The following is a 57072-nucleotide window of genomic DNA, read 5'->3' on the forward strand; positions in this document are numbered from 1 at the left end:
CCATGGTTTCCACAACGACTCCACGCCGCGCTACAACGAGGCGGCGGCCAAACTGGCGTGGGAGCGGACGTTGGGGTGGTTTCGCAAGTATCTGGTTTGAATTGAAGTCAGAGGCCAGCAGGGCCGGCCTCTTCGCGAGCAAGCCCGCTCCCACATTGGATCTTTGTCGGACGCAGATTTTGTGTCCACTTGAGTTCCCTGTGGGAGCGGGCTTGCTCGCGAAAGCGGTATTACTGCCGCTGACTACTTCGGCTGAGCCACGGTGCGCAGATACGGCTTCAAGGTCTTGAAGCCATCCGGATATTTCTTCTTCGCCTCTTCGTCAGACACCGAGGTCGGGATGATCACGTCCTCACCCGGACGCCAGTTCACTGGTGTGGCGACGGTGTGCCTGGCATTCAGTTGCAGGGAATCGAGCAGGCGCAGCACTTCATCGAAATTGCGCCCGGCGCTCATCGGGTAGATCAGCATGGCCTTGACCTTCTTGTCCGGGCCGACAATGAACACCGAACGCACCGTGGCGTTGTCCACCGCCGTACGCGCGCCGCCGCTGGCATTGGGGTGGATCATGTCGTAGAGCTTGGCCACCACCAGGTTTTCGTCGCCGATCAGCGGATAGTTGACCGCCGTGCCCTGGGTCTCGGCGATGTCACCGACCCAGCGGTTGTGGTCACTGACCGGGTCGACGCTGAGGCCGAGGACCTTGGTGTTGCGCTTGTCGAATTCCGGCTTGAGTTTGGCCAGGTAACCCAGTTCGGTGGTGCATACCGGGGTGAAATCCTTGGGATGGGAAAACAGGATGGCCCACCCATCGCCGATCCATTGGTGAAAATTGAGGGTGCCTTCGGTGGTGTCGGCGGTGAAATCCGGTGCTTCGTCGCCAATGCGGATTGCCATGTTCTATCTCCTTGCAGTAATGGACAGGGACGCCGCCAGAACAACGAATGAACGGCCAGCGGCATGGACGCGAATCAGTATAGGAGAGGTTCGACGACTCGCCGTAACGGGTTGAACACGTCGCTAGCCCACCAGCGCAATCAGTTGTTGACGCTGGGCATCGGTCAGCATCGGGCCGAAACCGGCCCGGGCATTTTCCGCCATGTAGCGCGGGTTGCCGGTGCCCGGAATCACGCAGGTCACCGCCGAATGCGACAGCAGGAACTTCAGCGCCAGTTGCGGCCAGCTCTTGACCCCGACTTGCGCCGCCCAACCTGGCAGCGGTTTATCCTTCAGCCTCGCCAGCAAGCCGCCACCTCCGAACGGCCGGTTGCAAATCACCGCCACCCCACGCTCGCGGCACAACGGCAGCAGGCGTTTCTCGACACCGCGATCATCCAGGGCGTAGTTGATCTGTAAAAAATCCAGCGGCTCTGCCTTCAGTACCGCTTCCACTTCTTCATAGGCCGACGCCGTGTAATGGGTGATGCCGATGTAGCGAATGCGCCCTTGTTCCTTCCAGTGACGCAAGGTCGGCAGGTGCGTCTGCCAGTCCAGCAGGTTGTGGATTTGCATCAGGTCGATATGTTCGGTCTGCAGCAGGGCGAAGGATTGTTCCATCTGCGCGATGCCCTCTTCACGGCCCCGGGTCCACACCTTGGTGGCCAGGAACGCTGGCGAGCGCGGCTCATGGATCGACAGCAACTCACCAGTGGTCTGTTCGGCGCGACCGTACATCGGCGAGCTGTCGATGAGCTTGCCACCCTTTTTGAACAACGCATCCAGCACTGCGGGCAAATCTTTGCAGGCCGGTTGCGAAGGCTCGACATCGAATCCGCGATAAGTGCCCAACCCTACGATCGGCAAGGACTCGTTGCTGGAAGGAATGGCGCGGGTCTGCATGGTCTTGCCTCCTGTTTCCGTCGACGGCGCCGGTTGCGCACCTGCCGAAGACCGCCGAAGCACCGGCAGCCAGCGTGAGTATTTCTCTATGGGTTAACCCTCAGGATGGCTCATAAAACGTTTCTCACCAGTCATCGGGATTCTGCCCATCGCGCCGACACTCCGGATAACCCGCGCCATGAGTCGATTGACTACACTCTGAAAGCCTTCCGGCAATAGCCGCGTTCTAACCCCGAGCAGTCAATGCCGCCCACTAACGTTAGTCGAATGTCGCGCCCCCTGATGTTACTTATCGTCATCGTCGCTGCGTTGTACCTGGCGCTGTGCGTGGCGCTGTTCGTGTTTCAACGGGCACTTATTTACTACCCGCAACCTCGCGCCGTCGGGACATCCGGGACGCTGCTCACACTGCCCGTCGCCGACGCACAGGTGCTGGTTTCCTTCCGGCCTCACGATGGCCCGAACGCGCTGATTTATTTTGGCGGCAATGCCGAAGACGTCTCGCGCAACTTGCCTGAGTTCACCCAAGCGTTCCCTGACTACGCGCTATATCTGCTGCATTACCGTGGCTATGGCGGGAGTTCCGGCTCGCCTTCCGAAGAGGCCATTGCTCGCGACGCCATCACGTTGTTCGACAAGGTGTATGCCAGCCATCCGCATGTGGCGGTGGTCGGACGCAGTCTGGGTTCGGGCGTTGCCGTGCGCCTGGCCACCCAGCGCCCGGTGGCACGGCTGGTATTGATCACGCCCTACAACAGCCTCGAAGGGCTCGCCGCCCGACAGTTCCGCTGGTTCCCGGTGCGCTGGTTGTTGAAGGATAAATTCCAGTCCTGGCAGTACGCCTCCCGCATCACGGTGCCGACTCGCCTGATTGCCGCCGAGCATGATGAAGTGATTCCGCGTTCGAGCACCGAGCGTTTGTACACACACTTCGCCAAAGGCGTGGCGTCGCTGCAGGTAATACCGGGTACAGCGCATAACTCGATCAGCGAAAGCCCTGAATACTTCAAGGCGCTGGGGGATGGGTTGTAGCCAGAAAACTGGAACAGACCAGTGACCTGTGGCCGTTCGTCCGAGAATTCGCCTCCACCCAATAAAAACATATTTTTATGCCTATATTGATATTGTCGAACGTTCCCACTTTCAGAGGGTGCCGTCATGAATATCAAAACCTTGGCTCTGATCCTGCTGGCTTTCTGTGCGCAACCGGTCTGGAGCCAGACTCCCCCCGTCTCCCCCGCCACTGCCGCCGTCGATAGCCCCGCACTGACCACGCGTTTGGCCCTGCGCGACCTTTGGGTCGAGCACATTTTCTGGATCAGGAACTACGCGCTTGCCAACCAATCCGCCGACCAAAAGCAGGCCAAAGTGGCGACGGACCAGGTCGTCGACAACGCGACCAAAATCGCCAACAGCATCGCCCCGCTCTACGGCCAACCGGCGGCGGATCAACTGCTCAAGCTGCTGGCCGGGCATTGGGGCGCAGTGAAACACTACAGCGATGCCACCGTCGCGAAAAACGCGAAAGGCAAGCAGGCTGCGGTCGCCGAATTGACCAGCAATGCCAAGGCCATTGCGGCGTTTCTGGCCACGGCCAACCCCAATCTGCCCGAGGCTACACTGGTGACGATGTTGTCGACCCATGGCGGTCATCACATTGCCCAGATCGATGAGTTTGCCGCACACGATTACGCCGGCGAAGCCCGCACCTGGGCGATGATGCGTACGCACATCCTGGCGCTGGCCGACGCGTTGACCGGTGCGCTGGTCAAGCAATTCCCGGACAAGTTCTGATATTGCGGAGGGCAAACGATGCTGGAAGGACTGGGCCGAACACAGCAGGACCTGCTCAATGCACTGCTGCACCATGGGGGCGGCATGAGCATTGACGAGTTGGCTGAACATCTGGCCGTCACGCGCACGGCGATCCGCCAACATCTGGCGGCGCTGGAGCGTGACGGTCTGGTGCTGCGCGGCGACACCCGTCCGACGGGACGTCGTCCGGAGCAGCTGTATCGGCTCACCGACCATGCGCGGGAGCAGTTCCCGCGCCACTATCAGCTACTGGCCAGCGTATTGATTGATGAAGTGGCGGGCATCATCGGTCCTGAAGCCCTGGCCTCGCTGATGCGCAGCATGGGCCGCAAGCTGGCTTCGGACCTGGAACAACAGGTCGTGGATGAAGCCACGATCGTCCAGCACATGAACCAGACGGGCTACGAAGCCGAGGTGTTTTTTCGCTCAGCCGGCACCCCGGAAATCGTCGCCCATAACTGCGTCTTCCATCGACTGGCCGCTGCCCATCCGGTGGTCTGCCAACTGGACCTGGCCTTGATCGGCGCGTTGGGTGGCGGTGAAGTCGAACACAGCGAATGCATGGTGCGCGGCGGGCAAGTCTGCCGCTTCAAGCTGCACCCGACCGAGCCCCCGGACATCGCGACAGAGGCTGCCTCTGCCAATACCGATCAGCCAGCCTAGTGCTTGCGTGCCAGCCGTTGCTGCCAGTTTCCGGCGTTGTCCCGCTGACAGGCTTTCTCAGAGTCGAAAAACCCGTGGGCTGCCCCTGGTGTCGGGCGAAAACGCCATCATCCAGACCTGCCGACACCCTTCGTCGGACTCGTGGCTTCGCCCGCAAATAGACACGTGCCCCGCGTGAACCTTGTTTCGAGGCGCCAGTCATAGCCCAGCGCTTTTCCCCCACTTTTCTTCGTTGTCATCTCATCAGAGTTGCCCGTCCCATGCGCCAAACTGTCGTTGCCTTGCGCTTTTCTTCGCTGTGCCTGTTTTCCCTGCTCCCCGTCTTTGCCAGCCCCGCTCACGCCGATGGGCAACGGCAACTGGTAGACGCCATCAATGACTATCGCGCCCATCCGCAACGCTGCGACCGGCGGCCCGCGCAACGTTTATCCCCCCTGACGCTCAAGTCGAACCTGGCCTTACCCGTTGGCTATGGCGGTGGGTTGCGGGACCGGTTAAAGGCTTCCGGCTATCAGGCAACAATGGTGCGGTCTATCCGCGTGGTGGGTGCACGGGATGCCGAAGAAGCGTTCGACTTGTTCCAGGACGAGCATTGCGCCGCATTGCTCGACAACCAATACGCCGATATCGGCGTCAGCCGCGCCGGGAATGAGTGGCAAGTGGTATTGGCACGGCCGGTGCTCGACGGGCAAACCGGTGACCCACGCAGCGCCGGTCAAGCGTTGCTGGCTCAAGTCAACGCGGCCCGGGCCAGGCCGCGACTTTGCGGTCGCCAGCGTTTTGCCGCTGCACGGCCGCTGTCCTGGAGTGCAGCCCTGGGCTCCGCAGCACAAGGCCACAGCAAGGACATGGCCTACGGCAATTATTTCGCGCACCAGGACCCCGACGGTGACATGCCGGCAGACCGCGCCAGAGCCGCCGGTTACCGTGGCCGGCAGATCGGCGAAAACATCGCCGCCGGGCAAGGTTCGCCCAGCAAGGCCATGGCCGGATGGCTCGCCAGCCCCGGGCATTGCGCCAACCTGATGAACCCGATGTTCACCCAGGTCGGTGCCGCTTACGCCGCCAACCCGCGCAGCGACGAAGGTGTCTACTGGACAATGCTGTTTGGTGCGCCTTGAGCCGCTGACCAGACCCACCTTGCGGGCATTAAAAAGCCCGCACTGGGCGGGCTTCGCGGGTGAGTATAAGTAGGTGGCCGGTGCTGGTCTCCGGCTTACAAGGTTTATCAGGCCTCCCACAAAAGAGCCGTGAAACTGTAATAGAACTCTTCTGCTTCACACGGCATAAGGGCTGGATCCCAGCGCGGGGATCTTTCTAACCGTGTACCCTTCGGAACGCGCCCCACGTCTCCTTGCTATCCTTTTGCGCATCAGTCTGCGTTTTCACCTACAAGTTGAGGATAGCAAAACAGGCACAGTTGCCAACCGGGCTTTTAGACCGATTTCGACCAGCAGAAAACATGGCAGGACGGAAAAATACTATTGATACGCAGATGACTGCGATCTCCATCATCACCGACACAAATTCGCTCTTGTGGGAGCGGGCTTGCTCGCGAAGGCGGTGTGCCAGACGACATTGATGCTACCTGACACACCGCCTTCGCGAGCAAGCCCGCTCCCACAGAAGTGGTCCAATTGCTCTGTGTACGTGCCTCATGAAGGCCGACGCACCACCCTCACCTTGCCGCTATCGCCGCCACCGCAGAACAACCGCTCGCCGCCATCGGACTCCAGCCCCGACACGCCGACGCCTTCCGGCATTTTCAGGCTCTGCAGCACTTCGCCCGATTGCGGATCGATCCGGCGCAGCTCGCTTTCATCGCCTTCCCACGTACCGTGCCACAGCGCGCCGTCCACCCAGGTCACGCCGGTGACGAAACGGTTGGATTCGATGGTACGCAGGATTTTTCCGCTGTCGGGGTCGATCTGGTGAATCTTGCGTTCGCGGTACTGCCCCACCCACAACGTCCCTTCAGCCCAGGTCAGGCCCGAATCGGTGCCGGCGCCGGGGGCAGGAATCGTCGAGAGGATACGGCCGGTGCGGGGGTCGATTTTGTGGATGCGATCTTCGGCGATCTGGAACAGATGTTCACCGTCAAATGCAGTGCCGGCATGGGCAGCGACATCGATCGAGCTCAGTACCTCGCCACTTTCCGGGTCCAGGGCGTTGATTTTGGTTTTGCTTGCGAACCAGACCTTTTCGCCGTCCCAGGTGACGCCGCACACATGGCCGACATCGGCAAACGGACCATATTCACGAATGATTTCAGCAGTTGCGTGTTTCATCTGGCATTCCTCAATGGGGGGGTGGTGGCGTTCATCCTAGCCACCGGGCAGCGGTGCCGGGAGTAACAAGGTCGTCGCGAATCCCGGCACGGGCGGCGTCATCCAGCGCCGCGCGCGACCACGGCCAAACCACTGCACCTTGCCCTCTGCCGCCAGCGCATCGAGCGCCCGTTGCACCGTGCGCTGGCTGGTGCCCAGCGCCAGTGCCAGGGCAGAACTCGACCACGACTCACCATCGGCAAGGCAGGCAAACACCGCGGCAAATTTTTCTTCGACTGATGGCGCCAGTGTCACCACCTCCGTACACACCGGTGATTGCAGGGCATAGCCACGTGCCGTCGCGATGACGCCGGCCAACGGTTTGAGTGCTTGACGCAGCCTGCCGATTTCAACGCGAAGCCGGACGCGATGGGATTCATCCGAGAGCTTCAAACGGAACGCCCGGGCGATCAGCGTTTCCCGCGGAACGTCGGCGGGCCACGCTTCGGCCAATGCGCGCACGAGCATGAACAGAATCGGGCGCGTAGCGAGCGACACCGACATGCCGCAGCCACGCACAATGTACCGGCAGGCATCCACCACCAGCGACGTTGAACCGAGCAATACTTCAACTTCATCGAGCAACAGCGTCCGTATTTCACCCTGGGCAATCAGGCGTGCCGCGGGGGCATCGAGCAGACGCGCAGCGTGTTCGACCTCGGCCATCAGCGCGGCAATCCCCGTTTGACGGGCAGCCTGCGTGGCCGTCATCAACGCCATCCGTGCCGCGTTCGATTGCAGGCGTCGAATAGCGATTCCCGCCATGACCAGTTCGTGGGTCGCACGCAGTGCCGGCGGCAATGGGCCCGGATCAAGTTTGGTGAGTAACTGCTGCGCCGCGTCGAGCTGACCGATCAGCAGCAATCGGCGGACTTGCAGATACCGCGCATGGGCGGCATTGATCCGGTCACCGTGGTGTTCAAGCGTGACCCGCGCCGCTTCCAGCGACTTGACCGGCCATCCGAGTTCCCGCGAAGCCAGGGCGATTTCGGCCTCAGCCACCACGCATCGCGCACGGGCCAGCAATTCCCTGGGCGCAAATGCCCGCTGCGCACGCTTGATCAGTGCCCTGGCCCGCACCAAATCGCCCAACTGCGCCATCGCGATACCGCGCAGGGCCAGCGCCGGCGCATCGTCGCGCAATGCCACGCGGTCCAGTGCGCCAAGTGGATTCCCTGCCGCCAGCGCCTGTGCGGCTGCCGTGATCATCGAGTCCATCGAAATCCCGCCACGCTTGTCACTCCCACCGTTCGATACCCGGGTTTAGTCTAATTCTGGACCTTTCACCAGGAGCGTACAGCGATGAACACGCACGAAACCGCGACCCGGGAACAATGGCTGGCGGCACGTTTGCAACTGCTCGAAGCGGAAAAAGCGCTGACCCGACGCAGCGATGAAGTGGCCAGGCAACGCCAGGACTTGCCATGGGTTCGCCTCGACAAGGCGTACCGATTCGATACCGACAACGGCAGCGCAACCTTGGCCGAGCTCTTTCAAGGGCGCTCGCAACTGCTGGTCTACCACTTCATGTTCGGCCCCGACTACACGGCCGGCTGCCCTTCCTGCTCAGCCATCGCCGATGGCTTTGATCCCGTCGTCATCCACCTGGCGAATCATGACGTGACACTGATGGCGATATCCCGCGCGCCGTTGGCGAAACTGCAGGCTTACAAACGCCGGATGGGCTGGACCTTCCCCTGGGCCTCGGCCGCCGATAGCGACTTCACCGCCGACTTCAACGTTTACTTTACCGAAGCGCAGCAGCGTCAAGGGCTCGTCGAGTACAACTACCAACGCGGCGGGCATGCCATGGACGCCAGTCAGGTCCCGGAACCTGTGAAGCAGTTCGCCGCGACCTGTGGCACCGATGCGCCGACCTATACCCGCGACAGGCCGGGGCTGAGCGCGTTTGTGTTGGAAAACGGCGAGGTCTACCACACCTATTCCACCTACGCGCGGGGTCTGGACGGGTTGTGGGGCATGTACCAATGGCTCGATCGCGCACCCAAGGGGCGCAATGAAACGGGTCCCTGGTGGCGGCGGCATGACGAGTACCGGTGAGCACGCCATTGCTGCGTTTTTTCCGCCCTGGAGCCGAGGAGCGTGAACCGCGTCGATTCAACCACTCGTCGCAAAGGCACGACGTTGCCTATTGACGGAGCGAGGCTTCTGCCGGAGATTAATTACATCGCATACGACACGATCGTATGCGACAACAAATCATCTACTGCAACGTTCGAGGATTCACCCCATGAGCAAGATCGAAAAAGTCCTGGTTACCGGCAAGACCCACACCACCCTCAACAGCGCCGGCAACACGTCGCGCGGCCATAACGGCAACCTGGACATCGAACTGTCGTCCCCTGGCAATCCTGAACCGGCGCATGTTTTCACTGCAATCCAGCCCCACCCGACCGCCGAGCAATTGTTCTCGGGGGCCTGGTCGGCCTGCTACATCGCGGCGGTCGGGCTGGCGGCCCGGCAACTGAAAGTGACACTGCCACCTGATGTGGCTGTCGACATCGAAGTCGATCTGGGCCAGACCGGTGCGGCCTACTTCATTCAGGCCCGATTGACCCTGCGTGTGCCAGGCCTGTCACACGAAATCGGTACCGAACTGGCACACCTGGCGGACTCCATCTGCCCGTACTCCAAAGCAACACGCGGCAACATTGACGTAGCCATCAACGTCCTCACCGCGTAACGCGACGTTCGGCCGGATCGCCAGTCTCAACCCCTACGATCCGGCCGGCGCTCCCTGGAGCCTCAAGCACAGCGAAGACGAGTGCCGAGCGTTCGAGCACTTCCGATGCTATCGCACACGACGTATAGTCGAATGCCTGCACGCCTTCCGTCTCCGGCCAGAGAGAACGCCCATGAAGTCCACCGACAAGACACTCCCCACTGACCTGAAACTCGCCGACTTCCTGTGTTTTGCGGTCTATTCCACCAACCTCGCGTTCGGCAAGGCCTACAAGCCGATGCTCGAGCAGCTCGGACTGACCTACACGCAATACATCACCATCGTGGCGCTGTGGGAGGAAGACAATCAAACCGTCGGCAGCCTGGGTGAAAAGCTGTTTCTCGAATCCAACACCCTGACGCCGATCCTGAAAAAGCTCGAAGCGATGGGCTATGTGATGCGTCAGCGCGCCCCCGAAGATGAGCGTCAGGTGCGAATCAGCCTGACCGGCAACGGCCGGCAACTGCGCAATGAACTGCCGGACAACGGCATGCTGGAAACCGGCCTGGAGCCGGAAGAATTCGTGCAAATGCAGAAGGCCATCGTGAGGCTGCGCAACAATCTCATTCGTTCAACCAACGCCGATAAGTGAGCGCCCGCAACGTCACTGGCTGCAGTTGGCAACATTTCTCTTTCAAACGAGAGGCCTCGAGCCGCGACACCCTTTGTAGCAGCTGCCGAGCCCGCGAGGCTGCGTTCGGCTGCGAAGCAGTCGTGAGTTCAGCTGACACGGTTTGCCTGACGTAGCGCAATGACTGATTTTACGACTGCTTCGCAGCCGAACGCAGCCTCGCGAGCTCGGCAGCTGCTACAGATCGCATTAGCGCTTAACAGACCGGTATTAGGCCTCGGGGTAGATATATTTTTTATTCTGTCTGGTTTCATCCTGGCCTATGTCCACGGGAAAGACTTTGCAGACAGTGTTCGTCCAAGGGGAGCGATCAAGTTCTGGGTGGCCAGCGGCCAGAAGCAGGACTGACAACGAACCCGGCCATTACGCAGGTGTCATAACAGCTGATGGCGTCGCAAATGTTCAACGGCCTCGGGCCAACTTCATTCACGAGCGATGCTTACAATTCACACACTTAAGGGTGCGCCGGATACCTCAGTGGATTCGGTTCCTGCCTGGCGCAGGCGCTAACCGCTGCTCTCATCCAATGCTCCCTCAGCGGAGTACGCAAATGACCCAATCAATGCGGTTCTTCCTGTCGATCTTCCTCGCGACTGCAGCATTGGTATCGACTGGTTTCCTGAACAATGCCGGAGCGGCCACCGCCGAGGATCTGAATGCCGACTCTCGACAAGCGTTGCAAATGCTCTACAAGACCCATCCATTTTCCGAAACCATCTCGCACAATGCCAAAGCGGTGCTTGTTTTTCCGAACATCATCAAGGCGGGGCTAGTGTTCGGCGGCAGCTATGGTGAAGGCGTATTGATGAAAGGCACGAAAGTCGAGAATTACTACAACTCTGTCAGCGGGTCATGGGGGCTACAGGCCGGTGCCCAGTCGTATGGCTATGTGGTTTTCCTGATGAACGATAAAGCTGTGAAGTACGTAGCTGAAACCAAAGGCTGGGAAATCGGTGTGGGGCCAACGGTCGTGGTAGTGGATGCAGGGGTCGCGAAGAACCTGTCCAGCTCGACGCTGAAAGACGATGCCTACGCGTTCATCTTCGACCAGCAAGGATTGATGGCGGGGGTCAGTATCGAGGGAACGAAGATTTCTCTGATCAAGCGCTAAATTCAACCGTTTGCTTTGCCATCGGGAGCGTGATGGCAGCCTGTGCCAACCCGGAGTTTAGGCTAGGCTGTCCTCACTTCTGGCGCACAGACACACCTGGTGATTGGGAAGCTGCCTGGAGGAGCCAGGCTTGCATTTGCTGAATCCACCGTTCATTGACTCAGGTCTAAACATTGAACGACCGAATCCTGATAATGATCTTTCATATTTTTAGGTAGGCCTTGAATGTCTCCTCAGCTCTTCCCGATTCACGGCCTTGTGAGCTTCACCCTCGCCATCCTCCTGCTTTTCCTCGGCAAAACCCTTGTCCAGCGCAACGCCTTGCTCCGTCAATACTGTATTCCCGAATCGGTGGTTGGCGGCTTTGTCTGTGCGGCGGTGACGACCCTGTTTTACTTCGGCCTCAATATCGAGATCGAATTTGATCTGCAAATTCGCGACACCTTGCTGCTGTATTTCTTTGCTGCCATTGGCTTGAAATCGGACATGCGCCAACTGCTCAAGGGAGGACTGCCGCTGCTGATCCTGCTGGTGCTCGCCGCTGTGTTCATTGTCCTGCAGAACGCACTGGGCATGGGTGTGGCCGAGGCATTTGGGCTCGCGCCCAAGGCGGGTTTGATGGTGGGCTCCGTTTCCCTCACGGGTGGCGCGGGCACCACCCTGGCCTGGGCACCGCTTTTCGTCGACAAGCTGGGAATCAATAACGCGCATGAACTGGGCATGGCCAGCAACACCGTCGGCCTGATTGCCGCTTGCGTGATCGGCGGTCCGATCGCCAACCGACTGATACGTCGTCATCGACTGACGCCTTCCGGGGATGCGGCGCTGGAAGTCGGCATTTTCGAGCAACAACCGAGCAAGCCAATGGACTACTACGACGTGCTCTGGGCGTGGATGTGGCTCAACCTGACGCTGATGCTCGGCTACGGACTCAACCTGCTGTTAGTCGATGCGGGCATCACCCTGCCCAAGTTCGTCAGCTGCCTGTTCGCGGGCATCGTCATTCACCACATCGTTCTCGCCGTGATCGGTGATCAGCGGCTGAAAACCTGGAGCGGCGCCAGCCTGGGTCTGTCGCTGATCTCCGATATCTGTCTGGGCATGTTTTTGACCATGGCCCTGATGGGGCTTCAGTTATGGCAACTCAACGGCGCGCTGATGTTCATTCTGTGCGCCTTGACCCTGCAAATTCTGCTGACGGTCATCTATACGTATTTTGTGGTCTTCCGATTCATGGGGCGCAATTATGAAGCCAGCGTGATTGCTTCCGGATTCGGCGGGATTGCCCTCGGTTCCACGGCGACGGCCATCGTCAACATGTCGACCGTGACGCAAAAATACGGTGCGGCCCACCAGGCCTTCCTGATCGTGCCGCTGGTGTGTGGCTTTTTCATTGACCTGGTCAATGCCGTGATCATCAGCATGTTCAGTGGTCTTTAGCGCCCGCCTCGGGCGCGCATTCATTCAACAGCACCATGCCCCGTACCCGAATCAGCATCCTCGAAGCGCAAATTACCTTCGGTAATGACCGTGACCGCGGTGATGCCCGGGCGCGGGTGCAGGGGCGGGCCGATAGACACAACCTCAGGTCAATTGCTGACACCCCATGGATCTACACCTCTTGTAGACCTAAACTTTGCATCTCCTTGCCCTCCTCGCCGATTGTTGTACGGGTTCCATGACTGAGCACGCCAAGTACCATCACGTCTCCGAAGTACCCGGCCTGGTGCTGGGTTCCGCACGCTTTGCGGATGTCGGTTTCGACCGCCATTACCACCTCGATTTCCACATTGGCTTTGTCACCGAAGGCATCCAGCGTCATCGATCGAAAGGCGAGTCGTTTCTTTTAGGTCCGGGAAGCATTGCCCTGATGCCGCCGGGTGAAATCCACGATGGGGTGTCCGAGGGCGGCGGTGCTTATACGCTCAAGACATTCCGTCTGTCGCAGGCGCTGGTCGCGAGTCTGGCCGAGGAGATCAGCGGTCGACCGAGAGAGCTTGAGTTGACCAGTGTGTTGCTGGAAGACGCGGGACTTGTCGGCAAGCTGTGCGGGCTGCACGAAGCGATGCAGCAGACCGTTGGACCCGGCAGCCTCGCGTTGCAGACGCAATGGATCACCCTCCTTGAACACCTGTTGAGCCAGTCACGGACGACCAAGCCCGAAACGATTGCAGGCACGCTATCCCCCCTGCAATGGTCTCGCGTCAGGGACTATTGTTTCAGCCACATCGATGAGCGAATCACCCTCGATGATCTCGCTGGATTGTGCGGTCTGGGCCGCTTCCCGTTTCTCAAGCAGTTCAAGCGGACCGTCGGCATGACGCCACACGCGTGGCTGCTTCGCCTGCGCCTCGAACGGGCCTGTGGCCTGCTATCGCGCAGCGAGCAACCGATCATCGATGTCGCCCACGCTGTCGGCTTTTACGATCAAAGCCATTTCAATCGCGCCTTTCGACAGGCATTTGGCGTCGCGCCCTCGCGCTACAGGACCTAGGGGGCGTTCCGAAGACCGTCAATTTTTTACAAGCGCGACAACCCTCCCCCTCCCTAGGATGCGCCAATCCGGGCGAAACACCTTCGCCTGCGCAGCCGAGAACTGGATGATGAACGGTGAAACAAACAGACCGCCCGCTCTGGGTTTTTCAAGTGACAACATCGCAGGCGCATCGCCGGAGGTGGCGCAAGCCATCGTGAAACACAGCACAGGCCAGGCGAGCCCCTACGGCACCGACGAGTTGACGGCACAGGTCCAGCGCAAGTTCAGCGAGATCTTCGAGCGCGACGTGGAAGTCTTTCTCGTGCCCACCGGCACCTCCGCCAACGGCCTGTGCCTGAGCGCGATGACGCCACCCTGGGGGAATATCTATTGCCATCCGGCCAGTCACATCAACAACGATGAATGCGGCGCGCCCGAGTTCTTTTCCAACGGCGCGAAGCTGATAACCATCGATGGCCCATCGGCCAAGCTGGACATCACCCGCCTGCGCGAGCGGACTCGCGAGAAGGTCGGCGATGTACACACGACTCAACCTGCCTGCGTCAGCATCACTCAGGCCACCGAAGTCGGCAGCATCTACACCCTGGACGAAATCGCAGCCATCGGTGACGTCTGCAAGTCAGCTTCCCTTGGCTTCCACATGGATGGGTCGCGGTTTGCCAACGCCTTGGTGTCGCTGGGTTGCTCTCCCGCAGAAATGACGTGGAAGGCTGGCGTCGATGCCCTGTCGTTTGGTGCCACGAAGAATGGTGTGCTGGCGGCGGAAGCCATCGTCCTGTTCAACGCCTCGCTCGCCACCGAGCTGAGTTACCGGCGCAAGCGCGCAGGTCATCTGTTCTCCAAGATGCGTTTTCTGTCGGCGCAGATCGATGCGTACCTGACCGACGATCTCTGGCTGCGCAATGCACGCAAGGCCAACGATGCCGCGCTGCGTCTGGCGCGTGGGCTTGCTGGCCTGAGCGGCGTAGAAGTATTGGGCGACACCGAGGCGAATATCCTGTTCTGTCGGCTAAACCCGGCAATCATCGAAGCGCTGCTACGGGCCGGGTTCGGGTTCTACCATGATCGCTGGGGACCGAACATCGTTCGCTTTGTCACGTCGTTCGCAACCACCGCCGAGGATGTCGATCACCTGTTGAGGCAGGTGAGGCTCGCTACCCGTGCAGATTAGGGATAACGGCGGCGGCCAGTTAGTCAGATCCTTCTGACAACTTGCCTGATCCTGTCGGGGATGACTGGCTACCACTTACTTCGTTGTATCGAGGACAAGCCGGCCACGTAAGTGACGGCCCATGCTTTTCTCGATCGCCACTTTCGCATCACTCAAGGGGTATGCCTCAACGTCGACCGTGAGGTGTCCCTTGTCGAACAGTTCGGCAATGAGCGAAAGCTGCCGGCCATCCGAACGGGTGGCAAAGTTGGCGGGGGTCACGCCATAGTCGTTGGCCAGCGACATGTTCGGCAGGCTCACCGGCGATACCAGCACACCGTTTCTTTTCAGTACCGCAAAGGAACGGGTCTGTGTGTCGCCGCCCACCAGATCCAGTACGACATCGACGCCGGACACCCGCTCTTCGAATGCCTGGGTCGTATAGTCGATGGTGTAATCGGCACCGAGGTCTTTCAAGTAGGCATGATGGTGTGCCGAGGCCGTTGCGTAGACTTCCGCGCCCAGGTATTTGGCAATCTGCACGGCCATGCTGCCTACGCCACCGGCCGCGGCGTGGATCAACACTTTTTGTCGCCGTTGCACACCCGCGTGTTCAGTCAGGGCCTGCCAGGCTGTCAGGGCCGTTGCGGGGACAGCACCGGCCTGCAAGGCACTGAGCGATTTTGGTTTCAGAGCCAGTTTTGCAACCTGGGCGACGGCTTTGGTCGCATAACCACCAACGATGTTGATGAAGCCAAACACTTCATCACCGATGCTGAACTCAGTGACGCCCTGCCCCACCGCCACCACCGTACCGGCCACTTCGACACCCGGGGTAAAAGGCAGCGGCAACGGGATGAACGCTTTCATGGCTCCGGAGAGGATCTTCCAGTCAATCGGGTTCACCCCGGCTCCGGCGACATCGATCAGCACTTCACCGACACCGGCCACCGGGTCGGCAATATCTTCCAGACGTAAAACTTCAGGGCTGCCGTATTCGTACACGCGTATGGCTTTCATGGATGCCTCGATCATTGAAAAAGAAGGGAGAAGAACATTGCGCTGCGAGGGGCTGGCCTTCGCAGCGCGGGGGTATCAACGACGGCGAGCGTCGAGGCTGAAACGACCGGCACCGAAGGCCACGACCTGCAGAAGGCCACCCGCCATCGCGATGTTCTTGAAGAAGTGGATGAACTGGTTTTGATCGCCCAGGGCGTTATGGAAAGCCAGGGCGGTAAACACGCTGAACACAGCCAGTACAGCGGCAACGGTGCGGGTACGGTAACCGGCGATCAGCGCCAGGCCACCACCGATTTCAACGATGATCGCCACCGCCAGCGCCAGTTGCGGAAGCGGAAGACCAACAGAGCTGATGTAGCCGACCATCATGGCCGGCGCGGCCAGTTTGGAAAAACCGGAAAGGATGAAGATTGCGCTGAGCAGTACGCGGCCGATCAACGAGGCCGAGGCTTGGGTGACGTCGGAACGGCTCTGTTCAGAGGTGGCGGAATGAGCGATGTTTGCGGAAGTCGTCATGAGGTATTTCCTTCAATTGGGTGCGATTCGACATGAACCGCCCTGGTGAGGAAATGTTGCTCTTGCTCAGCTATCCTGAATAGCTGACTAATTTAGATCATTAGATTCGATAAATTAGAAAAGTAAACCCACATAGCCGGTAAAGGAGTTCAATCTTGCAACTTGCCGAGCGACGTCTTGTTCGAGGAAATTGGCATGATCTCTGACCCGGGAACACCGACACTGGACCAACTGCGCGTGTTCCTGACGGTCGTGGAAGTCGGCAGTTTTGCCGCGGCCGCCAGAAAACTGCACCGGGCCACTTCGGTCATCAGCTACTCGATCGCCAACCTGGAAATGCAGCTCGGCGTGTCGCTGTTTGACCGTCAGACCACCCGCAAACCCCAGCTCACCGATGCCGGCCGCACCGTGTTGGCCGAAGCCAGAACCATCGCCAACGGTATTCATGGATTACGCGCCAAAGTGAAGGGCCTGCTCCAGGGGCTCGAAGCCGAAGTTCACGTGGTGCTCGATGTGATGCTGCCCCCCGAGCGCGTGGTGGACGCACTCAAATCCTTTCGCGAAGAGTTCCCGACCGTTGCCTTGCACTTGCACATGGAAGCCCTCGGCGCCGTCACTGAACTGGTGATCAACCGTGGCGCAATCGTCGGCGTCAGCGGGCCGATGAATGAAGGCATCGACGGTATCGAAAGAATTGGCGTCGGCAGTGTCGAATTGATTCCGGTGGCGGCCCCGAATCATCCACTGGCCTCAAGCGACTCGAACGTTCCGGGCGCCGGGCGAGAGTTCACGCAACTGGTGCTGTCCGACCGTTCGGTGCTGACCAAGGACAAGGATTTCGCCGTGCTCAGTAACCGCACCTGGCGGCTGGCGGACCTGGGCGCCAAGCACATGCTGCTGCGTGAAGGCATCGGTTGGGGGAACATGCCAGCCCCGATGGTCCAGGAAGACCTGGAGAGCGGCCGGCTTGTGCTCCTGAACATTCCGGAATACAAAAGCGGAAAATATGCCTTCGACGTCATCTACCGCACGGATCTGCCACCAGGCCCCGCCGCACGCTGGTTGATTGACCGCTTCGTTCAACAAAGCGCGATGCAGGAGAGGTGGATGATGTCCTGATTGGGGCCTAATCTGAATAGGTACGACGTTGAACACGCCTCTTGATACAGGGGAACCGGGATGACGGGACATACAGCACGCCAATGCTCGCCATGGATCCTGCTCTCCCTGCTCGCCGTCAACCTGGCGCTGCTAGCCGGATGTTCAGGCAAAGCCACCACGGCTCCACATCCTGCCTCAAACACCGGCTCAAACACCGGCTCAGTCTGCTTTGCAAAAGCACTTCCCACTGTCGGCGAAGGTGGCCTCGCCTGGGCCGACACCCTGGACATGGCTCGGCAAAAATCCCTGAGTAATTGCATACGCTATGCCGGCCGATCCGGCGGTACACCGGATACCTGTCACGTGGTATCGGCGGAATGTAAACATTGATCGAGCGGTTTTTCGTTTCTGCGCCGCTTTTGCCTTTCTGTGCGACAGATCCCACTTCAGGGGCTCCCGTTTCACACGCTGGTGGTGGTAGTTTGGAGATGTTTCTGATCAGACGATCAGATATTTCTTACAAACCGCCTGCAAAGGAATGCCCCCAGCAATGGATTTTTCACTCAAGCACTTGGCCGCGACCACCCTCATGCTCGCCAGCCTCTCGTCGTTCACCAGCGCTGCCCACGCCAACATCACCCCGCAACAGAGCTCGATCATCCTCAAGACCTTCAGTGATGCATCGGTCAAGGATTTCAGGCAGTTCCTGGGAAGTCTGGCCACGAGCGATTTCGCCAAAACCGACAACCTCGGCCCGGCCATCAGTGCGTTCCTCGACAACAAGACGCTTACCGCTGAACAGCAAAACGAAATCCATCGCCTGCTTGGCCTTTACGCTCGGGTGAAATACGGCAGCGCGGCCACCGAAACCTTGAAGGAGCTGGTAGCCATTGCGACCGTGCGCGTGGATGGCGTTGCCCAGCACGAGAATCCCGAATTCCTCAAGATAGCCGAGAAGATCAAGGGCCTTGCCCAGGCGTTCAACCTGAACTTTCGCAACATCGACAACCGCGTCTATGAGATCTCCCTCGAAGGCAGCGGCGATGAAGTCGTAGGCATTCACGCCCATGCCGATGTGGTACCGGTAACGCCGGAGAACTGGGTGCTGCAGGACGGCACCCGCCTTGATCCATTCAAGGTCACTCTGGTCGGCGATCGCATGTATGGCCGCGGCACCGAGGATGACAAGAACGGCATCGTGGTGGCGCTCTACGCCATGAAGATCATCAAGGAAGAGCAGCTGCCACTGGCCAGAAACTTCAAGCTGCTGGTCGACACCACCGAAGAAACCACGGGCGACGCCATCCCCTATTACTTCGAACGCAACCCGACGCCCAACTACAACCTGGCACTGGATGGCGGCTATCCGGTGGTGATCGCCGAGAAAGGCTATGGCACCGTCATGGCCAGCTTCGCCAAGCGTAAAGCTGAAGGCAAAGGCGCGGAAATCATTTCAATGACCGGTGGCCTGGCCACCAACCAGATTCCGTCGACATCGGTCGTGACCCTGGTGACCGACAAGCCCGCCGAACTGGCCGCCAGCCTGCAAAAGGCCGGCACTGAGTACGCCAAGCGCAACGGCGGCAACTTCGAAGTGGCTGCCAAGGTCGACGGCAAGGGCGTCAAACTGACCGTCACCGGCGTTTCCGCCCACTCCTCCGAGCCTGAATCCGGCGTCAACCCGGTGGCAAGGATGCTGGACTTCATCAATAGCCTCGACGGCAAGGTCGCACTCAAGCACAACCAGATCACGGACGCCGCCCGCTACGCTGCCGACAACTGGGGGCTGGACTACCTGGGTGGCAAGTTGGGGGTCGGTTTTTCCGATGAGTTCATGGGCCCGCTGACCACTTCCCTGACCTATGTCGGGATGGATGACAAAGCCTTCAAACTCGCGGTCAACCTGCGCGTGCCGAAAGGCAAAACGCCAGAAGTGCTCAAATCCGAAATCGCCGCAAAGCTGGACGCCTGGAGCAAGAAAACCCACATCGCACCCGCCTTCGACTTATCGATCGCCGAACCGATGTACCGCAACCCCGAGGGTGAATGGGTCAAGGCCCTGCTCACCGTGGCCAGCGAAAACCTTGGCATGGAACACAAGTCCGGCACCTCCGCCGGCGCCACGTCCGTGCACGAGCTGCCCAACGGCGTGCAGTTCGGCCTGGCCATGCCAGACGTCAAATACACCGGTCACAACGACAACGAGTTCAAGACCACCGGGCAGTTCCTGCTGGACCTGCAGATCGTGACCGAGATGATGGGACGTATCGGGCAACTGCCGAAACTCTGATCCCTTTCGGACCCGCCCTTCTGGCGGGTCCACTCAGTTGGATCGCGTACGTGGATGACTTCAAGCTGCTGATGCTGTTGTCACTGGCGGTCATACCGTTGTTGCTGATTATCAAGCCCCCAAAAGCCCAGGCACATGAAGAGCCGGCACCGGTCATGGAGTAATCCCGGATCGACACGCAACCGTGCGCGACGACTAAGCTTTTGTAATGCCACCTCGTCCCTCTAGGAGAAGTCCATGAGCGCCGCCTCCCTCTCCGAACTCGATGAAGCCCTGCCCGGTTTGACCCGCAAGATCCGCGTGCTGGATGCCCTGTCCTGGCCCGATGGCGTCGAGGAAGACTTCCTGGCGAAATGGCGCAACGGGCGGGCCGAGTTACCCAAAGTCAAATTGCAGCCCCGCGAGCACAGCGCCGACATCGCCGCCCTGGAAACCTTTATCAGCCGTTGCGATGTGGGGCATCCGGCCGGGAATTTCCTTGCAATGACCGCCCGTAGCTATGCCACGGCCGGACACATGCTGGGGGCCATTGGCACTCCCGCCTTTACGCAGTTTTCGTCAGCACTGTACCGGCGCCCGGATTTCTATTACACGCGCCTGCAACTGAGCATGCTGGACGCGGCCCGTTTCTTCCTCAAGACCACCGACGCCCTGCTCGGCGGTGCGCGGATTCCGCCCTGCCCGGCCGAGATCCCGGCCAAGGTTTTCGCTGCCTGGATTCAACCGGAACTCGACCGTTTCTTCGGCGTCGGACAGATCACCGTAGTACTCGATCCGAACCTGGCCGCCAAAGCCATCGCCGGATCGAGCCGCATTCGCCTGCGGGCCAGCGCGCTGTTCACTGAGCTGGACAAGCATCAGCTGTTGCAACACGAGGCCTTTGTGCATGTCGCTACGGCACAAAACGGTGCGCGGCAACCCAACCTCATTAGCCTGGGCCTGGGAGCGCCCCGCACGACCCAGACCCAAGAGGGCATTGCCACCCTGGCCGAACTGTTCACCGGCAGCATGGACATCAACCGCCTGCGGCGCCTGGCCCTGCGCGTGCTCGCCGTCCAGCAGGCGCTGGAGGGAGCCGATTTCATCCAGGTGTTCGAAGGTTTTCTGGCTGCCGGGCAGACGCCAGAGGAGTCCTTCCGCTCAACCCAGCGGGTCTTCCGCGGCGCCGACCTGCGGGGCGGTTCGGCGTTTACCAAGGATGCCGCTTACCTGACGGGGTTGCTCGGCGTCCACACCCTGCTGCGCATTGCAATTCGCGATAACCGGCCGGAGCTGGTGGGGCATTTGTTTGCAGGGCGCCTCAGCCTGGCTGACACCGTGCGCCTTGCACCACTTTTCGAGTCCGGCTGGCTCAAGGGACCGGTCTATCTCCCAGCCTGGGCCAGCGACCTGCGTCTGCTCGCGGCCAATCTGGCCTTCTCTGCGTTCATCGCCCAGATCAAGCTGGAGGTGCTTGACCTGGACGTGTTCATGGCATTCGCCGAAGAACACGAAAGCGACGCCAGCGCCCAGTGAGCAGATTGACGCTGTTTTAAAGACAACCTGAATCCTTCGAATGAGCTGCTACCATTAAGAAGCGGCATCGAAGCTGGGCTCTGTGGCTTGCAAACTCAGCTTTCACCTCTCCTGCATTGACTCACTCTTTTCAAGCCTGCCTGACTACATAGGGGGTGCAATGCGCATTCCATTTTTTTACGCGTTGTCAGCCGTACTGTTCTTGAGTGGATCTTCCTGCCTGGCACTGGCTGAGGATGGGACCGCTGCCGCACCGGCCCCGGTTCCGGCACCCGCCGCAGCCCCCGCACCGGCAAGCGCGGCCACTACAGCGCCCGTCACCCCGGTGGTCAAGGATCCGGTGTTTAACCAGGAACAGCTGGATCAGATGCTCGCGCCCATTGCGCTTTACCCGGACCCACTGTTTGCACAGGTGCTGATGGCCACCACCTACCCCGGGGAAGTCGGCGAGGCGGTCAACTGGTCCAAGGCGCACCCGGACGCCAAGGGTGACGACGCGGTTAAACAGGTGGCGAACCAGCCCTGGGATCCGAGCGTGCAGGCGCTGGTCGCCTTCCCTCAGGTTCTGGCAACACTGGGACAGGATCCCGTCTGGGTCCAACGCCTGGGTGATGCCTTCCTGGCGCAACCCGACGATGTCATGGAAAGCGCGCAACGCCTGCGTCGCCAGGCACAGGCCGCCGGCAATCTGCAGAGCAACCAATATCAGAACGTGACGATCCAGAATGTCGCGGCGCCGGTACCTGCGACCACGAACGCGGCCCCGGCTCCAGCCCCTGAGTCGGCCCCGGCCAGCAACTCCACCATCATCATTCAGCCTGCCGATCCGCAGGTGGTGTACGTCCCCACCTATAACCCGACAACCACCTACGGCACCTGGCCCTACCCGGCGTCGCCGCCCGTGTACTATCCACCGCCACCGGCCTATTACCCTGGTCAGGCCCTGATGGCCGGACTCGCGTTTGGTGCCGGTGTGGCGATCATTGGATCGTTGTGGGGTGAATGTGACTGGGGCAATAACGACATCGATATCGACGTCAATCGTTACAACAACATCAATGCCAACAACCGGATCACCAATAACCAGAACAAATGGCAGCACAACCCGGTGCACCGCAATGGCGTGCCCTATCGAGACAGCGCGAGCCGCGCACAGTACGGCCGCCAACTGAACGGCGCCAGTCAGCGTGAAGCCTATCGCGGGGACAATGCCCAGCGCGCCCAGGCCCGTGAAAATGCCCGCAATTCAATGGACAAGCACGGTATCGAACGACCTGCCACCAGCAACCGCGAAGCCCGTGATCAAACACGCAAACTCCAGTCCGGAACCTCGGGCGGCAATCGGTTGCAAGCCGGTGCAGACAGACCCAAGGCGGCTGACAGAGGCCAGGGCACGGCCCGAAACACCCGGGAAAATCAGCAACCCAGGAACCAGGCCGCACAGCTGAATCAACGTAAAGAAGGCCAGGCGCAGGCACGTCAAGCGACGAACAAACGGCCGGCCGCCAGTACGGGCAGTGCTCGCAACAACGCCTTCGCCGGCGCACGTTCACCGTCCCAGGCCAACCTCCAGGCCAATCGTGGCCGGACCAGCCAGGCATCCGCCCAACGCCCAAGTGCCGCGCGATCAGCCGGTCACCAGGTCAGTCGGCCGTCCAATCCACCAGCGCGTCAAAGGGGGGGCCGTCGTTGAAAAACCATCCTCGAGTGAAGGGACTCATGGGCCTGCTCCCACCTGTCCTTGCGATAGCTGCCGGCCTGGTGTGGTCGTGCATGGCGACGGCACAACAGGCCTTTCCAACGCCCGAAAAGGCTGTTGAAGCGTTCGTCGAAGCACTGGGTACGGAACACGCCGACCAGGCACGCCTGACCGAGCTGCTGGGCAGTGACTGGCACAGTTACATCCCCCGTGAAGGCGTGCAGCGCGAAGACGTGGATGCGTTTTTGCAGCAATACCGCGAGCAACACCGCATTGAAAATCCCAGCGAGCGCAAGGCAATCCTGGCGGTTGGCAGCAAGAACTGGACACTGCCCATCCCCATGGCAAAAGACGCCAACGGTTGGCGCTTCGACATGAAGGCCGGCAGTGCCGAAATCCGTACCCGTCAAATCGGCCGCAACGAACTTGCCGCGGTGCAATCGGTGCTGGCCTATCACGACGCGCAGATGGACTATGCGTCAGTCGATCGTGACGGTGACGGCGCACTCGAGTATGCGCAGAAAATCTTCAGCACCCCCGGCAAGCACGACGGACTCTATTGGGCCGAGGACGACAGCGGCCAGATCAGCCCCTTGGGGCCTTCGTTCGGCAAAGCCATTGCCGACGAAGAGTGGCACGGTTACCGCTTCCGCATCCTTGATGGCCAGGGTCCTTCGGCACCGGGTGGCGCCTACAGCTACCTCATCGGTGACAAGATGAGCCGGGGCTTTGCGCTGATCGCCTGGCCGGCGAAATACGACGACACCGGGGTGATGAGTTTCATGATCAGTCATGAAGGACAGGTGTTCGAGAAAGACCTGGGACCCGGTGGGGAAAAACTGGCGAAATCGATGAAGCGCTTTGATCCGGATGACAGCTGGAAAGAGGTGGCCGAAGATCAGGAGTAGCAGGGTGTCACTGACCTGCTACAGGCACCCGGAATGACTCAAAAAGTTTTACTGGATCGAAAGGACGAACCGGCATTCGTCCGCCGCTTTGTCGTTGCAAGTCGACTCTTCAAACAAGAATCCGCACCGTTCAAGTACTTTTCTTGAACCAAGGTTTTCCTTGTAGGCATACGCAACCAATTGCGTCAGTTCCCAACGCGACTGTGCCACCTCGATGAGATGCCGCAACGCCAGAGTTGCCAGCCCCTGCCCGCACACACGTTGATCGATCCGATAACCCACTTCAGAAGACCTCGTCGATGAGTCGATGCTTTTCAGATTGGCTCGACCAACGATTCTTTGACTGGAATCTTCGATGACAAACGGGTGCCAGGCGCCGATGGCAAAATCGGACAAATAGCTTTCGATATGATCGGCGACACCCTGCAACGAATAAAAAGAAGCGTCGCGCGCGTCAATATGCGATTCAAACCATTCCCGGTTACGGATTTCGAATGCCAGCAACGCTTCAGCGTCAGTCTCTTTCAGCTCGCGAACGCTAAATGATTCCATTCATCACCTCTCCAATATCTAGTGCCGACATGGCTCAAGCTTATCTCATACCTGAACAACCCAGGGGACATCGCCCCCGTGCCGCTAAAAGTGCGCAGTATCCGGCCCGGTGGCTGGCAGGCTTGTCGACAGGGGGATGCTCTGTGTGACTTTGGCCATCTGGGTGATTTCCACCTGCACTTGATTCTTGCCGAGCAGGTAGTCGGCCAGCTTCTGCGAAAACGGCCAGTAGTTCAGTTCGGCAGTCAGAGTGAGCGGTCCGACGGCGTCGGCTGGCACCAGGAATGAGAACTCCCCAATATCGTAGCCCTTGGGCAGAATGCGGTTGTCCGAAAGAATTTGCGTGGCATTCCAGACCTCGACGTCCAACGGATTGCCGTCCTTATCGCCTATGTGCACTTTGAAATTTCGCGTGTCGTTCTCGGTTTTGCCGTCCTTGATCGAACCCAGCCGATAGAGCTCGCGACCGCTGGCATCCAGCACCCGGAAATCGATCCACATCTCCCGCCCTTCAGGAAAGCCGGTCGGCAGTTTGTGCCCGGCGCCGACATTGGAAACCTTGACGGCTACCGAGGTGTATTGCCCGGGAATGATGGCTGCCGGCAGTTGCTGGAACTTTATTTCCGCCGCACGCGCAAGCATTTCGCGCGCACGTTGCGCGCCCAGTTCCTGACCGAGATGCTTGAGCATCATCGCGTTGGCGCCGCTGAACCAATGCGAGGCGACCTCCTCGCGATCTGGCCCCATGATCGCGGCCTTACCCGCAAAACCCGGCATATGGCAGCTTTGGCAAGTTACATTGTTAAAGCTGTAGGCGCTCTCCTGCCATTCGTCATAAGTGCGCTCGACCGCCACACTGCTGAACGGGTGCGTGACGTTGTGGCAGGTGCCGCAAAAGTCCGAGCGCGTGTGCAGGGCGGAATACACGGTATCGTGATAAGGCGAAACGGCATCTTTACGCGGACCGAACTTGGTCGGTTTACCGTGCGCTCGCGGGCTCAGAACATAGGCACCGTTATCGAGGCCCGTACGGGCACTGATGTTGTGGCAGGTCTCGCAATCGACCCCGGGCATCGGATGATTCTTCGCGCTGTCTTCAATCGAGGAGCGGTTGACTTGCGAATTGATCTGCCCGGTCGTGAGACCGATCGGGGTATGGCAGCCGGTGCAGAAGTTATCGACCTTCCCCTCGGTGGCCGTACTCGCACGCTTGAGCAAGGCCCGATAGATGGGTTCATCCCAGGCCTGGGACATCATCGACGTGCGCCACTGCTTGTAGATCTCCGTATGGCAAGCGCCACAGACCTGGGCATTATCGAAGTCTTTTGCATTCAAAACCAGGTTGCCGGGGGTATTGGCCCGATGCGGAAAGAACGGCATCGCACCAGTCACCTGCATGAGCCTGGAGCGTGCCGGCTCCAGCCACTTCTCATTAGCTTGATTGTCATTGCCCTGAGGTTCGTCGGCGGTAACCAGCGCTACTGTCAGTAGGCAGGCCAGAAAGCACAAAAAACGACGAACGAAAGGTCTGATTCCCTGGAAAAACAGTATGAACAATGCCACCAGCAAAATATTCAAGCCGACAATGGCTAGCTTAAAGCCTGCCGGGACATTGAATAAGAGCATGTAAGCGCTAGAGCACATTATCCATAGCACAATCAAGACCGATAACCAGTGCGACACTACTTGCCCGCACCTGTATTTAGAGTGCTGCATTAGAAACTCCCCTAGACGGTTGCAGAGGATGACTGCAGCACTTTTATTGAGTGACCAGAGGCGTTTAATGATGCAAACCGATGGTTAGATGTAATCACTCAATGGGTGTACTTACAGCTCCATAGCTTCCCGAGCCTCCAACTTTCATGAACGGGACACGTTCAATCAGCAATTACTGCGCCAGCGTCGCGATAAAACAGGTGCGATGACCTGAAAGCCCGGCAAACATTGGCTAGAGGTTGAAAGTCAGTGCTGATGGAGACGCGAATACTGCAGAGCAATGGCGCCCATTAGTGGGGGAGCTCACGCCGAAATCGGGGGGGATGTCGATTTCGCAGCGTCTCGTTCGACTATCTGTCAGACAATGACGCCAGGGGTCGCTGTCATTGCAGAGACTCGCCGAATGAGCACTTTCACCAAGACGAATCAGGAGAAGAGCATGCGCACACTTACCGTTGCCGCGTTCGTGAGTCTGGACGGCGTCATGCAAGCGCCCGGCGGGCCTGAAGAGGATCCCGGTAACGGATTCCGATTCGGTGGCTGGATCGTGCCTTACGCCGACGAAACCACCGGTCGGGCCGTACAAAACCTGTTCTCACAGCCATTCGAGTTGCTACTGGGGCGTCGCACCTACGACATCTTCGCGTCCTATTGGCCGCGCATTCGGGCCGATTCAACCCACTACGCCCTCGCTGAGCTGTTGAACGGCGTACCCAAGCATGTGGCCACGCATCATCGCGATACGCTGGATTGGCAGAACAGCCGTGCGCTGGAGGGCAACCTGGTCGATGCGATAAACGCGCTCAAGCGTCAGGACGGTCCTCAGCTACTGACACAAGGCAGCGGCGATCTGGTGCATCAACTGCTTGCAGCCGGCCTGGTGGACGAACTGCGGCTGATGATTCACCCCGTCTTGCTGGGGCGCGGCAAGCGCCTGTTCGACGACAACGCCCAAGCGCTGGCCTTCACGCTGGCCCATTCGGTCAGCTCCCCCGGGGGTGTACTGATCGCCCGTTACATCCGTAGCGGCGAAGTGCGAACAGGCACGTTCGAGGGCGTCAGGCAGCAATAGTCAGCGCCCCTGTCGCTCGAGGGTGGGCTTTTTTGCATCAGGCTGACGTCTGTCAGTTAAACCCCGGATACTGTGGGAGCGAGCTTGCTCGCGATGGCGGTTGCACAGTCACACAAAAGGTGCCTGACAGGCCGCCATCGCGAGCAAGCTCGCTCCCACAAGGTTCGCGGTGTTCAAACATCAGACTCACAGCCCGCTCACTGGCTCATGATGAACGTCGCCAGGCTTTTCAAGTCGTCCGAACTTAACTGCGCGAAAGGTGGCATAGGGACATCCCCCCATTTTCCGCTACCGCCATGTTCAATGCTGGACATAACCCGGGCCAGTGCCTGCGGGTCATTCTTATACTTGGCTGCCACATCGTGATAGGCCGGGCCTACGACCTTATGATCGATCGCGTGGCAGGACAGGCACGAGTTGTCCTGGAGCAAGGCCGAGGCGACTTTCGCTACCGACACCGTCGGCGGTTGAACCGCCGGCGGGTTCGAGGCGGCCTGAACATCGGCGTCACTCGCCTGGGCACTGCCGTAGGTCACCGCCAGGTAAGCGCCGATCACACTCACATCCTGGTCGCTGATCGGAGCGCCATACACGTGCTGCATCTTGCTCGCTTCGGCGGTCCACTGCGCCAGGCTCATGCCCGGCGGCTGGAAGTTGATGTAGTCGGCCGAATGGCAGATGGAACACTTTTGCTGGGCCAACGGATAGCCAGGCAACGCACTGGGCTTGAACGCAGCCGTTTCGGGCGGCAACGTGATCGACAGTGGGGCCGCGCCAGCCATGCTGGCCAGACCAATCTGAGCCGCAAACAGCAAGGTGGTCATGCATTTCATGAGTTTCATACGGTCCTCCTCAGGCGACGGTCACGTGGCTGGTTTCCACGACGTGGCGACGGTAGCCACCGGGGTTCCAGTCGGCTTGCAGCGGTTGCGTCTCGCCTGCACTGTTGCTGGCTCGCACCATCAGCTGCGTCGCGCCCTTGCGGGTAAAGCTGATCGGCAGTGTCCACTCGCGAAAGGAGAAGCGGCCAAGGTCCTGCCCAAGCCTGGCTTCGCGCCAGGTTTTCCCGCCGTCGATCGATAGCTCCACCTTGTTGACCCCAACGCCACCGTCGAACGCAATCCCCTTGAGCACCACGTTCTTGTTCAGCGGCAATACATCGCCATGTTTGACGCTGGTGATGAAACTGCGTACTGGCAATCTGGAAATCGGTTGGGTTTTCGCCGCGGTGGTGCCGGGAGCAATGCAGAAACAATCGTTATCCGGAACCCGGTAAGCCTTGGCCATGAAGAAACCGTCGTAGGTATGGTCGATGACTTCGATCTCACTCAGGTGCTTGACCCAGTACGTGCCGAAATAGCCCGGCACCACCAGACGTATCGGATAACCGTTGAGAAATGGCAGGTCGGTGCCATTCATCGACCAGGCGATCATCGGCTCGCCGTCCATGGCATGGCTGATGTCCAGCGCCTTGATGAACTCCGGCGTGCTCGGCAACACAGGTTTATCGAGCCCTCGGAAAGTCACTTGCGCGGCGTCGGCTTTCACACCGGCCTTTTCCAGTACCGCCTTGAGCGGCACCCCCAGCCACCGCGCATTACCCATCGAGCCATTGCCCAACTGAGCCCCGAACACCCGCGGCATCGAGAAGCCACGGCTGTTCCCCGAACACTGATTGACGGCCACCACCTCTACCGGTTCAGCGAGGGCCTTGAGCTCGCCAAGGGAAAGTGACAACGGCGTGTCGACCGAGCCTTTGATCGTCAATCGATAGCTGTCCGGATCGATGCTGGTCGGGAAATTGGCCAAGTGGTAACGCACGAAAAAGGCGTCATTGGGCGTGATCGGCCCTTCGTTGAAGACCGGGAACGGCGTCTCCAGATGCGGCGGGCGCGTGGTTACCAGGGTCAACGGGCGTTTTTGCGGGTATTGCACCAGCGGTCGTGGGCCAGCCGCAAAGGTCACGTCCTCGGCGGCCTCACTGGCCACCCCGGTTTCGTCGGCTGCCCTGGCCAGACTTGCCAACGGCGAAGCCGCCAAAGCCAACGTGAAAGCATCGCGTAAAACCCGCCGGCGGGTCGGTTGGCTGTTGTCTACAAAACTGAACTTCATTTCTGCGCTCTCTCTATGATTGTTTTATCGAGATGCAACTGACAGTCCCTCGTCAGGGTGAAGAGGCATCGGCCTTGAGGTGCCAGTGCGGTTTCGCTTTACTGTTCGAGGTTGGTAAACGCACCAGTATCGTCAGGTGCAAGTGGGCTGCTTCGCATTGGACGTCAGTGGCTTGGCAATTGATGACAGGGGGTGCCGTAAGGTGCTTCATAGAGTAGCCCTTTCGAAAACCATGTCTTGGTCATCGCCCACAAAAAAACCCACTGACCGTCGCCGGTTCAGTGGGCTTTTTTTGATCTGGCGTCTAGTTACAGAGCCATATCACTCGCAGCATTAGCCTTCGGCGCTTTCGCATCCGTGTCGACCGTCACTGGCTTCACAGCCGGCGCGATCACCGGTGGCGGAGTCAGTTCCAGCACCTTGGCGGTGTAGGCCCATTCTTCAGCGACTTTCTCGGGGCTGGCATTCAGTTGCGTGCCGTAGCTCGGCACGATCTGGTGCAGCTTTGCCTGCCAATCAGGGGTTGCGACCTTGTCCTTGAAGACTTTCTGCAGCACGGTCAGCATGATCGGTGCGGCGGTCGATGCGCCTGGAGAGGCGCCCAGCAGGCCGGCGATGCTGCCGTCTTGCGAAGCGACGATCTCGGTGCCCAGTTTCAGCACGCCACCGGCGGCTTCATCACGCTTGATGATCTGTACGCGCTGGCCGGCTTGCCACAGGCGCCAGTCTTCAGCCTTGGCGTTCGGGAAGTATTCTTTCAGGGCGTTCATGCGGTCTTCGTCAGACAGCATCAGTTGGCCTGCAAGGTACTCGACCAGCGGGTATTCCTTGATGCCGACCTTGGTCATTGGCCACACGTTGTGCGTGGTGGTGGTGGTCAGCAGGTCCAGGTACGAACCTTCTTTCAGGAACTTGGTGCTGAAGGTCGCGAACGGGCCAAACAGGATCACGCGCTTGCCATCCAGCACGCGGGTGTCCAGGTGCGGAACCGACATCGGCGGTGCGCCCACCGAAGCCTTGCCGTAGGCCTTGGCCAGGTGTTGCTCGGCGATGGTCGGGTTCTCGGTCACCAGGAACGAGCCGCCCACCGGGAAGCCTGCGTATTCCTTGGCTTCAGGAATGCCGGACTTCTGCAGCAGGTGCAAGGCACCGCCGCCGGCACCGATGAACACGAACTTGGCGTCGGTTTCGGTTTTGCTGCCGTCTTTCAGGTTTTTGTAGCTGACGCGCCAGCTGCCGTCTTCGTTTTTGGTGATGTCCTGCACTTCGCTGGACAGCTTCAAGTCGAATTTCGGCGTGGTTTGCAGGTGCGCAACGAACTGACGGGTGATTTCGCCGAAGTTCATGTCGGTGCCGAGCGGGCTCCAGGTGGCCGCGACTTTCTGGTTCGGGTCACGCCCTTCCATCATCAGCGGCACCCACTGCTTGATCACAGCCGGGTCTTCGGAGTACTGCATGCCGGCGAACAGCGGGCTCGCTTGCAGGGCTTCGTAGCGTTTTTTCAGGAATTTGATGTTGTCATCGCCCCACACGAAGCTCATGTGCGGAGTGGAGTTGATGAACGAACGCGGGTTCTTCAGCACGCCTTGCTGAACCTGCCAGGCCCAGAACTGACGGGAGATCTGGAAGGCTTCGTTGATTTCAATGGCTTTCGGGATCGAAACCTTGCCGTTCTCGTCTTCCGGGGTGTAGTTCAGCTCGGCCAGGGCGGAGTGACCGGTACCGGCGTTGTTCCAGCCGTTGGAGCTTTCCTGGGCGACGCCGTCGAGGCGCTCGACCATTTCCATCGACATGCCAGGTTCCAGCTCATTGAGCCACACACCCAGGGTCGCGCTCATGATGCCGCCGCCAATCAGCAACACATCGACTTTCTTTGCCTCTTGCGCGTTGACGGAAGTCATCCCCATCGCCAAAGCCAACCCCAGCAGGGCCGTGTTCACTTTCTTAAACATCTGTAGCACCTATGATAAAACGCCATCCGCCCTTCCATCCTCATGCGCACAGCCCCCATGTTTCTCGGCAGTCACGGGGGCGGCACTCAAGGATTGCAGGGTGGGCACACAAGGCCGACGAACCGCATCGACCCCAGTTTAATGTCCCTTCTGAACTGACTTTTTATCTTTATTGGCTTCAGCTACTTGAGCGACAGTGATTCCGTCGGCACGTCTTGCGGACATGCAAACTGAATAGGTCAAACCAAGTTGGCGCGCAGAATATCACGACAAGGCTTACCCGCGCGTCTGTTCCCGACCGGTTAGTCCGGGCCTGTGCGCCCGGCCTTCTATACTCATCCTGTTTTTCACCATGAGTGCGTGAGGAACAGCCATGAGCGATAGGAGCAGTCATGAGCGACAAAGACGATCTGCGCAAGTACTCCTCTCAAGTGATCGATGGCGTAGAGGCCGCACCGGCACGCGCCATGCTACGGGCCGTGGGCTTCACCGATGCCGACTTCCAGAAGCCGCAGATCGGCATCGCCTCGACCTGGGCCATGGTCACGCCCTGCAACATGCACATCGACAAGCTGGCGCTTGAAGCCGAAAAAGGCGCGAATGCCGCGGGTGCCAAGGGCGTGATCTTCAACACCATTACCATTTCCGACGGCATCGCCAACGGCACCGAAGGCATGAAGTATTCGCTGGTGTCCCGCGAGGTGATCGCCGACTCCATTGAAGTGGTCACCGGTTGCGAGGGATTTGATGGCCTGGTGACCATCGGCGGCTGCGACAAGAACATGCCGGGCTGCCTGATCGGCATGGCGCGGCTGAATCGCCCGTCGATCTTTGTCTATGGCGGCACCATCCAGCCGGGGGCCGGGCATACCGACATCATTTCCGTGTTCGAGGCCGTGGGCCAACACGCGCGGGGCGATATCAGCGAGATCCAGGTCAAGCAGATTGAAGAAGTGGCGATTCCCGGCCCCGGTTCCTGCGGCGGCATGTACACCGCCAACACCATGGCCTCGGCCATTGAAGCGTTGGGCATGAGCCTGCCCGGTTCCAGCTCCCAGGACGCCATTGGCAGTGACAAGGCGTCGGACAGTTTCCGTGCCGGACAGCAGGTCATGGAACTGCTCAAGCTTGACCTCAAACCTCGCGACATCATGACCCGCAAAGCCTTCGAGAACGCCATTCGCGTGGTGATCGCCCTCGCCGGCTCGACCAACGCCGTGCTGCATCTGTTGGCCATGGCCAACGCGGTGGATGTCGAGCTGACCCTGGATGACTTCGTCGAGCTGGGCAAGATCTCCCCGGTGGTCGCCGACCTGCGCCCCAGCGGCCGCTACATGATGAGCGAACTGGTGGCCATCGGCGGCATTCAACCGCTGATGAAGCGCATGCTGGATGCCGGCATGCTGCACGGCGATGTGCTGACCGTCACCGGCCAGACCCTGGCGGAAAACCTGGCAAACGTGCCCGACTACCCGGCCGGCCAGGACGTGATCCGGCCTTTCGACCAGCCGATCAAGAAGGACTCCCACCTCGTCATCCTGCGCGGCAACCTCTCGCCCAGCGGCGCCGTGGCCAAGATCACCGGCAAGGAAGGCCTGCGTTTTGAAGGCACGGCACGGGTCTATCACGGCGAGGAAGGTGCGCTGGCCGGCATTCTCAATGGCGAAGTCCAGCCCGGCGAAGTGATCGTGATCCGCTACGAAGGGCCCAAGGGCGGCCCGGGCATGCGCGAAATGCTCTCGCCGACATCAGCGGTCATGGGCAAGGGCCTCGGCAAGGAGGTGGCGCTGATCACCGACGGGCGTTTTTCCGGTGGCTCCCACGGTTTCGTGGTCGGTCACATCACGCCGGAAGCCTTCGAAGGCGGGCCGATTGCGCTGGTCGAGAATGGCGACAGGATCATCATCGATGCTGAAACCCGGCAGATTACTGTGGATGTCTCCGATGCGGTGCTGGCCGAGCGCAAGTCGCGCTGGGTGCGCCCGGAATCGAAATACAAGCGCGGGGTGTTGGCCAAGTACGCGAAGACCGTGTCCAGTGCTTCGGAGGGGGCCGTGACGGACAAATACCTTTAGCCCGTCGTTTTGCATTGCCGGGTCTGCCGCCTTCGCGAGCAAGCCCGCTCCCACAATTGACCGCATTTTCCTGGAAGAACACCGTCGAATGTGGGAGCGGGCTTGCTCGCGAAGAGGCCGTGACAAACACCGAATCTCTTAAATCAGTACATCAGCCTCAAAGCCTGAACCGATCCACCGACTGCGACAGCTGACCCGCCAGGCTGGACAGTTCATCAGTGGTCGAAGCCGTCTTCCCGATCACCTTGCTGTTGTCATCGCTTGCTTTTGCACCCTAGTGCGCAGGGACACCAGCAGCAGGCTGACAAACGCACCGGCAACCGCGATGGCCATGTCCTTTTGCGAATCCCAAGGGTCGCTTTGTGCACCGACGAAGGCATTTGCCGTGTCATTGCCCAGGAAGGCACCGCCGATCCATTCCACCAATTCATACACGGCGGATGTCGACAGCATGATGTTCAGGGTCACGAAAAACAGCCAGAACCCACGCAGCGGAGTCAGGCGCCACAGGACTTCGCGCACCGGATAAACCAGCAGCAGCCCGTAGCTCAGATGCACCAGTCGGTCGTAGTGATTGCGGTGCACACCTGACGCCCGGTCGAAACTGAAGCCCAACCACGCAGTAGACCAATGATCGTAAGGCACCAGGGAATAGGTGTAGTGGGCGCCCAATTCATGAATGCACAGAAACGCAAACACCAGCGTGATGGACGTCGCAGACAAACGGAACTGCCGGGAAACCGCCACCAACGTCCCCACCAGCAACAGCACCAGCAGGTTTTCCAGCGCCCAGTCCACCCGGCTGCGGGGGGAAAAGCCCGACACCACGACAATCAGCAGAAACACCATCAGCAACGTCAGGTCGTACCGCAAACGCGGAATAGGCTGCATGGCGCAATTCCTCGAAGTCAGGGCATCGCCCTTTTAACTTCGAGGCACGCCTACCAGGCAAGTTCGCTTTTTTTCTCCATCGCATGATAAGTTGTACGACGACTGACGAATGACCGCACAGTCATCACGCTATCCCTACAACAACAAGGAAACACCCATGAAAAAAGCAAACGTGCTGATTGGTTTTCTGTGCCTGTTCAGCGGCTACGTCGCCGCCGCCCCGGTTGCCGTGGACAAGGACGTGGCCCAGGCTGTCGACCACCTGACCCAGGCCATGCTGCACAAGGACATTGCGGAACTGAATGCCTTGACCGCCGACAACCTGACCTACGGGCATTCCAGCGGCAAGATCCAGGACAAGACGGCCTTCATCGCCGACATCGAAACCGGCAAAAGTGCCTTCAAGACGCTCGAGATGCAGAACCAGACCATTACCGTCTCGGGCGATGTCGCGCTGGTCCGTCACCACTTCTCGGCGCAAGCACTGAAAGGCACTGAAGTGGTGCCAACCGAAATCGAGAACTTCCAGATCTGGCAAAAGCAGGACGGTAAATGGCTGCTGGTGGGACGCCAGGCGTACAAGTTCTGATGCACTGCTGAGGCCACCACTGTATCTGTGGGAGCGAGCTTGCTCGCGATGACGGAGTGTCGGTCGCCATATCAGGTGTCTGACACACCGCTATCGCGAGCAAGCTCGCTCCCACAGGGTTTTCGGGTGTATCAACTACCCTTCCACTCCCGCGGGCTCAGCCCGGTCTTGCGCCGGAACGCCCGGGCCAGCGCCGAAGGGCTTTCGTATCCGACTTCCTCGGCGATCAGCGCAATCGGCCGCCCCTCACGCAGGCGTTTCTGCGCCAGGCTGATGCGCCAGCTCACCAGATAATCCACCGGCGTCTGCCCGACCACCCGGCGAAAGTGTTCGGCGAAGCTGGCCCGCGACATGTTGGCGGCGACCGAGAGTTCGGCCACGGTCCAGGCCTTGGCCGGGGTTTCGTGCATCAGGCTGAGCGGCCGCGCCAGGCGTGAATCGGCAAGACCGGCCATCATGCCCGGCTGCTGACCACGGGTACTCAGGATGTGCCGCAGCAGCAGAATCACCAGCAGTTCAAACAGGCGATCCATCACCGCTTCACGCCCGCACGTACCGTCAAATGCCTCATTGAACAGCCATTCCAGCGTCCCGGCCAGGGTCGGGATTTCGTCGAGCTTGAGCACCAGGTAATCCGGCAGCGCCGCCGCCAGGGCATTGCCCGCCCCGCCGTCGAAATCCAGGGTCGCGCACACCAGTTGCGTGCCGGTCCCTTCAGCAGCGAACAGGCGATGTCGATAGGGCCGGGGGAAAAAGATCAGGCTCGGCTCGGTCAGTTGCAGGTCCGGCTGATCGCCCATCTTGAGCAGCAACTCGCCCGCCTGGAGCAGGTGCAGATGACCGCTGGCCTGTTGGCCATCATAAGCGGCGGTGCCACAGAACGTACCGCTATGGAAGGTGCCGGCATTGACGCCGAAGTGTGTGAGCAACGTGGACAAGCGATCCATGACAGGCTCCCGCAAGCAGCTCTGGACGATCTGTCGCATATCCTCGACGATTTGCACCCAACAAGCCAGAACCAATCCCTAACATTAGCTCCGTACCCAGCGCATACCGCGCTTCACACTACGGAGTATCACCATGACCCGCATCGCCCCGATCAGCCTTGAACACGCCACCGACGCCACTCGCCCGCTGCTGGAAGGTGTGCAGAAGAAAATCGGCTTTCTGCCCAACCTCTTCAAAGTATTGGCACACGCCCCGGCGGTGCTGGCCTCATACCTGCAAAATTCGGCGGCACTGGCCAAGACGTCCCTGAGTGCTAAGGAAAAAGAAGCGGTGTCCCTCGCCACGTCGCAGGTCAACGGCTGCGACTACTGCCTCGCCGCTCACACGCTGTTTGCCAGCAAAGCCGGGCTGTCGGGTCAGGACATCCTCAGCGCCCGCCAGGGTGAACTCAACGCCTATGCCACCCTCGCCCGCCAGGTCACCGAAAGCCGTGGCCACCTGACGGTCGAGCAGATCACTGCCGCCCGTACCGCCGGCATCGACGACGGCAAGATCATCGAAGTGATCGCCCTCGTGGCTTCGCAAACGCTGACCAACTACCTGAACAACACAGCGCTGACCGACATCGACTTCCCGGCCATCGACGCCTGAGCCGATCCAGCGTAATTCCTGCCTGAAACAACCTGTGGGAGCGAGCTTGCTCGCGAAGGCGGAGTGTCAGTCGACATCATAGGTGCCTGATACAACGCTTTCGCGAGCAAGCCCGCTCCCACAGGCTCAGTGTCACATCAGGTTGACCGCGATCATAAGACGGTCAGGTATTGGTTTTCAGCTTGGTCCACAAACGCGTGCTGAGGCGTGCGATGGCCGCGGGCAAGTCCTCAACGGTGAACAGCTTGTCCATCACGGTTTTCGGCGGATAGATCGCCAGGTCCTGCTTCACCGCCGGGTCGACGAAAGCATCCGCCGCGCTGTTGGGGTTGGCGTAGTGGATGCTGTTGCTGATGTTGGCAATCACCTTCGGCTCCAGCAGGTAGTTCATGTAGGCGTAGCCGTTCTTCTCGTGTGGCGCGCTCTTGGGCATGACCACCATGTCCAGCCACAGGGTGGAACCTTCGTCCGGGATCGAGTAGGCAATATCGATCCCGTTTTTGGCTTCCCTGGCGCTGGCGGCGGCCTGCACGATATCGCCGTTGAAACCGATCACCGCGCAGACGTTGCCGTTGGCCAGGTCGCTGATGTACTTGGACGAATGGAAATACTGGACGTATGGGCGGATCTTCAGCAGCGCCTGCTCGGCTTTCTTGTAGTCGGCCGGCTCGTGGCTATGAGGCGGCAGCCCCAGGTAGTTGAGGGTGATCGGCAGGATCTGCGTCGGGTTGTCGATGATCGCCACACCGCACTCGCTGAGCTTCTTGATGTTGTTCTCGTCGAAAAACAGGCTCCAGGAACGGGTGACATCGGTGTTGCCGAAAATCGCCTTGATCTTCTCGACGTTGTAACCGATGCCCGCCGTGCCCCACATATAGGGGTAGCCGTACTGGTTACCCGGATCGTTGACCTCAAGCTTCTTCATCAACGCCGGGTCGAGGTTTTTCCAGTTGGGCAGCTGGCTCTTGTCGAGTTTCTGGATGGCGCCGGCCTTGATCAGGCGCGACAGGAAGTGGTTCGACGGGCTGACCACGTCATACCCGGTGTTGCCGGTCATCAGCTTCGATTCCAGCACTTCGTTGCTGTCGTGGATGTCGTAGGTCGCCTTGATCCCGGTGTCCTTGGTGAAACTGGCCAGGGTGTCGTCGGCGATGTAGCCGTTCCAGTTGGAAATGTTGACGGTTTCGTCGGCATAGGTGGCGGCGGAAAACGTCGAGATCAGGGCCACAAGGGAAAGCGTATTGACGCGCATGTTGAATCACCTTCGATGGGAAGTGCTGTTGTTCTTGTTGTGAAGCCGGTTTTGTCAGACTTCGGTTCTGGCTCGGGCGGCTTCCACGCGCATACGCAGCATGGCACCGATGTCGAGCAACGGCTTGGGGGGCAGCCAGCCGGGTTGCGCTCGGGCGATGACCGATTGCAGCAACGGTGAATCACCGCCCGACGCAAGTTCCGCCAGCAAGCGGCCCCACAGCGTGCCCCGCGCCACTCCGGAGCCATTGCACCCGGCCACGGCAAACACACCCTCCTCGACCTTGCCGAAATACGGTTGCCCGGAGCGCGAAGCGCTGAGATGGCCGGTCCAGGTGTATTCAATGTCCTGCTCGCCGAGCATCGGGAAACGCCGTTGCAACCCCAGCACATGGTGCTGGCGGCGGGTCGACAATTCGCTCAATGACAAATCCCGGGAGCGGTATTCCGCGGTGTTGCGGATCATCACCCGGCGATCCGGGGTCAGGCGCACCGTGGCACCAAGCGGTCGGGTAGACAGCACGCCCCAGGGCTCTGGCGCTCCGAGCGCTTGAAATTCTTGATCGCTGAGCGGCCGCGTGAGGCTGGCGCTGAGTTCCATCGCGAAGGTGCCGCTGTCGTCGATCCCTGAACGAGGAATGAAGGCGTTCAGGCAGACCAACACTTGTTTGGCCTCAATGCAGCCGTTTTGGCCCCGGGCGTGAATCCGGCCGTTGCCCAGGCGCTCAAGACCTGTGATATCGGTGTTCTCGTAGACCGTCACCTTCTGCGGCAAGGCATCGAGCAGGCCTCTCACGTACTTCGCCGGTTGCAGCAGCGCATTGCCATTGCCGCACCAGATTCCGGCACGGTAGTGTCGGGTGCCGAGTTTTTCCTTCAGCGCCTCGCCTTGCAGAAACTGCGCGCTGGCACCAACGGCGCGCAGGGTCTGCAACTTGGCCTCGACGTGGGTCAGCTTGCGTGGATCGCTGACAGCGAAGAAATAGCCCGACTCCCTGAAGTCGCATTCGATGCCATGGCGGGCAATCTGCTTGCGGACTTCGGCGGCGGCTGCGCGGCCGATTGAGGTATCCACTTGATACCCGGCGAACCCGTCGCAGCCCGACAACTCGCCAACGGCGGGATGCTCATGGGCCACCACAAAACCGGAATTGCGTGCCGAAGCGCCTTGCGCAGCCCGTTGCCGGTCGACGACTACGATGCGCGCCTGGGGATGCATTTGCGCCAGGGTGTGTGCGGCACTCAGCCCGGTGATGCCGGCACCGATCACCAGCCAATCGGCTTGCTGCGTGCCTTTAAGCGGATCGCGCAGAGTCGAACTCCCCGCTTGCGCAATCCAGCCACAGATATTTTCCATGCGTCACCTCAGGTTCTTGTTCTGCGAGCCGTCTCGATCCACAGCAGCGATGTATGCATGATTCGCATAAGCGCTTTGCGAGGCCGGCGGCGATGACTAGAATCTAAAGGCTCAAAACACCGACAACCAACGTTATTAAATCATCGAGGTATTCTGAAAACGAATGGATAAACTACGCCACGTGCCTTCGCTGCAGGGCTTGCAGGCCCTGGTCGAGGTCGCCGAGTCAGGCAGCTTCACGCAGGCTGCGCAAACGCTATGCCTGACCCAAAGCGCCGTGAGCCGACAAATCCAGCAACTGGAGAGCCACTTTGGCGTGCCGCTGTTTGTCAGGAGCAGCCGCAGCATTCAGCTGACCGCGGAGGGCGAACAGGTTCTGGCCAGCGCCCGCAACATCCTCGAACAGTTGCGGACCCTCGAAGATCGGCTCGCGCCGCAAAAACGCCCGTTCCGCATTCGCATGCACGTGTCACTGGCGGTGCGTTGGTTACTACCCAGACTGAGTGATTTCTACCGGCATCACCCGGACGTATCCCTGGCAATTGAAACCGTGGCCACCGAAGTGGTCGAGCCGGCCAGTGACAGCGACGCCTATATCCTTTACCTGCCCGAACCGGCCACAGCGCCCGATTGCCTGACCCTGTTCGAAGAAGCATTGGTGCCCGTGTGCGCGCCGGGCCTGGGCACCCCGGCCCGGCCATTGGCTTCGCTGGAGGATCTGTCGGGGTTCGCATTGCTGCATCGCTCTAGCGATCAACATGACTGGCAGGACTGGCTGTCCGCCAACGGCGGCAAGTCGTTGAACGACTATCGGCACACTCCCTTCAACCTCGACGAACTGGCGCTCGACGCCGCCGCTCGGGGGCTGGGGGTGGCGATGACTGACATGACCCTGGCGGGCGAGTCGATTCAACGCGGCGAACTGGTGATTCCGTTCGGCGAGCCGTTGAAGACCCGGGGGATTTACTCGCTGTGCCTGCAACCCTCGGCGGCATCGCATCCGGCGTGCGCGCCAGTGATGCAATGGTTCACTGCGCAAACCACTGCATGACCCTGTGGGAGCGGGCTTGCTCGCGAAGGCGTCGGGTCAGTTGATATTTACTTCGCTGACACACCGCTTTCGCGAGCAAGCCCGCTCCCACAGGGGGTCCTCAATCATCCTCATGCAACTTGATGCCGCGTTTATGCAACACATGCGGCACCACCAGCACCAGCAACGTCAGGGCGAGGAAAAACGCCGAGATCGGTTGCGTGAGGAACACCGTCCAGTCGCCCTGGCTGATGGACAAGGCGTTGCGCAGTTGTTTCTCGGCCATTGGCCCCAGCAACATACCGACGATCACCGGGGCGACGGGGAAGTCGAACCGCCGCATCAACACCCCGCCCCAGCCAATCGCCAACATCAGCAGCAGGTCGAAGGAGGAGTGGCGCATGCCGTACACGCCGATGGTGGCGAATACCAGGATGCCGGCGTTCAGGTACGGCCGGGGGATTTGCAACAGCTTGACCCACAGGCCCACCAGCGGAAGGTTCAACACCAGCAGAATCACGTTGCCGATATACAGCGAGGCTACCAACGTCCAGACCAGCTCAGCGGAGGTTTCGAACAGCATCGGTCCCGGTTGCAGGTTGTAGTTCTGGAACGCCGCCAAGAGGATTGCAGCAGTAGCGGACGTCGGGATGCCCAGGGTCAGCAACGGCACCAAAGACCCGGTCGCGCTGGCGTTGTTGGCCGCTTCCGGGCCGGCGACGCCTTCGATGGCGCCCTTGCCCTTGTTGGCGGAAAACTCCTTGGGATAGCGGCTGAGTTTGCGTTCGGTGGAATAGGACAGAAAGGTCGGAATCTCGGCGCCACCGGCCGGAATCGAGCCAAACGGAAAACCGATCAGCGTGCCCCGAAGCCACGCGGGCACCGAGCGTTTCCAGTCGGCGCGGGTCATCCACAACGAGGTCAGGCGATGCCGTCCTTCGTTTGATTCCGTCTGATAGAGCAAGCTGTACAAGGCCTCGCCAACCGCGAACAAGCCGACCGCCACCAGCACCACCTCAATACCGTCCACCAGTTCGGGAACACCCAACGTGTAGCGGGCAATACCCGAAGTCGAATCCAGCCCGATCAAACCGATGGTCAACCCGACGCCCAGCGAAGCGAACCCACGCAGCATCGAAGCACCGAGCACGGCCGACACCGTGGTGAACGACAACACCAGGATCGCGAAATACTCGGTCGGGCCGAAATTCAGTGCCAGCCTGGCCACGATGGGCGCGAACAGCGTCAGCAAAATCGTGGCAATGGTGCCGGCTACGAAGGAGCCTATCGCCGCCGTTGCCAGCGCAGGTCCGGCCCGGCCGTTGCGCGCCATCAGGTTGCCTTCCAGGGCCGTGACCATGGAAGACGATTCACCGGGCGTGTTAAGCAGGATCGAGGTGGTGGAGCCACCGAACTGCGCGCCGTAATAGATCCCGGCGAACATGATCAAGGCGCCAGTGGGATCGACCTTGGCTGTGATCGGCAACAACAGGGCCACCGTCAGCGCCGGACCGATCCCCGGCAACACGCCGATGGCGGTGCCGAGCAGGCAGCCGATGAAACCCCACATCAGATTGATTGGCGTCAGTGCCGAGGAAAAACCCATCGCCAGGCTTGAAAGAATGTCCACGGTGTCGATCTCCTTTCAAATCCAGACGTTGATCAGCGGTGGCAGGGAAACCCCCAGCCCGGCGTTGAACAGCCAGTAGATCGGCAGGGTCAAGGCAATGCCGATGGCCAGGTCCCGCACCGGATGACGGCTACCAAAACCCCGCGCCGAACAGGCAAACAGCAACCCGGCGGCCAGCACAAAACCGGTCAGGTTGATCAGCACCGCCACCCCGACCAGCCCTGCGGTTACCCAGGCCGCACCGGTTTTCCCACCGGGCACCGTGGCAGTGTCGTTCTCCAGTTCGCGAAAGCCGCCACTGATAGCCTGATACCCCAGCAACAGCCCCACGCCCCCCAGAAACGCCGCCACGACATAGGGATAAACGTACGCCGGGAGGATGACGAAACCCATTTCGGGCGGAAAACGGTGGGCGCCAATCGCCAACACGACACTGATGGCAATCAAGCCGATGCCGACCGCCAGTTGCGTCGGCACCACTGCGCGCAGGGTGGTCATGTCAAAGCAACCCGACCTTGACCAGCATGGCGCGCAACCGCTCGTGTTCTTCGTCGACGAATTTGCCGAACTCATCACCGGTCAGCACGCTGGATGTCCAGGCGTTGGTCTGGATGTTGTCCTGCCAGACCTTGCTGTTGGTGGCGGCCACCACAGCGTCGATCACCTCTTTACGCTGCTGCGGGGTGAGGCCCGCTGCACCATAAACGCCGCGCCAGTTGCCGATCGTCACGTCATAGCCGCTTTCCTTGAGGGTCGGTGCGTCAATACCGGGAACACGCTCTGGCGCGCCGATGGCCAGGACCCGGAACTGACCGTTCTTGATGTACTGGCCGAGCTCGGCGTAACCGCCGGTGATCACTTTGAGCTGGCCGCCCAGTGCCTGGGCAACCACTTCGCCTCCCCCTCCGAAGGCCACGTAGTTGACCTTGTTGACCGGCACGTCCAGCTTGCCGGCCAGCTCGGCGATGCCGATGTGATCCACTGAGCCCTTGGAGCCGCCGCCCCAGGTGATGCTCGTTGGATTGGCCTTGAAGGCCTTGATCAGGTCATCGAGGGTCTTGTATTCAGATTCCTTGCGCACGGCGATCACGTTGTACTCGGTGAACAGCCGGGCGATGGGCGTCACATCTTTCAGGCTGATCTGCGGTTTGTTCTGTTCGATGCCCGCAACCATGATCGCCCCGACCACCAACAGCGCATTCGGATCGCTCTTGGTGCTGTTGGCAAATTGCGCCAGGCCCAGGGTCCCGCCCGCCCCGCCCTTGTTCTCGAACGTCACGGCCTTGGCCGTATTGGCTTCGACCATCGCCTTGCCCAGTACCCGGGCAGTCTGGTCATAACCACCACCCACTGAACCCGGGGCCATGAATTTCACGGTATCCAGCGCGAAGGCTGGTGCGACAAGCACGGCAGCGCTTAAACCGGCGGCCATGCAGCGACTTAAACGACGGATCAAAGCGGACATGGGCATCTCCTGATTGCATTGTTTTTATAGGTGCCGTTTGCCCATCGAGGTGTTCGATGAACATGGGCCTGCGAACAAGCTTAGGCCATGGATCCGCGGGTTGATCTGTTTTGCTGAAACCACCCGCCAATAACACCGCCCCCCCTGTAGGAGCCCCCTGTGGGAGCGAGCTTGCTCGCGATGACGGAGTGTCAGTCGACATTTTTGGTATCTGACACACCGCTATCGCGAGCAAGCTCGCTCCCACAGAGGGGGTTGCGGTGTTGCGGGCGGCGCTTTATTACAACTTTGTAATCGAGCTGTTGGTCGGCTGTCCGGATCGCCTCGTTAACCTGAACTCACTGTCAGGCCAACCACCGGCAGCCACCCTGCCCTTGTAGAGAGAGATTCGTCATGAAAATGTTGATCGCGGGTTTTGCCGCCCTGCTCGCCACCGGTTCTGCGTTTGCCGCTACCCAGTCCACCTCGCCGGTCATCCACGACAAAGACGGTTTTTATGTGCCGGTGGATGTGGCCAAAGTGCTGTCCATGACCGACCTTAACGGCAAGTGCGGCATCGTTCCGGCGCAGTTCAACTACCTCGACCACCAGGGTCGCGAGCACCAGCTGGACTATCGGGTCCAGGGCGTAGGTTGTCTTGGCGAGAACTGAGCGGATGCCTGTATTCACCACTGGCCGGGCTACACTTGCGCCACTGGCTTGCCCCTGTAGCCCGACCGAATCAGGCAGATTTCCATGAATATCCTCGTAGTCGAAGACGAACCCAAGGCCGGCAATTACCTGCTAAACGGCCTGCAGGAACTCGGATACACAGTGAGCCTGGCGCGGGATGGCGTCGATGGCTTGCACCTGGCCCTGGAACACGATTTCGATGTGATCGTGCTGGACGTGATGATGCCGAAGATGGATGGCTGGGAAGTCCTGCGCCGCTTGCGCAAGGAAGCCGATACGCCGGTGCTGTTCCTCACCGCCCGGGATGACATCGCCGACCGCATCAAAGGCCTCGAACTGGGTGCCGACGATTACCTGATCAAACCTTTCTCCTTCGCCGAACTGGTGGCGCGCCTGCGCACCCTGACCCGGCGCGGTCCTACCCGGGAAGACGAACACCTGCATGTCGACGACCTGCAGATCGACGTGCTCAAGCGTCGCGTCAGCCGCGCCGGCAATCGCATCACCCTGACCAACAAGGAGTTTGCCCTGCTGCACCTGTTCGCTACACATCTGGGCGAAGTGCTGTCGCGCTCAATGATTGCCTCGCGGGTCTGGGACATGAATTTCGACAGCGACACCAATGTCGTCGATGTCGCGGTGCGCCGCCTGCGCCTGAAAATTGATGATCCGTTCCCGCTCAAGCTGATCCACAGCGTGCGCGGCATCGGCTACCGCTTCGACACTCAACCCTGAACGCCCCCATGAATGCGATGACGCCGCTGCAATCCGCCACCCGCCTCAGCCACTCCCTGACCCTGCGTCTGGCACTGGTGTTTGCCCTGCTGGCATTTGTCTCGCTGGCCCTGCTTGGCGTGGCGCTGTACCGCGACCTGGAACGCGAGTTGATCCGCCGCGACGACATTGCCCTGATCACCCGCATCGACCAGTTGCGTACCTTCCTCAACGACAGCAATACCCTGGACCTGATCAAGGCCAAGCCGGCGCTGTTCCAGAACATGATGGGCAACCGCGAGGCCCTGCTGAGCATCGGCACCCCTGGCCAGCCGCCGTTGCTGGTGGTCAACCCGGGCAACCTGAAGATGCCGGTGCTGACCCCGGTGGCCATGGATCATCGGCTGACCCTGGACGACGTGCAGCATTTGCCCAACGTCAATGGCGTGCCGTTTTCCGCTTTGGCGGCGACCATCGACTCGGGTGATCTGGGCAGCCTGCAAGTGGTGACCGGGCGCCTGATGACCGAGCGCACCGCCGTGCTCGCCGACTACCGGTTCAATGTCTACCTGTTCGCCAGTGTCGCGGCGATTCTGCTGGCGCTGTCCGGTTATGTGCTGGTGCATCGCGGCCTGTTGCCCGTGCGGCGCCTGGCGCGCCACACCCAGAGCATCGACGTCGGCAACCTCAACGAACGCCTCGACAGCCAGGGCGCGCCGCTGGAACTGCTGCCGATGATCGACGCCTTCAACGCCATGCTCGACCGGCTGGACAAAGGCTTCATACAGCTGGGCCAGGTGTCGACGGACATGGCCCACGAGCTGCGCACGCCGATCAACAACCTGCTCGGCGAAACCCAGGTGGCCTTGCAGCAGAACCGTAGCACCGACGCCTATCAGCAGCTGCTGGCTTCGAATGTCGAGGAACTCGAGCGCCTGGCGCGCATGCTCGACAACATGCTGTTCCTGGCCCGCACCGATCCGCGCAGTGCCTTGCGCCAGCGTCAGGAGCTGGATGCCGCTGACGAAATGCAACGCATGGCCGACTATTTCGAAGGCCCGGCGACCGACGTCGGCATCTGCATCGATGCCCGGGGCAGCGGCTTGATCTGGGCCGAGCCGATGCTGCTGCGTCGGGCATTGGCCAACCTGTGCGCCAATGCCATCAAGTACGGCGCTCCGCACTCCGAGCTGTGCATCCACGCCAACCCGACCGCCGACGGCATCCAGGTGCAAGTGCGCAACCACGGCCCGACCATCGCGCCCCAGCATCTGCCACGGTTGTTCGAACGTTTCTACCGGGTCGACGAGTCCCGCGAACGCTCGGCCCAATCCAATGGCCTGGGCCTGTCGATCGTGGCGACGATCATGCAATTGCACAACGGTGCCTGCAACGTCAGCAGCGCCGACGGTATCACCTGCTTCGAACTGTTTTTCCCGGCGCGGCAACAGCATAAGTAACGCCTGAACGAAAACCACCCGGGGCACTTCCGGCAAAACAATGCTCAAGGATGCGTGTCATGACCTAACCTCATTGGCTAAGTGACTAACAACCCGTCGAGCACGCGAATGTTCAATGTATTGAAGTCAATGATTTACGTCGCCTTCGCGCTTCTGGTGGCGAGCCCGGGATGGCTGTTGGCGGCGCCCGTGGCCGACACCCTTGCTCCCACCACCACAACCCCGGTCATCAGCATCTCCGACAGCGATCTACTGGGGTTGCAAAACCAGCTGAACATTCTCAAGCAGCAGGTTTCCCTGGCCACTAATTACACCCAACTGGAAAGCGCCCAAGGCCTGGTGCAGGCACTCATTCAGGATATTGATCGCCAGTCCACATCGCTGTTGCCCGGACAGGAGCAGCTGCAGGCACAACTCAATGTGTTGGGGCCAGTGCCACACGACGAGAACGCATTGGTGACGTCGGCCATTACCACCCAACGAGACGTCCTCGGCGAGCAAAAGAACAAGATTGATAGCCAAATCAAAACCCTGGCCGCACTGAAAACAAGTGCCGCCGAGCTGATCACCCAGATTGCCAGTATTCGCCGCACCCTGCTGGAGGCAGAGGTAACCCAGCAGACCAACAGCATCTTGCACCCGCGATTCTGGTCGCCATTGTTCGATTTTCCTGCCGATGACCGCCGACGTTTCCACAGCGTCATCCAGCAACTCGAGGCCACGCACCAGGCCGCCTGGCAACCCGGACAACGCATGTTCACGGCCACGCTGCTAATACTGGCGCTGGCCATATGGACCGTGGGGCGACCGCTCGCCAACCGGGGTCTGGCGTGGTTGTGCTTTCATCGAATGCCTGAAGGTCGGTTACGGCGCAGCTCCCTTGCGCTGGCCTCGGTAATGGCGACGGTGCTGACCGCCGGCGCGGCCCTGCAACTGCTGCATTTTGCCGCGACCCGCCAACTGCCCTACACCCCGCTGCTGGCCGAACTGACGCAATACCTGGAAAAGCTTGCCTATACCTGCGTGCTGATCACCGGATTGAGCCGCGCGTTGCTATCGACCCAACATCCTTCATGGCGCCTGCCTAATATTTCCGATCCGGTAGCACTGGCGATGGAGCCCTATTCCAGACTGCTGGCAAGCCTGCTGCTGGTGCTGGTGACACTGGTGCAATTGAGCAATGTCACCGGCATGAGCGCCGAAGTGGTGCTGTTCGGTCGGGGTATCGTCGCGTTGGTCGCTGCTCTGGTGATCGGCGCGCTCCTGTTGCGCGTCAGCAAGACTCGCCGGGAAATAATCGCGGCCGGAGAAGCCCCCGAAGGCGTCACCACCTTCGCCGGCCTGATTTATACCTTTGCCGGCATTGCCGTAGTCGTGTCCCTGTTCGCCCTGCTGATCGGCTACGTGACGATGGCCCGGTTCATCACCTACGAAATGGTCTGGATATTCATCATTTTCGCCGGTTTCTACCTGCTCACACAGGTCTACCAAGACACCTGCGACTACCTTTTTTCGCCCAGGCAAGCTGCCGGCAAAGCCATCAAGCAGCTACTGGGCATCGGTAATCCGCGCCTGGAACAGATCTGCACTGTGTTGTCCGGGGCTGGTCGCGCCATCCTCCTGCTGATCGGCGTCATTGCCTTGTTTGTCGGCGGTGTAGGTACGACGCTCGGGCAACTGGTCACCAACACCGTGGCCATACTCGGCGGCGACGGGTTGCGCAAACTGAACATCGTCCCGGACAACCTGGTGAATGCCGTCCTGGCCCTGGTGATCGGCATCTACCTGATCCGCTCATTGCGGCGCTGGCTGGACAGCGAGTTCCTGCCGAAAACCGAGATGGACCCGGGCATGTGCGCCTCGCTGAGCACCCTGTTTGCCAACATCGGCTACGTGTCCGTCGTCTTGCTCACGCTGTCGTCGCTGGGGATCAAGTGGACCAACCTGGCCTGGATCGTCAGTGCCCTGTCGGTAGGTATCGGCTTTGGCCTTCAGGAGATCGTGAAGAACTTCATCTCCGGCCTGATTCTGCTGACCGAACGCCCGGTGAAAGTCGGCGACCTGATCAGCATCAGTGGCGTGGAAGGCGACATTCGCCGGATCAACGTGCGGGCCACAGAAATACAACTGGCCGACCGCTCGATCATGATCGTGCCCAACTCCCACCTGATTTCGCAGAACCTGCGCAACGTCACCCTCGGCGGCAGCGCCCAGGGTGTGGTGATACTCGAACTGATGTTTCCGCTGGACATCGACCCGGAGCAAGTACAAAACCTGCTGTACGACACCTTCACCGAACACGAATCCATTCTGGATAAGCCGGTGCCTTTTTTACGCTTCAGTCAGCTGAAACCTGAAGGCATCACGTTGACCATCACCGGTTATGTCGGCAGCCCACGCACGGTCGGCGCGATCAAAAGCGAGCTGCTGTTTGAAATTCTCAAGCGGCTGGGGGCCGCGGGGATCGAGCTGGCGAAACCACCTGCCGCGTGATGCTCAATCATGCGGCAGGCCGTCGGTGCGTCAATGGGTGACGGGATGAATGACTGAGAACGACGTGCTCCGGAGTGTCCAGCTGTATCCCTGGCAAGCCTTCAACATTGACCGTTCGGACGATGGACTCACTGACGGCAAATCAGTAACGTAACCGGCGCTGCTTTCGAACCTGGAAAATCGAAAAGGGAGTTTGCATCGTGACCGACGATACAAAAACGAAAGGACCGGCTTCGTACTTCCCGTCAATTGAAAAAAAGTATGGGCAGCCGATCACCCACTGGCTGGATTTGCTCAAAACCGTCAGCAACAAGAAACACATGGAAATGGTGGCTTGGCTCAAAACCGAACACGGCATGGGTCATGGTCATGCTAATGCGTTGGTTGCCTATCATTTGGCAAGCACCAAAAGCGACTAGCCTTTCATCCAACCCACCACGCCGGACATCAATATGCCCGCCCCCGAATCCACCCTCCTCGACAGCTGGCACCACAACGCCCGCGCCTGGATCGAAGCCATCCGCACGGGCACCATCGAAAGTCGCCTCAAGGTCACCGACCAGGCCATCCTGCTGGCAGTGCTCGGTCGCCAACCGGAACGCGTACTCGACCTGGGCTGCGGCGAGGGCTGGCTGTTGCGTGCACTGGCTGAACGGGGCATTGACGCGGTGGGTGTGGATGGCGACGCGACGCTGGTCGAGGCGGCACGAGCGGCGGGGTCGTCGCCGGTGCATGTGGCGAGCTATGAAGCATTGGTAGAAGCGAAAGTCGACATTGGCCGTGACTACAACCTGATCTGCGCCAATTTTGCCCTGCTGCATCAGGACATCATCCCTCTGCTCGCCGCCATGAACGCACTGCTCACCCCTGGCGGCGCGCTGGTGATCCAGACGCTGCATCCGTGGACGGCTGCGGCGGGCGACTATCAGGATGGTTGGCGGGAAGAGACCTTCGCCGGGTTCAAGGGGCAGTGGCAGCCCATGCCGTGGTATTTCCGAACCCTATCCAGTTGGTTCAATGCACTGGACATGGCCGGTTTTACGCTGGCCGGCCTGCAGGAGCCGCAGCACCCGCAAAGCCCTGTGCCACAGTCGTTGCTGTTGGTGGCCGAACCGCGGCGCTAACACGATAGTGATCTGGCAGTCGCTTTTTTGGTGGCTGTGATGCCGCCTTCGCGAGCAAGCCCGCTCCCACAGGTTCAGCGGTTGAGCGCAAAATCTGCGTACTACCCAAATCATTGTGGGAGCGGGCTTGCTCGCGAAGAGGCCGGCACATTTGACATCGATGTCGCCTGATACTCCGCCTTCGCGAGCAAGCCCGCTCCCACAGGTTCAGCGGTTGAGCGCAAGATCTGCGAACTACCCAAATCATTGTGGGAGCGGGCTTGCTCGCGAAGAGGCCGGTACATTCGACATCGATGTCGCCTGATACTCCGCCTTCGCGAGCAAGCCCGCTCCCACAGGTTCAGCGGTTGAGCGCAAGATCTGCGAACTACCCAAATCATTGTGGGAGCGGGCTTGCTCGCGAAGAGGCCGGTACATTCGACACCGATGTCGCCTGACACTCCGCCTTCGCGAGCAAGCCCGCTCCCACAGGTTCAGCGGTTGAGCGCAAAATCTGCGTACTACCCAAATCATTGTGCGGGCTTGCTCGCGAAGAGGCCGGTACATTCGACATCGATGTCGCCTGACACTCCGCCTTCGCGAGCAAGCCCGCTCCTACAGGTTCAGCGGTTGAGCGCAAGATCTGCGAACTACCCAAATCATTGTGGGAGCGGGCTTGCTCGCGAAGAGGCCGGTACATTCGACATCGATGTCGCCTGATACTCCGCCTTCGCGAGCAAGCCCGCTCCCACAGGTTCAGCGGTTGAGCGCAAGATCTGCGAACTACCCAAATCATTGTGGGAGCGGCGGTGCATCCAGCAAAGCGTCAGGCCCATTCTTTACGCAGTTGACGCGCAGCGTTGACCATGTGCACCAGTGCCGCTTCGGTTTCCGGCCAGCCGCGGGTTTTCAGGCCGCAGTCCGGGTTGACCCACAGGCGGTCGGCGGGGATGCGCCTGGCTGCTTTGCGCAGCAGGTTGGCCATTTCCGAGGAGTCCGGCACGCGTGGCGAGTGGATGTCGTACACGCCAGGGCCGATTTCGTTCGGGTAGGCGAAGGCTTCGAACGCGTGCAACAACTCCATGTCCGAGCGCGAGGTTTCGATGGTGATCACGTCGGCATCCATGGCGGCAATGGACTCGATCACGTCGTTGAACTCGCTGTAGCACATGTGGGTGTGGATCTGGGTTTCGTCACGCACACCGGATGCACACAGGCGGAACACTTCGGTCGCCCAGTCCAGATAGTGCTGCCACTGCGCCTGGCGCAACGGCAAGCCTTCGCGGAACGCAGCTTCGTCGATCTGCACGATCTTGATCCCGGCGGCTTCCAGGTCCATGACCTCATCGCGAATCGCCAGGGCCAGTTGACGGGCCTGCACTTCGCGGCTGACGTCCTCGCGGGGGAACGACCACATCAGCATGGTCACGGGCCCTGTCAGCATGCCCTTCATCACTTTGTCGGTGAGGCCTTGGGCGTAGCGGATCCACTCCACCGTCATGGCTTTCGGGCGGCTCAGGTCGCCGAAGATCACCGCCGGTTTCACGCAACGCGAACCGTAGCTCTGGACCCAGCCGAAACGGGTGAACACATAACCGTCGAGTTGCTCGGCGAAGTATTCGACCATGTCGTTACGCTCGGCTTCACCGTGCACCAGCACGTCCAGGCCCAGGCGCTCCTGAATTTGCACGGCGTGGCGAATCTCGCTGTGCATGGCGTCGGTGTATTCGGCTTCGGTCAGCTTGCCTTGTTTGAACGACTGGCGCGCCAGGCGAATCGACGCGGTTTGCGGGAACGAACCGATGGTGGTGGTCGGGAACAGTGGCAGGTTCAGGCCTGCGCGCTGCTTGGCAATACGCTGGGCAAACAGCGACTGACGCTGGCTGTCCTGGGCGGTGATCGCCGCAACCCGTGCCTGCACGGCTGGCTTGTGAATGCGAGGCGAAGCAGCACGGCTGGCCTGCACGGCGCGGCTTTGAGTCAGCGCTGCAAGCACCTGCGGCGCTTCCGGCGCGTTGACCGCCTGGGCCAGCACCGCCACTTCCTCGCACTTCTGTACGGCAAAGGCCAGCCAGCTTTTCAGTTCGGCATCGAGCTTGTCTTCACGACCCAGGTCGACCGGGCTGTGCAGCAGCGAGCAGGATGGCGCGACCCACAGGCGATCACCCAGACGCTCGTGAGCGTATTGCAGGGTGGCCAAGACGTTTTCCAGATCGCAGCGCCAGACGTTACGGCCATTGACCACACCCAGCGACAGCACTTTGTAGGCCGGCAGGCGATCGAGAATGGTCGGGAACTGCTCAGGTGCACGGACCAAGTCGATGTGCAAACCGTCCACCGGCAGATTGGCGGCCAGGCCCAGATTATCTTCCAGACCGCCGAAGTAAGTGGCGACCAGCTTCTTCAACGGATCGCGCTGAATCAGGTTGTAGGCACGCTCAAAGGCATTTTTCCATTCTTGCGGCAGATCGAGCACCAGGATCGGCTCGTCGATTTGCACCCATTCAACGCCCTGTTCCGCGAGGCGCTGGAAGATCTGGCCGTACAGCGGCAGCAGGCGATCCAGCAGCTCCAGCTTGTCGAACCCGGCACCCTTGGCCTTGCCCAGCCACAGGTATGTCAGCGGGCCAATGATCACCGGCTTGACGTGGTGACCCAGCGCACGGGCTTCTTCGACTTCTTCGAACAGTTGATCCCAGCCGAGCTGGAACTGCTGGTCGGCGCTGAACTCAGGGACGAGATAGTGATAGTTGGTGTCGAACCACTTGGTCATTTCCTGGGCGTGCGCGCCACCGCAGCAACTGTTGTTCACACCGCGAGCCATGCCGAACAGGGTTTGCAGGCTGGCCTTGCCATCGTGCGGACGGAAACGCTCCGGGATCACGCCGAACATCAACGAGTGGGTCAGGACCTGGTCGTACCAGGCAAAGTCGCCGACCGGCAACAGTTCGATTCCGGCCTTTTTCTGCAAATCCCAGTGGGTCTTGCGCAGGTCACGGCCCACGTCACGCAGACCGGCTTCGTCGAGCTCGCCCTTCCAGAACGCCTCTTGGGCCTTTTTCAGTTCACGGTCGCGGCCAATGCGCGGAAATCCAAGGGAATGGGCAACAGCCATGTCAAATAACTCCAATGCGTTTGATGGGAGCCATTGTCGACAGTTGCCCACGAGTGAGACAAACTCATTTTAATATTGATGATCACAAATTATTCTCATGATCGAAGGTGCTGCGCAACCGCCGCTGGATGGACGCCTGGCTCAACGCGATCGCCCCGATGTTCAACCCGTACCTGAAAAAACCACTGGCGTGACCGAACCGTGGCGTGTGCGTAAGCCGGGCGTCGATGGCATCATCACTCGCTACGAAAATTTCGATGCCCGCCCCTCTGATCGGCTAAGGAATAGTCCCGATGCGTATCAAAACACTGCTGGCCTGTGCCACGGCGTTCCACCCAGACATCAACGCGCAGACCGCCAGGATCACCCCATGACGGCCATTTTTCGGCCGCGTCCGACGTTGATCTTTTTGCTGCTGTTGCTGGTGCTGGTGTTCTGGCTGTCCCTGGCCCTCGGGCCGCTCAGCCTGCCACTGGGCGATACGTTGCTGGCGGGGATGCGCCTTTTGGGGTTGCCACTTGACGGTGGCGACACGCAACAGGCGGAGCTGATCCTCGGTCAAATCCGCCTGCCGCGCAGCTTGCTCGGTATCGCCGTCGGTTCGGTATTGGCTTTGTCCGGCGTCGCGATGCAGGGGTTGTTCCGCAACCCCTTGGCGGATCCGGGTCTGGTCGGCGTCTCGGGTGGCGCGGCACTCGGTGCCGCCATTGCCATCGTCGGCGGCAGTCTGTTCGGCGGCTTGCCGCCTGCAATCGAACCCTACCTGCTGTCGGTCAGCGCCTTCGCCGGCGGCCTGATCGTGACGGCAGTGGTGTATCGCTTCGGTCGCCGCGACGGGCAAACCGACGTCGCCACCCTGCTCCTGGCAGGCGTGGCGATGACGGCCATGGCCGGTGCCGGGGTCGGACTGTTCACCTTCCTGGCCGACGACGCGACCTTACGCACCCTGACGTTCTGGAACCTGGGCAGCCTCAACGGCCCTGGGCAGCCTCAACGGTGCCGGTTATCCACGTTTATGGCCGTTGCTGATCGTCACTGTGGGCGTGGCGTTGTGGCTGCCGCGTCGGGCGACGGCGCTCAATGCGATGTTGCTGGGTGAATCGGAGGCCCGTCACCTGGGCTTCGACATCGAACGGATAAAGCTTGAGCTCGTATTGTGCACGGCGCTCGGTGTCGGCGCGGCGGTCGCGGCGGCCGGCCTGATCGGTTTTATCGGTCTGGTGGTGCCGCATCTGATGCGCCTGCTGGTCGGCCCGGATCACCGGGTGTTGCTGCCTGCTTCGTTACTGGCCGGTGCCAGCCTGCTGTTGCTGGCGGATCTGGCGGCGCGCTTGCTATTGGCCCCGGCCGAATTGCCTATCGGTATCGTGACGGCACTGATCGGGGCTCCGTTCTTTCTCTATCTGCTGGTACGAGGGCGTTCCTGATGCTGCGGGCAAACAACTTGCTGGTCCGCCGTGGCAACCGCACGGTACTGGCGAACATCGATATCGAGTTGCGCCCGGGCGAAGTGCTGGGTGTGCTGGGGCCGAACGGCGCCGGTAAAAGCACCCTGCTCGCTGCTTTGTGCGGCGAGCTGGCAGCCAGCGAAGGCACGGTCAGCCTTGACGAACGTCAACTCGCCGACTGGCCGGGTCAGGAGCGGGCCAAACGCCTGGCCGTGCTGCCGCAGAGTTCCTCCTTGAACTTTGCCTTTTCAGTCAATGAAGTCGTCGGCATGGGGCGCTTGCCTCACGCCAGCGGTCGGGTGCGCGATGCCGAGATCGTCGCCGAGGCGCTGCGCTGCGCCGACGCCCTGCACCTGGCCGGACGCAGCTATCTGGCCCTGTCCGGTGGCGAACGCCAGCGTGTGCACCTGGCGCGGGTGCTCGCTCAACTCTGGCCGGGTGCCGAAGGGCAAACCCTGCTGCTCGATGAACCGACGTCAATGCTCGACCCGCTGCATCAGCACACCATTTTGCAAGCCGTGCGCGACTTCGCCGAGCGCGGGACGGCGGTGCTGGTGATCCTGCACGACCTCAACCTCGCCGCACGTTACTGCGATCAACTACTGTTGTTGCAACAAGGCCTGCCCCACGCCTACGGCCCGCCGGCAGAGGTGCTGACCGCCGAGGCAATGGCGGCGGTGTACGGGCTGGAAGTGCTGATTCACCAGCATCCGGAACGCGGCCACCCGTTGATCATCGCGCGCTGATACCGCTCCCCTCTTTCAATGATCGAGGGGACTACTGCCTTACAGGGAAACCCAATGCGCTTTCTGTTGCTCTGTGCATTCAGTCTATTGGCTGCCTGCCAAACCACCCATCACGTCACGCCACCCCCAGCGCCAATCGCCCCGCAAGGCCGCGATCACACTGACCTCGGGGTTATCCGTGAACTCGCTACCGGGCGCACGTTGACGCCGCAAGAACTGGTCGAACGCCTGGCCGTTGCGCCGCGTGTGTTGGTCGGTGAACAGCACGACAACCCGGATCACCATGCCGTGCAATTGTGGCTGCTGCGCGAGTTGGCGACACAACGTGTCCAGGGCAGCCTGCTGATGGAAATGCTCAATCCCGATCAACAGGCCAAAGTCGATGCCGCGCAAGCCGCGACCCGCGCTGACCAGCCACCGGCCGATGCATTCAAGGCGCTGGTCTGGCAGGCCAATTGGGACTGGAGCGTGTATGGGGCACTCGTCACCTACGCGCTGCGCCAACCCTATCCGCTGCTGGCGGCGAACCTGGACCGTGCGCAGATCCTGCAAATCTACCAACAGCGCCCGGTATTGAAAGGTAAGGCGTCCACCACCGAACACGTACAGGCGACCTTGCTGGAGGACATTCGCGAGTCCCATTGCGGCCTGCTGCCCGAAGCGCAGATGCCGGCCATGCTCGCGGTACAGCAGCAACGCGACCGGCACATGGCGGAACGCCTGATGGCCGCGCCGACACCTGCATTGCTGCTGGCCGGTGCCTTTCACGTGCGCAAGGATCTGGGCGTGCCACTGCACCTGAAGGACCTGGGTGCCGGTGAAGGGAATGCGGTGCTGATCCTGGCCGAAGTGGACAAGACCGTGACCGCCGACAGCGCGGATTACGTGTGGTACACGGCCGCGCAGCCGGAACAGGATTTTTGCGCGAAGTTGCGTCGTTAAGCTTAAGCGAAACATTGTGGCGAGGGGGCTTGCCCCCGTTGGACTACGAAGTAGTCCCAAATACAGGCAATGCGGTTTGTCAGGTAAACCGCATGCATCTGATTGGCGACCGCTTCGCGGCCGAACGGGGGCAAGCCCCCTCGCCACAGGTATCGGCTTGCATTCAACCTCCGGCGCGACACTATGTCACGCCTCACCTCCGGCCCAATGGTCGTATCCCCCCCTCCAACACCGACACAGTTTGTTAACATCCACCCGGTTTTTTCGTCTGTACAGTCACCACGCTGTCAGTTTCAGCCTGTTCAACAGGATGCTTTTTCAATGAGTACTTTGTACACCCGCCGAACGGTCCTGCAAGGCATGGGCCTGTTGAGTCTTGGCCTGCTCGCCGGTTGCGATGACAGCAGCAAGCTGTCGTTCAAGTACGGCAAAGACCTCAGCGACAAGATCATGGGGCGCAACTTCAAGCTCAAGGACGCTCAAGGCGAAACCAGGATGCTGGGCAGTTATCGCGGCCTGATGCCTATGGTGTTCTTCGGTTTCACCCAGTGCCCGGCCGTATGCCCGACCACCCTGGCGCGTGCCGCGCAGGCCAAGAAGCTGATGGGTCGCGATGGCGAAAGGCTGCAAGTGGTCTTCATCACCCTGGACCCTGAGCGCGACACACCCGAGATGCTCGACAAGTACGTCAAGGCATTCGACCCGAGTTTCGAAGCGCTGTACGGCACGCTGGAAGAAACCGCCGCCACCGCCAAGGAGTTCGGCGTGTTCTTTGAAAAGGTCCCGAGCGGCGATACCTATACCCTCTCCCATACCGCGACCAGTTTTGTCTTCGACTCCCGGGGCAATCTGCGCCTGGGTCTGTCCACGTCCCTGACAGCCAAAGAGTGCGCAGAAGATCTGCTCACCGTGATGGAGATTTGCTGAAATGAATGCCCCGCAGGCTAAAACGCGTTTCGCACAACATTGCAAGCAACTGGCGCTGGGCGTGTCCCTGATCGGCCTGGCCTTTCAGGTATCGGCACAAACCCGGGTCGACGACGCCTGGGTCCGCGCCACCGTGGCCGGCCAGCCGTCGAGCGGCGCCTTCATGACCGTCACCGCGAGCAGCGACAGCAAACTGCTGAGCGTGCAATCGCCGGTTGCCAGGCTTGTGCAGATTCATGAAATGAGCATGAAAGACGACGTGATGAAAATGCAGCAAGCCCAGTCTGTCGCGCTGCCGGCCGGCAAAGCGGTGAGCTTCGACCCGCACGGTTACCA

52 protein-coding genes and 2 pseudogenes (2 of these 54 running past the window's edge) are annotated in these 57072 nt (G+C 60.3%); 34 read left to right on the forward strand and 20 right to left on the reverse strand.

All coding sequences use genetic code 11. The features are described 5' to 3' along the window. Window positions 1-100: the final stretch of a YghX family hydrolase gene (yghX, locus tag ABIA48_RS02765; protein WP_429486954.1), read on the forward strand. It extends 788 nt beyond the left edge of the window; only the last 100 of its 888 coding nucleotides appear in the window; the start codon falls outside the window, past its left edge; the stop codon is at window positions 98-100. 143 nt (window positions 101-243) lie between these two features. On the opposite strand, the gene ABIA48_RS02770 is transcribed toward yghX, so the two are convergent. Continuing rightward, window positions 244-897 carry a peroxiredoxin gene (locus tag ABIA48_RS02770; protein ID WP_007986459.1) on the reverse strand — a complete coding sequence of 218 codons (654 nt, stop codon included), beginning with the start codon at window positions 895-897 and terminating at the stop codon, window positions 244-246. 123 nt (window positions 898-1020) lie between these two features. Further along, complete coding sequence (locus tag ABIA48_RS02775) at window positions 1021-1839, reverse strand: aldo/keto reductase (RefSeq protein ID WP_429486955.1); 819 nt, start codon at window positions 1837-1839, stop codon at window positions 1021-1023. 243 nt (window positions 1840-2082) lie between these two features. Here ABIA48_RS02775 and ABIA48_RS02780 point away from each other — a divergent pair, with 243 nt between their 5' ends. The 4 genes from ABIA48_RS02780 to ABIA48_RS02795 all read left to right on the forward strand — a co-directional run bounded on the left by ABIA48_RS02780 (window position 2083) and on the right by ABIA48_RS02795 (window position 5438). Continuing rightward, complete coding sequence (locus ABIA48_RS02780) at window positions 2083-2871, forward strand: alpha/beta hydrolase (protein ID WP_429486956.1); 789 nt, start codon at window positions 2083-2085, stop codon at window positions 2869-2871. Window positions 2872-2997: 126 nt separating this feature from the next. Next, window positions 2998-3633 (forward strand): hypothetical protein, encoded by a 636-nt coding sequence (locus ABIA48_RS02785; protein ID WP_429486957.1) that lies wholly within the window; start codon window positions 2998-3000, stop codon window positions 3631-3633. Between the two features lie 18 nt (window positions 3634-3651). Next, entirely contained in the window at window positions 3652-4317 is a 666-nt protein-coding gene (locus ABIA48_RS02790; RefSeq protein ID WP_429486958.1) for a helix-turn-helix transcriptional regulator, read from the forward strand. Window positions 4318-4577: 260 nt separating this feature from the next. After that, window positions 4578-5438, forward strand: coding sequence for a CAP domain-containing protein (locus ABIA48_RS02795; RefSeq protein WP_429486959.1), 861 nt, complete (start codon window positions 4578-4580; stop codon window positions 5436-5438). Between the two features lie 534 nt (window positions 5439-5972). Here ABIA48_RS02795 and ABIA48_RS02800 read toward each other — a convergent pair. Next, window positions 5973-6605 (reverse strand): PQQ-binding-like beta-propeller repeat protein, encoded by a 633-nt coding sequence (locus ABIA48_RS02800; protein WP_429486960.1) that lies wholly within the window; start codon window positions 6603-6605, stop codon window positions 5973-5975. A gap of 36 nt (window positions 6606-6641) precedes the next feature. Next, on the reverse strand, window positions 6642-7862 hold the full coding sequence (locus tag ABIA48_RS02805) for a helix-turn-helix domain-containing protein (RefSeq protein ID WP_429486961.1): 1221 nt from the start codon (window positions 7860-7862) through the stop codon (window positions 6642-6644). A gap of 84 nt (window positions 7863-7946) precedes the next feature. Between ABIA48_RS02805 and ABIA48_RS02810 the strand changes: the two genes are divergently transcribed. From ABIA48_RS02810 to gltS, 5 genes are all read left to right on the forward strand, one after another. Next, entirely contained in the window at window positions 7947-8705 is a 759-nt protein-coding gene (locus tag ABIA48_RS02810; protein WP_429486962.1) for a DUF899 domain-containing protein, read from the forward strand. Between the two features lie 190 nt (window positions 8706-8895). Next, a complete protein-coding gene (locus tag ABIA48_RS02815; protein WP_429486963.1) occupies window positions 8896-9348 on the forward strand; it encodes an Ohr family peroxiredoxin in 453 nt (150 codons plus the stop codon). Between the two features lie 172 nt (window positions 9349-9520). Then, a complete protein-coding gene (locus tag ABIA48_RS02820; RefSeq protein ID WP_429486964.1) occupies window positions 9521-9979 on the forward strand; it encodes a MarR family winged helix-turn-helix transcriptional regulator in 459 nt (152 codons plus the stop codon). A gap of 589 nt (window positions 9980-10568) precedes the next feature. Next, entirely contained in the window at window positions 10569-11129 is a 561-nt protein-coding gene (locus tag ABIA48_RS02825; RefSeq protein ID WP_429486965.1) for a YSC84-related protein, read from the forward strand. 225 nt (window positions 11130-11354) lie between these two features. Further along, window positions 11355-12569, forward strand: a complete 1215-nt coding sequence (gene gltS, locus ABIA48_RS02830; RefSeq protein WP_429486966.1) for a sodium/glutamate symporter — start codon at window positions 11355-11357, stop codon at window positions 12567-12569. A 23-nt stretch (window positions 12570-12592) separates the two neighbouring features. Here gltS and ABIA48_RS02835 read toward each other — a convergent pair. Next, a pseudogene (locus ABIA48_RS02835) lies at window positions 12593-12700 on the reverse strand (pirin family protein); the annotation flags it as partial. Between the two features lie 107 nt (window positions 12701-12807). Between ABIA48_RS02835 and ABIA48_RS02840 the strand changes: the two are divergent. Beyond that, entirely contained in the window at window positions 12808-13623 is an 816-nt protein-coding gene (locus ABIA48_RS02840; RefSeq protein ID WP_429486967.1) for an AraC family transcriptional regulator, read from the forward strand. 109 nt (window positions 13624-13732) lie between these two features. After that, window positions 13733-14797 carry a threonine aldolase family protein gene (locus ABIA48_RS02845; RefSeq protein ID WP_429486968.1) on the forward strand — a complete coding sequence of 355 codons (1065 nt, stop codon included), beginning with the start codon at window positions 13733-13735 and terminating at the stop codon, window positions 14795-14797. Window positions 14798-14872: 75 nt separating this feature from the next. Here ABIA48_RS02845 and ABIA48_RS02850 read toward each other — a convergent pair whose 3' ends face one another. Together ABIA48_RS02850 and ABIA48_RS02855 are read right to left on the reverse strand one after the other, a co-directional pair. After that, a complete protein-coding gene (locus tag ABIA48_RS02850) occupies window positions 14873-15796 on the reverse strand; it encodes an NADP-dependent oxidoreductase (protein WP_429486969.1) in 924 nt (307 codons plus the stop codon). 75 nt (window positions 15797-15871) lie between these two features. Beyond that, window positions 15872-16312, reverse strand: a complete 441-nt coding sequence (locus tag ABIA48_RS02855) for a DoxX family protein (RefSeq protein WP_429486970.1) — start codon at window positions 16310-16312, stop codon at window positions 15872-15874. Window positions 16313-16507: 195 nt separating this feature from the next. Between ABIA48_RS02855 and ABIA48_RS02860 the strand changes: the two genes are divergently transcribed. The 6 genes from ABIA48_RS02860 to ABIA48_RS02885 all read left to right on the forward strand — a co-directional run bounded on the left by ABIA48_RS02860 (window position 16508) and on the right by ABIA48_RS02885 (window position 23825). Further along, window positions 16508-17431 carry a LysR family transcriptional regulator gene (locus ABIA48_RS02860; RefSeq protein ID WP_310064408.1) on the forward strand — a complete coding sequence of 308 codons (924 nt, stop codon included), beginning with the start codon at window positions 16508-16510 and terminating at the stop codon, window positions 17429-17431. Between the two features lie 60 nt (window positions 17432-17491). Then, a complete protein-coding gene (locus ABIA48_RS02865; RefSeq protein WP_429486971.1) occupies window positions 17492-17803 on the forward strand; it encodes a hypothetical protein in 312 nt (103 codons plus the stop codon). A gap of 160 nt (window positions 17804-17963) precedes the next feature. Then, window positions 17964-19703, forward strand: coding sequence for a dipeptidase (locus tag ABIA48_RS02870; RefSeq protein ID WP_429486972.1), 1740 nt, complete (start codon window positions 17964-17966; stop codon window positions 19701-19703). Between the two features lie 237 nt (window positions 19704-19940). Continuing rightward, the gene (locus tag ABIA48_RS02875) at window positions 19941-21218 is read left to right on the forward strand and encodes a tyrosine/phenylalanine carboxypeptidase domain-containing protein (RefSeq protein ID WP_429486973.1); all 1278 of its coding nucleotides are present in this window, start codon (window positions 19941-19943) and stop codon (window positions 21216-21218) included. A gap of 160 nt (window positions 21219-21378) precedes the next feature. Beyond that, a complete protein-coding gene (locus ABIA48_RS02880) occupies window positions 21379-22911 on the forward strand; it encodes a DUF3300 domain-containing protein (protein WP_429486974.1) in 1533 nt (510 codons plus the stop codon). Between the two features lie 26 nt (window positions 22912-22937). Continuing rightward, window positions 22938-23825, forward strand: a complete 888-nt coding sequence (locus tag ABIA48_RS02885; RefSeq protein WP_429486975.1) for a DUF2950 domain-containing protein — start codon at window positions 22938-22940, stop codon at window positions 23823-23825. Window positions 23826-23873: 48 nt separating this feature from the next. Here the strand turns inward: ABIA48_RS02885 and ABIA48_RS02890 are convergent, their stop codons facing one another. Both ABIA48_RS02890 and ABIA48_RS02895 read right to left on the reverse strand, forming a co-directional pair. Then, window positions 23874-24377 (reverse strand): GNAT family N-acetyltransferase, encoded by a 504-nt coding sequence (locus ABIA48_RS02890; protein ID WP_429486976.1) that lies wholly within the window; start codon window positions 24375-24377, stop codon window positions 23874-23876. A gap of 84 nt (window positions 24378-24461) precedes the next feature. Beyond that, the gene (locus tag ABIA48_RS02895) at window positions 24462-26093 is read right to left on the reverse strand and encodes a multiheme c-type cytochrome (protein WP_429486977.1); all 1632 of its coding nucleotides are present in this window, start codon (window positions 26091-26093) and stop codon (window positions 24462-24464) included. Between the two features lie 439 nt (window positions 26094-26532). On the opposite strand from ABIA48_RS02895, the gene ABIA48_RS02900 reads away from it, so the two are divergent. Further along, window positions 26533-27165 (forward strand): dihydrofolate reductase family protein, encoded by a 633-nt coding sequence (locus tag ABIA48_RS02900; RefSeq protein ID WP_429486978.1) that lies wholly within the window; start codon window positions 26533-26535, stop codon window positions 27163-27165. Between the two features lie 197 nt (window positions 27166-27362). On the opposite strand, the gene ABIA48_RS02905 is transcribed toward ABIA48_RS02900, so the two are convergent. From ABIA48_RS02905 to mqo, 3 genes are all read right to left on the reverse strand, one after another. Further along, entirely contained in the window at window positions 27363-28007 is a 645-nt protein-coding gene (locus ABIA48_RS02905; protein WP_429486979.1) for a c-type cytochrome, read from the reverse strand. A gap of 10 nt (window positions 28008-28017) precedes the next feature. Next, window positions 28018-29277 carry a molybdopterin-dependent oxidoreductase gene (locus tag ABIA48_RS02910; RefSeq protein WP_429486980.1) on the reverse strand — a complete coding sequence of 420 codons (1260 nt, stop codon included), beginning with the start codon at window positions 29275-29277 and terminating at the stop codon, window positions 28018-28020. 308 nt (window positions 29278-29585) lie between these two features. After that, on the reverse strand, window positions 29586-31229 hold the full coding sequence (mqo, locus tag ABIA48_RS02915; RefSeq protein WP_429486981.1) for a malate dehydrogenase (quinone): 1644 nt from the start codon (window positions 31227-31229) through the stop codon (window positions 29586-29588). 392 nt (window positions 31230-31621) lie between these two features. On the opposite strand from mqo, the gene ilvD reads away from it, so the two are divergent. Beyond that, window positions 31622-33304: a dihydroxy-acid dehydratase gene (ilvD, locus tag ABIA48_RS02920; protein WP_429486982.1), complete on the forward strand. Its 1683-nt coding sequence runs from the start codon at window positions 31622-31624 to the stop codon at window positions 33302-33304. Window positions 33305-33544: 240 nt separating this feature from the next. On the opposite strand, the gene ABIA48_RS02925 is transcribed toward ilvD, so the two are convergent. Further along, entirely contained in the window at window positions 33545-34195 is a 651-nt protein-coding gene (locus tag ABIA48_RS02925) for a DUF2238 domain-containing protein (protein WP_429486983.1), read from the reverse strand. 157 nt (window positions 34196-34352) lie between these two features. On the opposite strand from ABIA48_RS02925, the gene ABIA48_RS02930 reads away from it, so the two are divergent. Next, on the forward strand, window positions 34353-34784 hold the full coding sequence (locus tag ABIA48_RS02930) for a nuclear transport factor 2 family protein (protein ID WP_429486984.1): 432 nt from the start codon (window positions 34353-34355) through the stop codon (window positions 34782-34784). A 131-nt stretch (window positions 34785-34915) separates the two neighbouring features. Here ABIA48_RS02930 and ABIA48_RS02935 read toward each other — a convergent pair whose 3' ends face one another. Further along, window positions 34916-35731 (reverse strand): cupin domain-containing protein, encoded by an 816-nt coding sequence (locus ABIA48_RS02935; protein WP_429486985.1) that lies wholly within the window; start codon window positions 35729-35731, stop codon window positions 34916-34918. Window positions 35732-35864: 133 nt separating this feature from the next. Here ABIA48_RS02935 and ABIA48_RS02940 point away from each other — a divergent pair, with 133 nt between their 5' ends. Then, a complete protein-coding gene (locus ABIA48_RS02940) occupies window positions 35865-36383 on the forward strand; it encodes a carboxymuconolactone decarboxylase family protein (protein WP_429486986.1) in 519 nt (172 codons plus the stop codon). Between the two features lie 163 nt (window positions 36384-36546). Here ABIA48_RS02940 and ABIA48_RS02945 read toward each other — a convergent pair whose 3' ends face one another. Both ABIA48_RS02945 and ABIA48_RS02950 read right to left on the reverse strand, forming a co-directional pair. Next, entirely contained in the window at window positions 36547-37635 is a 1089-nt protein-coding gene (locus ABIA48_RS02945) for a polyamine ABC transporter substrate-binding protein (RefSeq protein ID WP_429486987.1), read from the reverse strand. Window positions 37636-37689: 54 nt separating this feature from the next. Further along, window positions 37690-38991: an NAD(P)/FAD-dependent oxidoreductase gene (locus ABIA48_RS02950; RefSeq protein WP_429486988.1), complete on the reverse strand. Its 1302-nt coding sequence runs from the start codon at window positions 38989-38991 to the stop codon at window positions 37690-37692. 163 nt (window positions 38992-39154) lie between these two features. On the opposite strand from ABIA48_RS02950, the gene ABIA48_RS02955 reads away from it, so the two are divergent. Then, the gene (locus ABIA48_RS02955) at window positions 39155-40042 is read left to right on the forward strand and encodes a LysR family transcriptional regulator (RefSeq protein WP_429486989.1); all 888 of its coding nucleotides are present in this window, start codon (window positions 39155-39157) and stop codon (window positions 40040-40042) included. 100 nt (window positions 40043-40142) lie between these two features. Here the strand turns inward: ABIA48_RS02955 and ABIA48_RS02960 are convergent, their stop codons facing one another. Genes ABIA48_RS02960 through ABIA48_RS02970 form a run of 3 tightly spaced genes read right to left on the reverse strand, consistent with a single transcriptional unit; the run spans window position 40143 to window position 43116 of the window. Next, complete coding sequence (locus tag ABIA48_RS02960) at window positions 40143-41651, reverse strand: tripartite tricarboxylate transporter permease (protein ID WP_429486990.1); 1509 nt, start codon at window positions 41649-41651, stop codon at window positions 40143-40145. A 15-nt stretch (window positions 41652-41666) separates the two neighbouring features. Next, on the reverse strand, window positions 41667-42149 hold the full coding sequence (locus ABIA48_RS02965) for a tripartite tricarboxylate transporter TctB family protein (RefSeq protein WP_429486991.1): 483 nt from the start codon (window positions 42147-42149) through the stop codon (window positions 41667-41669). A 1-nt stretch (window position 42150) separates the two neighbouring features. Then, the gene (locus ABIA48_RS02970) at window positions 42151-43116 is read right to left on the reverse strand and encodes a Bug family tripartite tricarboxylate transporter substrate binding protein (RefSeq protein ID WP_429486992.1); all 966 of its coding nucleotides are present in this window, start codon (window positions 43114-43116) and stop codon (window positions 42151-42153) included. A gap of 393 nt (window positions 43117-43509) precedes the next feature. Between ABIA48_RS02970 and ABIA48_RS02975 the strand changes: the two genes are divergently transcribed. The 6 genes from ABIA48_RS02975 (at window position 43510) to ABIA48_RS03000 (ending at window position 49579) form a co-directional block, all read left to right on the forward strand. Next, window positions 43510-43767: a DUF2790 domain-containing protein gene (locus tag ABIA48_RS02975; protein WP_007992429.1), complete on the forward strand. Its 258-nt coding sequence runs from the start codon at window positions 43510-43512 to the stop codon at window positions 43765-43767. A gap of 84 nt (window positions 43768-43851) precedes the next feature. After that, a complete protein-coding gene (locus ABIA48_RS02980) occupies window positions 43852-44523 on the forward strand; it encodes a heavy metal response regulator transcription factor (RefSeq protein WP_007992430.1) in 672 nt (223 codons plus the stop codon). Window positions 44524-44531: 8 nt separating this feature from the next. Further along, window positions 44532-45962 carry a heavy metal sensor histidine kinase gene (locus tag ABIA48_RS02985; RefSeq protein WP_429486993.1) on the forward strand — a complete coding sequence of 477 codons (1431 nt, stop codon included), beginning with the start codon at window positions 44532-44534 and terminating at the stop codon, window positions 45960-45962. 108 nt (window positions 45963-46070) lie between these two features. Further along, a complete protein-coding gene (locus ABIA48_RS02990) occupies window positions 46071-48455 on the forward strand; it encodes a DUF3772 domain-containing protein (protein WP_429486994.1) in 2385 nt (794 codons plus the stop codon). A 200-nt stretch (window positions 48456-48655) separates the two neighbouring features. Beyond that, window positions 48656-48874, forward strand: coding sequence for a DUF4287 domain-containing protein (locus tag ABIA48_RS02995; protein WP_429486995.1), 219 nt, complete (start codon window positions 48656-48658; stop codon window positions 48872-48874). A gap of 33 nt (window positions 48875-48907) precedes the next feature. Continuing rightward, entirely contained in the window at window positions 48908-49579 is a 672-nt protein-coding gene (locus ABIA48_RS03000) for a class I SAM-dependent methyltransferase (RefSeq protein WP_429486996.1), read from the forward strand. An 805-nt stretch (window positions 49580-50384) separates the two neighbouring features. Here ABIA48_RS03000 and metE read toward each other — a convergent pair. Then, a complete protein-coding gene (metE, locus tag ABIA48_RS03005; RefSeq protein ID WP_429486997.1) occupies window positions 50385-52673 on the reverse strand; it encodes a 5-methyltetrahydropteroyltriglutamate--homocysteine S-methyltransferase in 2289 nt (762 codons plus the stop codon). A 424-nt stretch (window positions 52674-53097) separates the two neighbouring features. On the opposite strand from metE, the pseudogene ABIA48_RS03010 reads away from it, so the two are divergent. The 5 genes and pseudogenes from ABIA48_RS03010 to ABIA48_RS03030 form a co-directional block, all read left to right on the forward strand. After that, window positions 53098-54100 (forward strand): annotated as a pseudogene (locus ABIA48_RS03010) (FecCD family ABC transporter permease). Continuing rightward, a complete protein-coding gene (locus ABIA48_RS03015; RefSeq protein WP_429486998.1) occupies window positions 54100-54867 on the forward strand; it encodes a heme ABC transporter ATP-binding protein in 768 nt (255 codons plus the stop codon). Before ABIA48_RS03010 ends, ABIA48_RS03015 begins: the two are co-directional and overlap by 1 nt. Window positions 54868-54921: 54 nt before the next feature. After that, a complete protein-coding gene (locus ABIA48_RS03020; protein WP_429486999.1) occupies window positions 54922-55809 on the forward strand; it encodes a ChaN family lipoprotein in 888 nt (295 codons plus the stop codon). A 321-nt stretch (window positions 55810-56130) separates the two neighbouring features. Then, window positions 56131-56736 carry an SCO family protein gene (locus tag ABIA48_RS03025; RefSeq protein WP_008002620.1) on the forward strand — a complete coding sequence of 202 codons (606 nt, stop codon included), beginning with the start codon at window positions 56131-56133 and terminating at the stop codon, window positions 56734-56736. Window position 56737: 1 nt separating this feature from the next. Then, window positions 56738-57072 carry the 5' portion of a copper chaperone PCu(A)C gene (locus ABIA48_RS03030; RefSeq protein WP_429487000.1) on the forward strand. It continues 175 nt past the right edge of the window, so the window shows 335 of its 510 coding nt (coding positions 1-335); it begins with the start codon at window positions 56738-56740; the stop codon falls past the right edge of the window.

Origin of the sequence: Pseudomonas sp. S30_BP2TU TE3576 (genome assembly GCF_050436025.1) — a bacterium.
Classification (GTDB): Bacteria; Pseudomonadota; Gammaproteobacteria; order Pseudomonadales; family Pseudomonadaceae; genus Aquipseudomonas.

Bases quoted from the DNA above. Each gene is read 5' to 3' on its own strand.
- ABIA48_RS02970 (WP_429486992.1), bottom strand. From the start codon at position 43,116: ATGTCCGCTTTGATCCGTCGTTTAAGTCGCTGCATGGCCGCCGGTTTA.
- ABIA48_RS03025 (WP_008002620.1), top strand. From the start codon at position 56,131: ATGAGTACTTTGTACACCCGCCGAACGGTCCTGCAAGGCATGGGCCTG.
- ABIA48_RS02875 (WP_429486973.1), top strand. From the start codon at position 19,941: ATGAGCGCCGCCTCCCTCTCCGAACTCGATGAAGCCCTGCCCGGTTTG.
- ABIA48_RS02985 (WP_429486993.1), top strand. From the start codon at position 44,532: ATGAATGCGATGACGCCGCTGCAATCCGCCACCCGCCTCAGCCACTCC.
- ABIA48_RS02990 (WP_429486994.1), top strand. From the start codon at position 46,071: ATGTTCAATGTATTGAAGTCAATGATTTACGTCGCCTTCGCGCTTCTG.
- ABIA48_RS02770 (WP_007986459.1), bottom strand. From the start codon at position 897: ATGGCAATCCGCATTGGCGACGAAGCACCGGATTTCACCGCCGACACC.
- ABIA48_RS02975 (WP_007992429.1), top strand. From the start codon at position 43,510: ATGAAAATGTTGATCGCGGGTTTTGCCGCCCTGCTCGCCACCGGTTCT.
- ABIA48_RS02935 (WP_429486985.1), bottom strand. From the start codon at position 35,731: ATGGATCGCTTGTCCACGTTGCTCACACACTTCGGCGTCAATGCCGGC.
- ABIA48_RS02815 (WP_429486963.1), top strand. From the start codon at position 8,896: ATGAGCAAGATCGAAAAAGTCCTGGTTACCGGCAAGACCCACACCACC.
- ABIA48_RS03020 (WP_429486999.1), top strand. From the start codon at position 54,922: ATGCGCTTTCTGTTGCTCTGTGCATTCAGTCTATTGGCTGCCTGCCAA.
- gltS (WP_429486966.1), top strand. From the start codon at position 11,355: ATGTCTCCTCAGCTCTTCCCGATTCACGGCCTTGTGAGCTTCACCCTC.
- ABIA48_RS02785 (WP_429486957.1), top strand. From the start codon at position 2,998: ATGAATATCAAAACCTTGGCTCTGATCCTGCTGGCTTTCTGTGCGCAA.
- ABIA48_RS02940 (WP_429486986.1), top strand. From the start codon at position 35,865: ATGACCCGCATCGCCCCGATCAGCCTTGAACACGCCACCGACGCCACT.
- ABIA48_RS02890 (WP_429486976.1), bottom strand. From the start codon at position 24,377: ATGGAATCATTTAGCGTTCGCGAGCTGAAAGAGACTGACGCTGAAGCG.
- ABIA48_RS02930 (WP_429486984.1), top strand. From the start codon at position 34,353: ATGAAAAAAGCAAACGTGCTGATTGGTTTTCTGTGCCTGTTCAGCGGC.
- ABIA48_RS03015 (WP_429486998.1), top strand. From the start codon at position 54,100: ATGCTGCGGGCAAACAACTTGCTGGTCCGCCGTGGCAACCGCACGGTA.
- ABIA48_RS02980 (WP_007992430.1), top strand. From the start codon at position 43,852: ATGAATATCCTCGTAGTCGAAGACGAACCCAAGGCCGGCAATTACCTG.
- metE (WP_429486997.1), bottom strand. From the start codon at position 52,673: ATGGCTGTTGCCCATTCCCTTGGATTTCCGCGCATTGGCCGCGACCGT.
- ABIA48_RS02950 (WP_429486988.1), bottom strand. From the start codon at position 38,991: ATGGAAAATATCTGTGGCTGGATTGCGCAAGCGGGGAGTTCGACTCTG.
- ABIA48_RS02800 (WP_429486960.1), bottom strand. From the start codon at position 6,605: ATGAAACACGCAACTGCTGAAATCATTCGTGAATATGGTCCGTTTGCC.
- ABIA48_RS02965 (WP_429486991.1), bottom strand. From the start codon at position 42,149: ATGACCACCCTGCGCGCAGTGGTGCCGACGCAACTGGCGGTCGGCATC.
- ABIA48_RS02860 (WP_310064408.1), top strand. From the start codon at position 16,508: ATGATCTCTGACCCGGGAACACCGACACTGGACCAACTGCGCGTGTTC.
- ABIA48_RS02780 (WP_429486956.1), top strand. From the start codon at position 2,083: ATGCCGCCCACTAACGTTAGTCGAATGTCGCGCCCCCTGATGTTACTT.
- mqo (WP_429486981.1), bottom strand. From the start codon at position 31,229: ATGTTTAAGAAAGTGAACACGGCCCTGCTGGGGTTGGCTTTGGCGATG.
- ABIA48_RS02955 (WP_429486989.1), top strand. From the start codon at position 39,155: ATGGATAAACTACGCCACGTGCCTTCGCTGCAGGGCTTGCAGGCCCTG.
- ABIA48_RS02945 (WP_429486987.1), bottom strand. From the start codon at position 37,635: ATGCGCGTCAATACGCTTTCCCTTGTGGCCCTGATCTCGACGTTTTCC.
- ABIA48_RS02850 (WP_429486969.1), bottom strand. From the start codon at position 15,796: ATGAAAGCCATACGCGTGTACGAATACGGCAGCCCTGAAGTTTTACGT.
- ABIA48_RS02870 (WP_429486972.1), top strand. From the start codon at position 17,964: ATGGATTTTTCACTCAAGCACTTGGCCGCGACCACCCTCATGCTCGCC.
- ABIA48_RS02775 (WP_429486955.1), bottom strand. From the start codon at position 1,839: ATGCAGACCCGCGCCATTCCTTCCAGCAACGAGTCCTTGCCGATCGTA.
- ABIA48_RS02820 (WP_429486964.1), top strand. From the start codon at position 9,521: ATGAAGTCCACCGACAAGACACTCCCCACTGACCTGAAACTCGCCGAC.
- ABIA48_RS02900 (WP_429486978.1), top strand. From the start codon at position 26,533: ATGCGCACACTTACCGTTGCCGCGTTCGTGAGTCTGGACGGCGTCATG.
- ABIA48_RS02910 (WP_429486980.1), bottom strand. From the start codon at position 29,277: ATGAAGTTCAGTTTTGTAGACAACAGCCAACCGACCCGCCGGCGGGTT.
- ABIA48_RS02905 (WP_429486979.1), bottom strand. From the start codon at position 28,007: ATGAAACTCATGAAATGCATGACCACCTTGCTGTTTGCGGCTCAGATT.
- ABIA48_RS02790 (WP_429486958.1), top strand. From the start codon at position 3,652: ATGCTGGAAGGACTGGGCCGAACACAGCAGGACCTGCTCAATGCACTG.
- ABIA48_RS02840 (WP_429486967.1), top strand. From the start codon at position 12,808: ATGACTGAGCACGCCAAGTACCATCACGTCTCCGAAGTACCCGGCCTG.
- ABIA48_RS03000 (WP_429486996.1), top strand. From the start codon at position 48,908: ATGCCCGCCCCCGAATCCACCCTCCTCGACAGCTGGCACCACAACGCC.
- ABIA48_RS02880 (WP_429486974.1), top strand. From the start codon at position 21,379: ATGCGCATTCCATTTTTTTACGCGTTGTCAGCCGTACTGTTCTTGAGT.
- ABIA48_RS02805 (WP_429486961.1), bottom strand. From the start codon at position 7,862: ATGGACTCGATGATCACGGCAGCCGCACAGGCGCTGGCGGCAGGGAAT.
- ABIA48_RS02895 (WP_429486977.1), bottom strand. From the start codon at position 26,093: ATGCAGCACTCTAAATACAGGTGCGGGCAAGTAGTGTCGCACTGGTTA.
- ABIA48_RS02810 (WP_429486962.1), top strand. From the start codon at position 7,947: ATGAACACGCACGAAACCGCGACCCGGGAACAATGGCTGGCGGCACGT.
- ABIA48_RS02925 (WP_429486983.1), bottom strand. From the start codon at position 34,195: ATGCAGCCTATTCCGCGTTTGCGGTACGACCTGACGTTGCTGATGGTG.
- ABIA48_RS02825 (WP_429486965.1), top strand. From the start codon at position 10,569: ATGACCCAATCAATGCGGTTCTTCCTGTCGATCTTCCTCGCGACTGCA.
- ABIA48_RS02845 (WP_429486968.1), top strand. From the start codon at position 13,733: ATGAACGGTGAAACAAACAGACCGCCCGCTCTGGGTTTTTCAAGTGAC.
- ABIA48_RS02855 (WP_429486970.1), bottom strand. From the start codon at position 16,312: ATGACGACTTCCGCAAACATCGCTCATTCCGCCACCTCTGAACAGAGC.
- ABIA48_RS02795 (WP_429486959.1), top strand. From the start codon at position 4,578: ATGCGCCAAACTGTCGTTGCCTTGCGCTTTTCTTCGCTGTGCCTGTTT.
- ABIA48_RS02885 (WP_429486975.1), top strand. From the start codon at position 22,938: ATGGGCCTGCTCCCACCTGTCCTTGCGATAGCTGCCGGCCTGGTGTGG.
- ilvD (WP_429486982.1), top strand. From the start codon at position 31,622: ATGAGCGACAAAGACGATCTGCGCAAGTACTCCTCTCAAGTGATCGAT.
- ABIA48_RS02865 (WP_429486971.1), top strand. From the start codon at position 17,492: ATGACGGGACATACAGCACGCCAATGCTCGCCATGGATCCTGCTCTCC.